This is a genomic window from Romboutsia sp. 1001713B170207_170306_H8 (assembly GCF_015550495.1).
GTDB lineage: Bacteria > Bacillota > Clostridia > Peptostreptococcales > Peptostreptococcaceae > Romboutsia_E.
In genome coordinates this window covers 384,032-441,702 of sequence record NZ_JADNAX010000002.1, presented here as the reverse complement: position 1 = coordinate 441,702, position 57,671 = coordinate 384,032, and the positions used below count along the sequence as shown (strand labels likewise).

General features: G+C 28.3%; 60 protein-coding genes, 1 pseudogene, 1 riboswitch and 1 other annotated feature (1 of these 63 cut by a window edge). Of the genes and pseudogenes, 50 read left to right on the top strand and 11 right to left on the bottom strand.

Going from position 1 to position 57,671, the window contains the following annotated elements; genetic code table 11:
- Both feoB and I2A66_RS06690 read right to left on the bottom strand, forming a co-directional pair.
- Positions 1-318: the 5' portion of a ferrous iron transport protein B gene (feoB, locus tag I2A66_RS06695; protein ID WP_195251286.1), read on the bottom strand. The gene continues 1,650 nt to the left of window position 1, outside the view; the window shows 318 of its 1,968 coding nt (coding positions 1-318); the start codon lies at positions 316-318; its stop codon lies off the left edge, out of view.
- A 21-nt stretch (positions 319-339) separates the two neighbouring features.
- Positions 340-558: a FeoA family protein gene (locus tag I2A66_RS06690; protein WP_122638946.1), complete on the bottom strand. Its 219-nt coding sequence runs from the start codon at positions 556-558 to the stop codon at positions 340-342.
- A 197-nt stretch (positions 559-755) separates the two neighbouring features.
- Here I2A66_RS06690 and I2A66_RS06685 point away from each other — a divergent pair, with 197 nt between their 5' ends.
- The 17 genes from I2A66_RS06685 to I2A66_RS06605 all read left to right on the top strand — a co-directional run bounded on the left by I2A66_RS06685 (position 756) and on the right by I2A66_RS06605 (position 18,677).
- Positions 756-1,283 (top strand): Gx transporter family protein, encoded by a 528-nt coding sequence (locus tag I2A66_RS06685; protein ID WP_122638947.1) that lies wholly within the window; start codon positions 756-758, stop codon positions 1,281-1,283.
- A gap of 44 nt (positions 1,284-1,327) precedes the next feature.
- Positions 1,328-1,489, top strand: coding sequence for an aspartyl-phosphate phosphatase Spo0E family protein (locus I2A66_RS06680; protein ID WP_122638948.1), 162 nt, complete (start codon positions 1,328-1,330; stop codon positions 1,487-1,489).
- Between the two features lie 132 nt (positions 1,490-1,621).
- Positions 1,622-2,473 (top strand): mechanosensitive ion channel family protein, encoded by an 852-nt coding sequence (locus I2A66_RS06675; RefSeq protein WP_122638949.1) that lies wholly within the window; start codon positions 1,622-1,624, stop codon positions 2,471-2,473.
- A 15-nt stretch (positions 2,474-2,488) separates the two neighbouring features.
- A complete protein-coding gene (locus I2A66_RS06670; protein ID WP_195251319.1) occupies positions 2,489-3,160 on the top strand; it encodes an MgtC/SapB family protein in 672 nt (223 codons plus the stop codon).
- 20 nt (positions 3,161-3,180) lie between these two features.
- The gene (gene pepF / locus I2A66_RS06665; RefSeq protein ID WP_195251285.1) at positions 3,181-4,965 is read left to right on the top strand and encodes an oligoendopeptidase F; all 1,785 of its coding nucleotides are present in this window, start codon (positions 3,181-3,183) and stop codon (positions 4,963-4,965) included.
- Between the two features lie 87 nt (positions 4,966-5,052).
- Complete coding sequence (locus tag I2A66_RS06660) at positions 5,053-5,589, top strand: chromate transporter (protein WP_122638952.1); 537 nt, start codon at positions 5,053-5,055, stop codon at positions 5,587-5,589.
- The gene (locus tag I2A66_RS06655; protein ID WP_207734738.1) at positions 5,589-6,155 is read left to right on the top strand and encodes a chromate transporter; all 567 of its coding nucleotides are present in this window, start codon (positions 5,589-5,591) and stop codon (positions 6,153-6,155) included. Before I2A66_RS06660 ends, I2A66_RS06655 begins: the two co-directional genes overlap by 1 nt.
- A 141-nt stretch (positions 6,156-6,296) precedes the next feature.
- Positions 6,297-7,133, top strand: coding sequence for a phosphate ABC transporter substrate-binding protein (locus I2A66_RS06650; RefSeq protein ID WP_122638953.1), 837 nt, complete (start codon positions 6,297-6,299; stop codon positions 7,131-7,133).
- Between the two features lie 230 nt (positions 7,134-7,363).
- Positions 7,364-8,281, top strand: a complete 918-nt coding sequence (gene pstC, locus I2A66_RS06645) for a phosphate ABC transporter permease subunit PstC (protein ID WP_122638954.1) — start codon at positions 7,364-7,366, stop codon at positions 8,279-8,281.
- 1 nt (position 8,282) lies between these two features.
- Positions 8,283-9,107 (top strand): phosphate ABC transporter permease PstA, encoded by an 825-nt coding sequence (pstA, locus tag I2A66_RS06640; RefSeq protein WP_195251284.1) that lies wholly within the window; start codon positions 8,283-8,285, stop codon positions 9,105-9,107.
- Positions 9,108-9,149: 42 nt separating this feature from the next.
- A complete protein-coding gene (gene pstB, locus I2A66_RS06635; RefSeq protein WP_122638956.1) occupies positions 9,150-9,914 on the top strand; it encodes a phosphate ABC transporter ATP-binding protein PstB in 765 nt (254 codons plus the stop codon).
- A 29-nt stretch (positions 9,915-9,943) separates the two neighbouring features.
- Positions 9,944-10,597, top strand: a complete 654-nt coding sequence (gene phoU / locus I2A66_RS06630; protein ID WP_122638957.1) for a phosphate signaling complex protein PhoU — start codon at positions 9,944-9,946, stop codon at positions 10,595-10,597.
- A 243-nt stretch (positions 10,598-10,840) separates the two neighbouring features.
- Positions 10,841-12,244 carry an NADP-specific glutamate dehydrogenase gene (gene gdhA, locus I2A66_RS06625; protein ID WP_164488978.1) on the top strand — a complete coding sequence of 468 codons (1,404 nt, stop codon included), beginning with the start codon at positions 10,841-10,843 and terminating at the stop codon, positions 12,242-12,244.
- A 202-nt stretch (positions 12,245-12,446) separates the two neighbouring features.
- Positions 12,447-13,313 carry an FUSC family protein gene (locus I2A66_RS06620; protein ID WP_122638958.1) on the top strand — a complete coding sequence of 289 codons (867 nt, stop codon included), beginning with the start codon at positions 12,447-12,449 and terminating at the stop codon, positions 13,311-13,313.
- Between the two features lie 67 nt (positions 13,314-13,380).
- On the top strand, positions 13,381-14,766 hold the full coding sequence (locus I2A66_RS06615; RefSeq protein WP_195251282.1) for a [Fe-Fe] hydrogenase large subunit C-terminal domain-containing protein: 1,386 nt from the start codon (positions 13,381-13,383) through the stop codon (positions 14,764-14,766).
- 37 nt (positions 14,767-14,803) lie between these two features.
- Entirely contained in the window at positions 14,804-15,613 is an 810-nt protein-coding gene (locus I2A66_RS06610; protein ID WP_122638960.1) for a polysaccharide deacetylase family protein, read from the top strand.
- A 74-nt stretch (positions 15,614-15,687) separates the two neighbouring features.
- Positions 15,688-15,948: a binding site (T-box leader), on the top strand.
- Positions 15,949-16,013: 65 nt separating this feature from the next.
- Positions 16,014-18,677, top strand: coding sequence for a valine--tRNA ligase (locus I2A66_RS06605; RefSeq protein WP_122638961.1), 2,664 nt, complete (start codon positions 16,014-16,016; stop codon positions 18,675-18,677).
- A gap of 154 nt (positions 18,678-18,831) precedes the next feature.
- Here I2A66_RS06605 and I2A66_RS06600 read toward each other — a convergent pair whose 3' ends face one another.
- Positions 18,832-18,996 carry a hypothetical protein gene (locus I2A66_RS06600; protein ID WP_164488979.1) on the bottom strand — a complete coding sequence of 55 codons (165 nt, stop codon included), beginning with the start codon at positions 18,994-18,996 and terminating at the stop codon, positions 18,832-18,834.
- A gap of 219 nt (positions 18,997-19,215) precedes the next feature.
- On the opposite strand from I2A66_RS06600, the gene I2A66_RS06595 reads away from it, so the two are divergent.
- The 12 genes from I2A66_RS06595 (at position 19,216) to I2A66_RS06540 (ending at position 31,037) form a co-directional block, all read left to right on the top strand.
- A complete protein-coding gene (locus I2A66_RS06595) occupies positions 19,216-19,896 on the top strand; it encodes a manganese catalase family protein (RefSeq protein ID WP_195251280.1) in 681 nt (226 codons plus the stop codon).
- Positions 19,897-20,144: 248 nt separating this feature from the next.
- A complete protein-coding gene (locus I2A66_RS06590) occupies positions 20,145-21,425 on the top strand; it encodes a hypothetical protein (protein ID WP_195251278.1) in 1,281 nt (426 codons plus the stop codon).
- 167 nt (positions 21,426-21,592) lie between these two features.
- Complete coding sequence (locus I2A66_RS06585) at positions 21,593-22,906, top strand: bifunctional folylpolyglutamate synthase/dihydrofolate synthase (RefSeq protein ID WP_122638964.1); 1,314 nt, start codon at positions 21,593-21,595, stop codon at positions 22,904-22,906.
- A 186-nt stretch (positions 22,907-23,092) separates the two neighbouring features.
- Positions 23,093-23,809, top strand: a complete 717-nt coding sequence (locus I2A66_RS06580; RefSeq protein ID WP_122638965.1) for a rhodanese-like domain-containing protein — start codon at positions 23,093-23,095, stop codon at positions 23,807-23,809.
- A gap of 98 nt (positions 23,810-23,907) precedes the next feature.
- Positions 23,908-24,609: a TVP38/TMEM64 family protein gene (locus I2A66_RS06575; RefSeq protein WP_122638966.1), complete on the top strand. Its 702-nt coding sequence runs from the start codon at positions 23,908-23,910 to the stop codon at positions 24,607-24,609.
- A gap of 78 nt (positions 24,610-24,687) precedes the next feature.
- Positions 24,688-25,824 carry a (Fe-S)-binding protein gene (locus I2A66_RS06570; RefSeq protein WP_122638967.1) on the top strand — a complete coding sequence of 379 codons (1,137 nt, stop codon included), beginning with the start codon at positions 24,688-24,690 and terminating at the stop codon, positions 25,822-25,824.
- On the top strand, positions 25,802-26,506 hold the full coding sequence (locus tag I2A66_RS06565) for a TVP38/TMEM64 family protein (RefSeq protein ID WP_122638968.1): 705 nt from the start codon (positions 25,802-25,804) through the stop codon (positions 26,504-26,506). Before I2A66_RS06570 ends, I2A66_RS06565 begins: the two co-directional genes overlap by 23 nt.
- A gap of 15 nt (positions 26,507-26,521) precedes the next feature.
- Positions 26,522-27,106, top strand: coding sequence for a CDP-alcohol phosphatidyltransferase family protein (locus tag I2A66_RS06560; protein ID WP_122638969.1), 585 nt, complete (start codon positions 26,522-26,524; stop codon positions 27,104-27,106).
- A gap of 10 nt (positions 27,107-27,116) precedes the next feature.
- Positions 27,117-28,334, top strand: a complete 1,218-nt coding sequence (locus tag I2A66_RS06555; RefSeq protein ID WP_147516639.1) for an ABC transporter substrate-binding protein — start codon at positions 27,117-27,119, stop codon at positions 28,332-28,334.
- The gene (locus I2A66_RS06550) at positions 28,327-29,187 is read left to right on the top strand and encodes an ABC transporter permease (protein WP_147516638.1); all 861 of its coding nucleotides are present in this window, start codon (positions 28,327-28,329) and stop codon (positions 29,185-29,187) included. Before I2A66_RS06555 ends, I2A66_RS06550 begins: the two co-directional genes overlap by 8 nt.
- An 8-nt stretch (positions 29,188-29,195) precedes the next feature.
- Entirely contained in the window at positions 29,196-29,996 is an 801-nt protein-coding gene (locus I2A66_RS06545; protein WP_164488980.1) for an ABC transporter permease, read from the top strand.
- 21 nt (positions 29,997-30,017) lie between these two features.
- Entirely contained in the window at positions 30,018-31,037 is a 1,020-nt protein-coding gene (locus I2A66_RS06540) for an ABC transporter ATP-binding protein (protein WP_122638973.1), read from the top strand.
- 103 nt (positions 31,038-31,140) lie between these two features.
- On the opposite strand, the gene I2A66_RS06535 is transcribed toward I2A66_RS06540, so the two are convergent.
- The gene (locus I2A66_RS06535) at positions 31,141-31,389 is read right to left on the bottom strand and encodes a TIGR03905 family TSCPD domain-containing protein (RefSeq protein WP_122638974.1); all 249 of its coding nucleotides are present in this window, start codon (positions 31,387-31,389) and stop codon (positions 31,141-31,143) included.
- A gap of 134 nt (positions 31,390-31,523) precedes the next feature.
- Between I2A66_RS06535 and I2A66_RS06530 the strand changes: the two genes are divergently transcribed.
- Positions 31,524-32,390: a YncE family protein gene (locus I2A66_RS06530; RefSeq protein ID WP_122638975.1), complete on the top strand. Its 867-nt coding sequence runs from the start codon at positions 31,524-31,526 to the stop codon at positions 32,388-32,390.
- Positions 32,391-32,392: 2 nt separating this feature from the next.
- On the opposite strand, the gene I2A66_RS06525 is transcribed toward I2A66_RS06530, so the two are convergent.
- The 3 genes from I2A66_RS06525 to I2A66_RS06515 all read right to left on the bottom strand — a co-directional run bounded on the left by I2A66_RS06525 (position 32,393) and on the right by I2A66_RS06515 (position 33,598).
- The gene (locus I2A66_RS06525; RefSeq protein WP_122638976.1) at positions 32,393-32,929 is read right to left on the bottom strand and encodes a DUF4364 family protein; all 537 of its coding nucleotides are present in this window, start codon (positions 32,927-32,929) and stop codon (positions 32,393-32,395) included.
- Positions 32,930-33,094: 165 nt separating this feature from the next.
- A complete protein-coding gene (locus I2A66_RS06520) occupies positions 33,095-33,301 on the bottom strand; it encodes an alpha/beta-type small acid-soluble spore protein (RefSeq protein ID WP_122638977.1) in 207 nt (68 codons plus the stop codon).
- A gap of 123 nt (positions 33,302-33,424) precedes the next feature.
- Entirely contained in the window at positions 33,425-33,598 is a 174-nt protein-coding gene (locus I2A66_RS06515; protein ID WP_164488981.1) for a hypothetical protein, read from the bottom strand.
- A gap of 137 nt (positions 33,599-33,735) precedes the next feature.
- On the opposite strand from I2A66_RS06515, the gene I2A66_RS06510 reads away from it, so the two are divergent.
- From I2A66_RS06510 to I2A66_RS06475, 8 genes are all read left to right on the top strand, one after another.
- The gene (locus I2A66_RS06510) at positions 33,736-34,503 is read left to right on the top strand and encodes a polysaccharide deacetylase family protein (protein ID WP_122638978.1); all 768 of its coding nucleotides are present in this window, start codon (positions 33,736-33,738) and stop codon (positions 34,501-34,503) included.
- An 88-nt stretch (positions 34,504-34,591) separates the two neighbouring features.
- Entirely contained in the window at positions 34,592-35,230 is a 639-nt protein-coding gene (locus I2A66_RS06505; protein WP_122638979.1) for a single-stranded DNA-binding protein, read from the top strand.
- Positions 35,231-35,320: 90 nt separating this feature from the next.
- The gene (locus I2A66_RS06500) at positions 35,321-35,890 is read left to right on the top strand and encodes a class I SAM-dependent methyltransferase (RefSeq protein ID WP_122638980.1); all 570 of its coding nucleotides are present in this window, start codon (positions 35,321-35,323) and stop codon (positions 35,888-35,890) included.
- A 214-nt stretch (positions 35,891-36,104) separates the two neighbouring features.
- Positions 36,105-37,886, top strand: coding sequence for a sigma-54 interaction domain-containing protein (locus tag I2A66_RS06495; RefSeq protein ID WP_122638981.1), 1,782 nt, complete (start codon positions 36,105-36,107; stop codon positions 37,884-37,886).
- Between the two features lie 204 nt (positions 37,887-38,090).
- On the top strand, positions 38,091-39,407 hold the full coding sequence (locus I2A66_RS06490) for an L-cysteine desulfidase family protein (RefSeq protein WP_122638982.1): 1,317 nt from the start codon (positions 38,091-38,093) through the stop codon (positions 39,405-39,407).
- Between the two features lie 69 nt (positions 39,408-39,476).
- Entirely contained in the window at positions 39,477-40,016 is a 540-nt protein-coding gene (gene hpt, locus I2A66_RS06485) for a hypoxanthine phosphoribosyltransferase (RefSeq protein ID WP_122638983.1), read from the top strand.
- An 87-nt stretch (positions 40,017-40,103) separates the two neighbouring features.
- Complete coding sequence (locus I2A66_RS06480; protein WP_122638984.1) at positions 40,104-40,508, top strand: VOC family protein; 405 nt, start codon at positions 40,104-40,106, stop codon at positions 40,506-40,508.
- Between the two features lie 131 nt (positions 40,509-40,639).
- Complete coding sequence (locus I2A66_RS06475; RefSeq protein ID WP_122638985.1) at positions 40,640-41,242, top strand: DUF4397 domain-containing protein; 603 nt, start codon at positions 40,640-40,642, stop codon at positions 41,240-41,242.
- Between the two features lie 79 nt (positions 41,243-41,321).
- On the opposite strand, the gene dapD is transcribed toward I2A66_RS06475, so the two are convergent.
- Genes dapD through I2A66_RS06455 form a run of 4 tightly spaced genes read right to left on the bottom strand, consistent with a single transcriptional unit; the run spans position 41,322 to position 44,750 of the window.
- Positions 41,322-42,038, bottom strand: a complete 717-nt coding sequence (dapD, locus tag I2A66_RS06470) for a 2,3,4,5-tetrahydropyridine-2,6-dicarboxylate N-acetyltransferase (RefSeq protein ID WP_147516635.1) — start codon at positions 42,036-42,038, stop codon at positions 41,322-41,324.
- A 30-nt stretch (positions 42,039-42,068) separates the two neighbouring features.
- The gene (dapB, locus tag I2A66_RS06465; protein ID WP_195251276.1) at positions 42,069-42,812 is read right to left on the bottom strand and encodes a 4-hydroxy-tetrahydrodipicolinate reductase; all 744 of its coding nucleotides are present in this window, start codon (positions 42,810-42,812) and stop codon (positions 42,069-42,071) included.
- The gene (gene dapA / locus I2A66_RS06460; protein ID WP_195251274.1) at positions 42,806-43,702 is read right to left on the bottom strand and encodes a 4-hydroxy-tetrahydrodipicolinate synthase; all 897 of its coding nucleotides are present in this window, start codon (positions 43,700-43,702) and stop codon (positions 42,806-42,808) included. The genes dapB and dapA overlap by 7 nt, the downstream gene beginning before the upstream one ends.
- A gap of 49 nt (positions 43,703-43,751) precedes the next feature.
- Positions 43,752-44,750 (bottom strand): aspartate-semialdehyde dehydrogenase, encoded by a 999-nt coding sequence (locus tag I2A66_RS06455; protein ID WP_195251272.1) that lies wholly within the window; start codon positions 44,748-44,750, stop codon positions 43,752-43,754.
- 105 nt (positions 44,751-44,855) lie between these two features.
- Positions 44,856-45,024: riboswitch (Lysine riboswitch) on the bottom strand.
- A 213-nt stretch (positions 45,025-45,237) separates the two neighbouring features.
- Between I2A66_RS06455 and I2A66_RS06450 the strand changes: the two genes are divergently transcribed.
- From I2A66_RS06450 to eno, 12 genes and pseudogenes are all read left to right on the top strand, one after another.
- On the top strand, positions 45,238-46,431 hold the full coding sequence (locus I2A66_RS06450; protein ID WP_147516632.1) for an L-serine ammonia-lyase: 1,194 nt from the start codon (positions 45,238-45,240) through the stop codon (positions 46,429-46,431).
- Positions 46,432-46,474: 43 nt separating this feature from the next.
- The gene (locus I2A66_RS06445; protein WP_195251269.1) at positions 46,475-47,593 is read left to right on the top strand and encodes a M20 metallopeptidase family protein; all 1,119 of its coding nucleotides are present in this window, start codon (positions 46,475-46,477) and stop codon (positions 47,591-47,593) included.
- A 71-nt stretch (positions 47,594-47,664) separates the two neighbouring features.
- On the top strand, positions 47,665-47,937 hold the full coding sequence (locus I2A66_RS06440) for a small, acid-soluble spore protein, alpha/beta type (RefSeq protein ID WP_122638992.1): 273 nt from the start codon (positions 47,665-47,667) through the stop codon (positions 47,935-47,937).
- The gene (locus tag I2A66_RS06435; RefSeq protein ID WP_122638993.1) at positions 47,924-48,673 is read left to right on the top strand and encodes a class I SAM-dependent DNA methyltransferase; all 750 of its coding nucleotides are present in this window, start codon (positions 47,924-47,926) and stop codon (positions 48,671-48,673) included. The genes I2A66_RS06440 and I2A66_RS06435 overlap by 14 nt, the downstream gene beginning before the upstream one ends.
- A gap of 25 nt (positions 48,674-48,698) precedes the next feature.
- Positions 48,699-49,574, top strand: a complete 876-nt coding sequence (hslO, locus tag I2A66_RS06430) for an Hsp33 family molecular chaperone HslO (protein WP_195251267.1) — start codon at positions 48,699-48,701, stop codon at positions 49,572-49,574.
- A gap of 122 nt (positions 49,575-49,696) precedes the next feature.
- Positions 49,697-51,046, top strand: coding sequence for an RNA polymerase factor sigma-54 (gene rpoN / locus I2A66_RS06425; RefSeq protein ID WP_122638995.1), 1,350 nt, complete (start codon positions 49,697-49,699; stop codon positions 51,044-51,046).
- 137 nt (positions 51,047-51,183) lie between these two features.
- Positions 51,184-52,206, top strand: a complete 1,023-nt coding sequence (locus I2A66_RS06420; protein WP_122638996.1) for a sugar-binding transcriptional regulator — start codon at positions 51,184-51,186, stop codon at positions 52,204-52,206.
- A 63-nt stretch (positions 52,207-52,269) separates the two neighbouring features.
- Entirely contained in the window at positions 52,270-53,277 is a 1,008-nt protein-coding gene (gene gap / locus I2A66_RS06415) for a type I glyceraldehyde-3-phosphate dehydrogenase (RefSeq protein ID WP_195251265.1), read from the top strand.
- A 142-nt stretch (positions 53,278-53,419) separates the two neighbouring features.
- On the top strand, positions 53,420-54,619 hold the full coding sequence (locus tag I2A66_RS06410) for a phosphoglycerate kinase (RefSeq protein ID WP_147516627.1): 1,200 nt from the start codon (positions 53,420-53,422) through the stop codon (positions 54,617-54,619).
- A gap of 170 nt (positions 54,620-54,789) precedes the next feature.
- Positions 54,790-55,533: a triose-phosphate isomerase gene (gene tpiA, locus I2A66_RS06405; protein ID WP_122638999.1), complete on the top strand. Its 744-nt coding sequence runs from the start codon at positions 54,790-54,792 to the stop codon at positions 55,531-55,533.
- 14 nt (positions 55,534-55,547) lie between these two features.
- Positions 55,548-57,077: a 2,3-bisphosphoglycerate-independent phosphoglycerate mutase gene (gene gpmI, locus I2A66_RS06400; protein WP_195251263.1), complete on the top strand. Its 1,530-nt coding sequence runs from the start codon at positions 55,548-55,550 to the stop codon at positions 57,075-57,077.
- A gap of 201 nt (positions 57,078-57,278) precedes the next feature.
- Positions 57,279-57,671: pseudogene (gene eno, locus I2A66_RS06395) on the top strand (phosphopyruvate hydratase); the annotation flags it as partial.

Sequence of the window (57,671 nt, the reverse complement as noted above, 5' to 3'; positions counted from 1 at the left end):
TATGGGTTTATTAAATTCCATAAGTTGAGTAGTTAAGTACAGATTTCTAGTTAAGTTAGATGCATCAACAACATTAACGATAACATCAACATTATCATTTTCTAGAAATGATTTAGCTACTTTTTCCTCATTTGAGAAGGTATCCATTGCATATATACCAGGTAGGTCTACTATTTTTATATCATCACATAAAAAACCTTCTTTTTTCTCGATTGTAACCCCAGGCCAGTTTCCAACATACTGATTAGATCCTGTAAGAGCATTAAATATTGTTGTCTTACCAACATTAGGATTACCAAGTAATGCCACATTAATCATACGTAATCACCTCTTTTGATATTATTTTAAAGATATACTTTGGGCATCATATTTTCTAAGTGCAAAATTAACTCCTCTAAATTTTATTACAATAGGGTCTCCAAATGGAGCGATTTTTGTTACTTCTATTTCTGTATTATCTATACAACCTAAAGCAAGTAGTCTTTTGACTAACTTGTCGTTTCCATCTATATTGCTGATTATACCTTTTTGACCAACTTTTAAATCGCAAACAGTCATTATTTATACCTCCTAATGAAATTCATTATCATAAAAATTGTATCAATATAAATAGGAGAAGTCAAGTAATAGGGGTTATTACTATATTTAAGCAATTTTATATAAATAAAAAATTTTTACTTATATAAAGAGTTTTTTAGTTATATATGAACTATAATTAATATGTAAGTATAATATGATATTTGGGGATGAAATGTATGAAAGTAAAGAAGATGACATTTTTAAGTCTAATGATAGGATATAGTTTAATCTTATATATAATAGAGATATATATTCCAAATCCGCTAATAGCTTTATTTCCAGGGGCTAAATTAGGATTAACAAATATTATAACTCTTATTTCTTTAATAATATTAGGTGTAAAGGATACTTTAATAATTATAACAATAAGGGTTATACTATCATCTATTTTTTCGGGGCCATTATCTTATTTATTATTTAGTATAGGAGGGGCGTATTTAAGTTTAATATCTATGTATATGCTTTTAAAAATAGGGGGTTTTTCATTGATAGGCATAAGTATGATTGGAGCAATTGGACATAATATAGGTCAACTTATAGTAGCAAGTGTAATTGTAAAAAATATTTTTATGATAGGATATCTTCCGTTCATGCTTATAACATCGTTAGTTACAGGTTGTTTTGTAGGTATTGTAGCTAAATGTTGTTTACCTAAGATTGGCAATATATGTAAAAATTCATTGACAAAGAATATCAATATTTGATAAAATTGTTATAAGAATACAAATTTATAATAGTGGTGATTATTATGGCGAATAGCGAATTGGAAACACTAAAAACTGAAATAGAAGAATTGAGACAAGAAATAAATACTTATATACAGTATCCTGAAATATTTAAAGATGAATTAGTTGAATCAAGTAAAAAAATAGATTCTTTAATAAATAAGTATATATTTTTAAGTAAATAGCCCCACGAAAGTGGGTTTTTTTATATCTAAAATTAGTAATCTTAATATCATTATGTGAAGTATAATAAAATGTAAATGGCGAATATTAAATAATTAAGATGGAAAATTATTTAATATAAAGGATGATTTAGTATGATTATAGGGAAAATTATAAATTCAGTTATAATAGTTTTAATTTCATACATATTGATTAAGCTTATACAATATCTTTTGCATAGATTATTTGAATTTACAAATTTTGATGTTAGGTATGAGAATACTCTTTCTAGTGTTTTATCTTCTATAACATATTATATCGTATTTGTTATATGTGTAATTTTGGTATTAAGAGAATTTGGGATAGTTGATGCAACAAAATTTGGATCATTAGTTACTGGAGCAAGTATAGTAGGATTAATAGCAGGATTTGCATCTCAAAGTATACTAAAGGATATATTTAATGGTTTTTTTATTTTATTTGAAAAACAATTACAAGTTGGTGATTTTGTTATTATAAATGAAGAATTTAGAGGAACGGTAGAAGAGATAGGAATCAGGAGTACTAGTTTGAGAGATTGGGACCTTAGAAGGATAACCTTACCAAATGGAAGTATAAATAGTATAAAAAATTATAGTAAAGATAAAATGAGAGTAGTGGTTCATGTAAAGGTATCTTATGAAGAAGACCCTAATAAAGTAATTAGTTCACTGCAAGAAGTTTGTGAGATAATGAATAATCAATATAGTGATTATTTATATAAAGATATAAATTCAAATAAAAATAAGGGATTTTGTGTATATGGAGTAACAGATATAGATAAAAGTTCTATTGGAGCTCAATATACAATCACGGGAATGGTAAAGTCGTATAGGTATTTTTCTGCGCTTAAAGAATCAAAATTACAAATTTTAATAGTTTTTAACAAAAATAATATTAAGATAGCTTATCCTAGACATATAAATATTATAAGTCATGAAAATAAAGATATGAATTCTTTAGATTAAATGAGTCTATAAAAGATTGGGGGGATTTTTATAGACACAAAACAAATTATAATAAAATTATTATTAGCGTTATTTATGGGAGGGCTCACAGGATTAGAAAGAGAAAAATCTCATCAATTTGCAGGTTTTAGGACTCATATATTAGTTTCAGTAGGATCGTGTATAACATCAATAACTGCCTTAATGTTATTTCAAGAATATTATATTTATGCAAACATGGATCCAGGTAGGTTACCTGCTCAAGTATTATCGGGGATAGGTTTTTTAGGTGCAGGAGCAATTTTAAAAACATCTAATGGAATAAAGGGACTAACTACAGCTGCGGGAATATGGGCAACTGCATGTATAGGAATAACGATAGGATATGGTCAATATATACTAGGGATATTAGCATGGCTTTTTGTTATGATAACTTTATACATCTTAAAAAGGATAGATAGAGTTATTTTTAAAAAGAAAGAAGCTATATTAAGTATAACTGTAAATAATATAAATATAGTATCTATAACATATGATATATTGATTAAATCTCAAATTACTGTAAAAAATATGGATATAGATACAGGAGGAAATAGTATTTGGAGAATAAATTTTTATATAGTATATGATAGAAGAATAATTATGAGTGAATTAAAAAATGAATTAAATAAAATTGAAAATGTATTATTTATAGATTTTATATATTAAATTATAAAGGAGAGAATCATATGAACAAAGATAGAAATTTAATTGAAGAAGAATATAAATGGAATATAGAGGAAATGTATCCGAATGAAGAGGATATAGATTTAGATATAAAGAAGGTAGAAGATTTAATTAATAAAGTTAAATTATATAAAGGAAAGCTAGGAGATAGTAAAGATAATTTATGTGAAGCTCTTATACTATCAATAGATGCTTCTAGAATTGTTTCGAACTTATATGTATACACACATATGAAGTTACATGAAGATACTAGAATTAATGAAAATCAAGCTATAGCAACTAAGATAGAAATGATTTCAACAGAACTATCAATGTCAACTTCATATATGATCCCAGAAATAATATCAATTGATGATAATAAACTAAAAGAATTTTTACAATCAGAAGAACTTAGATTTTATAAAAAATATATAGATGATATTATAAGACAAAAACCACATACATTAAGTGAAAAAGAAGAGGAAATATTAGCAGCAGTATCAGATATATCAGGTGTAGCGGAAAATGTATATGACATGCTTTCATTTGCTGATTTAGAATTTCCTGAAATAGATGGAGAAGATGGTAATAAAATAAAGTTAACTAATTCTAATTTTTCAGTACTATTAAAAAGTAAAAATAGAAAAATTAGAAAAGATGCTTTTGAAGCAGTCTATTCTACATATGAAAAATATAAGAATACATTTGCATCAACTCTTTATGGAGGAATAAAATCTGAAATATTTTATGCTAAGATGAGAAAATATAACTCAGCATTAGAAGGCTCATTATTTAATGATGATGTAAACGTAGATGTATATAATAATCTTATACTAGCTATGGATGAAAACTTAGATTCACTTAATAAATATATAGAGCTAAAGAAAAAATTCTTAAAGCTAGATGAAATACATATGTATGATCTATATGTACCATTAACTGAAAACTTTGATATGAATATACCTTATGAAAAAGCTCAAGATATAATACTTAAAGCATTAAAGCCTTTGGGGGAAGATTATTTAAGTATTATAAGAAGAGCATTTTCAGAGCGTTGGATAGATGTTTATGAGAATGAAGGCAAACAAGGTGGAGCTTACTCTTGGGGAAGTTATGATTCTCATCCTTATATTCTTATGAATTATCATGATGATTTAAATTCCTTATTCACACTAATACATGAATTAGGTCACTCAGTGCACAGTTATTATTCTAGAAGTACACAAGAATATTTATATTCAGATTATAAAATATTTGTAGCAGAAGTAGCATCAACTTTAAATGAATTGCTACTGATAAATTACTTACTAGAAAACTCAAGCTCTAAAGAAGAAACTATATATTTATTAAATTACTATCTAGAGCAGTTTAGAACTACTGTATACAGACAAACTATGTTTGCTGAGTTCGAAAAAATAACTCATGAAAAGGTTGAAAGAAAAGAGCCTTTAACAGCTAAAGAATTTACAGATATATATTATGGGCTGAATGAAAAGTACTATGGGAAATCTTGTAATGTAGATAAGCAAATTGGCTTAGAGTGGGCTAGAATACCTCATTTCTATTCAAACTTCTATGTTTATAAATATGCTACTGGATTTTCTGCAGCAAGTGCATTAAGCCAACAAATATTAAATGAAGGAAAAGATGCAGTTAAAAGATATATAGAGTTTTTAAAAAGTGGTGGTTCAGACTATCCACTTAATCAGTTAAGAGCTGCAGGTGTAGATATGGAGAAAAAAGAATCTGTAGATAAAGCATTAAGTGTATTTAGTAATTTAGTAGATAAATTAGAAAAAGAATTATAAAAACAAAGGGCAATTAAATTATAATTTATAATTTGATTAGCCCATTTTATATTTTTAACCGAGAGATAATAGGGAGGAATACATATTATGAGTGAATTGATTGACTTATTTAAAACCTTTTTTAGGATTGGAGGACTAACATTTGGTGGTGGATATGCAATGCTTCCTATGTTAGAAAAAGAAGTTGTAGAAAGTAGAAAGTGGGCTACTAGTGAAGAATTATTAGATTACTATGCAGTAGGCCAGACAACTCCAGGAATAATAGCTGTAAATACAGCAACGTTTGTTGGATATAAGGTAAAGGGGATTTTAGGAGCGCTTTTTGCAACAATGGGAGTTGTATTTCCATCTTTAGTAATAATAATGATAATAGCAACTTGTTTAAAAAACTTCTCACAATTCGAGATTGTTCAAAATGCATTCTCGGGAATCAGGGTTGTGGTAGCTGTTCTTATATTAAATGCTATTATAAAGTTATGGAAGAATTCTATAGTTGATAAAATTGGTGTTGTTGTATTTGCACTAACATTTATATTGGGGGCAATATTAAAGGTTTCATCTATATATATAGTTATTGCAGCCGCAATAGTTGGATTTATAATTACATATGGGAGAAAGAAATAATGATTACTTATATACAATTATTTTATGAATTTTTTAAAACTGGTTTATTTGCTATAGGAGGAGGGCTAGCAACATTACCTTTTTTATATGATATAGCTAGAAATTATACTTGGTTTGATGAGTCTACTTTAGCGGATATGGTTGCAGTATCTCAATCAACTCCAGGTCCAATAGGTATAAATATGGCTACATTTGCAGGTTTTCAAGCAAGCGGAGTAATTGGATCTTTAGTAGCGACTACAGCATTAGTGATGCCAGCATTTATAATTATTATAATAGTTGCACATTTTTTAAGTAAATTTAGAGAAAGTAAACAGGTTGAAGCTGTATTTTGTGGATTAAGACCTGCTGTAACAGGTCTTATAGCTGTAGCATGGTTTCAAGTTGTAAATATATCAATATTGACATGGAGTAGATTTGTAGATTCAAAAAATATAATAAACTTATTCGATTATAAATCTTTAATTTTATTTATAATAATATTTTTTATTACTAGAAAATCTAAAAAACACCCTGCTTTATTTCTATTAATTGGAGCTATTGCAGGAATTGTATTGAAGTTATAGTGTTTACATACTCTTAACATTATTTACTTTCATTTAACTGATTTATAATATTTAGTTAACAAAAAATATGTATTATTTAGTTGTAAAGAAAAGTAAACAAATAAGTTAAACTAAATTTGAAAATATATCGGGGGTAATGAAATGTTCAAAAAAAGAGTATTAGCATTATTATCAAGTACAATATTAGTTGCAGGATTAGCTGTAGGATGTGGAGCTGGCTCTGGATCAGATGCAGGAAGTTCATCAAGCTCTAAGGTAACAGTATCAGGCTCAACTTCAGTAGGATCTCCAATGGAAAAATTAGCAGAAGCATTTGAAGAAAAAAATGAAGGAATAAAAGTTGAAGTTCAACAATTAGGTTCTTCAGCAGGTATAAAAAATGCTATAGAAGGAGTATCTGAAATAGGAATGTCATCTAGAGATTTAAAAGATGAAGAAAAGAGTTCTGGATTAAAAGAAACAATAATAGCAACAGATGGTATAGCTGTCATAACTAACTCAGCAAATAATGTAACTGATTTAACTTTAGATCAAGTTAGAGATATATACACAGGAAAAATAACTAACTGGAAAGATGTTGGAGGAAATGATGCTCCAATAGTAGTTGTATCAAGAGAAGATGGATCAGGAACTAGAGATGGATTCCAAGAAAAAGTAGGATTTGAGTCTGAAGAACTAGTATCAGATGCAACTATAAGTGACGGTTCAGGTAATATAAAGTCAACTGTAGAAGGAAATGAAAATGCAATAGGATACATATCTTTTGGATATGTTGATGAAAAAGTAAATTCAGTTAAAATAGATGGTGTAGAAATAAATCATGAAACCGTTGCAAATAATGAATATGTAATAGCAAGACCATTTATACTAGTAAACAAAGATGGAATATCTGATAATGCACAATCTTTAATAGACTTCATATTAAGTGATGAGGGTCAAAGTATATTAGAAGAAAAAGGATTCATAAGAGTAAACTAGTATAGATTTCCACTAAATAAAAAACAGCTATTTTAAGAGTTTTTCTTAAAATAGCTGTTTTTTATAATGTAAAAAAAACGTTAAGAGTATGTAATATTTTTACCTTTACTTAACTTGGATATAATTTAGATTTAACTTTTCTATTATATTATCTAATTAAAGAAAGCGAATACAAATTAAACATAAAAAGCTTATTTTAAATAGAATAGTAAAAATAGGAGGGAATTTTAATGTCAATTGAATCTCAATCTGTAGAGATAAGTGAGAAGTATAAATGTAAAAATAATAAAGGTAAATATATAGCAGAGAATGTAGCTAAAAATATATTTTTTATTAGTGCATTAGTTGCAGTAGTAAGTTTACTTCTTATAATAGGATTTGTATTTTATAAAGGATTAACGCCATTCATAGCAAAGGGATACTCATTTACTAAATTTATAACAGGAGTTGACTGGTTACCTTCGTCTGATAAATTTGGTATTTTACCAATGATAGTGGCTTCATTATTAGCAACAGGTGGGTCTTTAATAATAGGTGTTCCAGTAGGTATATTAACAGCTGTATTTATTGCAGAAATAGCACCTAAAAAAGTTGCTAAACTAATGTCACCTGCAGTAGAACTATTAGCGGGTATACCATCAGTTTTATACGGTATATTTGGACTATCATTTATAGTACCTGGTATACAAAAAGCCTTTAATTTACCAAAAGGTCAAAGTCTATTAGCAGTAATAATAGTTTTATCTATAATGATGTTACCTACAATAATATCAGTATCTGAAACCGCAATAAGAGCAGTACCAAAAGCTTATAAAGAAGGTTCTTTAGCCCTAGGTGCTTCGAAAATAGAAACTATATTCAAAGTGATTTTACCAGCAGCTAAATCAGGAATATTAGCAGCTGTAGTACTAGGTATAGGTAGAGCATTAGGAGAAACAATGGCTGTAATATTAGTTGCAGGTAACTCTCCAGTGATGCCAGGATCTTTGATGGAAAGCGTAAGACCACTTACAACAAATATAGCTCTTGAAATGGGATATGCATTTGGAACTCATCAAGAAATGCTATTTGCTACAGGAGTAGTATTATTCTCATTTATATTAATTTTAAATCTAGTTTTAAATAAATTATCTAAGGGGGTAGATTAAGGTGAGGAAATTAAAAGATAATATATTAAAGTTTTTAATCTATCTATCAGCAGTATTTACAGTAGGAACATTAGCTATAATAGTAGGATATATATTTACTAAAGGTATAGGAAAACTTAACTTACAATTTTTAATAAGTGATTACTCATCGTCTGGAGATGGTGGAATACTTCCTATGATAATAACAACAATTTATATGGTTGTACTTTCTATAGTTATAGCAACACCGATTGGTATATTATCAGCTATTTATATGCAAGAATATGCTAAGCAAGGTAAATTAGTAAAAGCAATAAGATTTGCAACAGAGAGCTTAGCAGGAATACCATCTATAATATATGGTCTATTTGGAGGGATTTTCTTTGTAACTGTTTTAAAATTAAGTTTTTCAATTTTATCAGGAGCGTTAACAGTTGCAATAATAATATTACCTTTAATAATAAGGACTACAGAAGAAGCTTTAAAAACTGTACCTAAAGCTTATAGAGAAGCTTCTTTAGCTCTTGGATCAACAAAATTCCAAACTTTATATAAGGTAGTTCTTCCAAGTGCAGTACCAGGGATACTTTCGGGAATAATATTATCTGTAGGTCGTGTTATAGGTGAATCAGCAGCGATATTTTTAACTGCAGGTACTGTTGCTCAAATGCCAACCGGAATATTTAGCAGTGCAAGAACATTGACTGTTCATGCATATCTTTTAACTAAAGAAACTGGAGATATTGAAACGGCTGCAGCGCTAGGTATAGTATTAATAGTCATAGTATTAACTTTAAATACTATAGCTAAAATAATAGCAAATAAATTAAATAAAGCAAATTACTAAAGTTTATATAAATATAGAAAATATATCTGAGAGGTAAGGATTATGAGTATGATAAATAAAACAAAACTAAATGTAAATAACTTAGATTTATTTTATGGAAACAATCAAGCTTTAAAAAAAATAAATATGAATATAAAGTCAAATAAAGTAACTGCATTAATAGGTCCTTCTGGATGTGGTAAATCTACATTCCTAAGAACACTAAATAGAATGAATGACTTAATAGATAATGTAACAATAAAAGGAAAAATAGAAGTTGATGGTGAAGATATATATAAATCTGACGATGTAATAAAATTAAGAACAAAAGTAGGTATGGTATTTCAAAAACCAAATCCGTTCCCAATGAGTATATATGATAATGTAGCTTACGGTCCAAGAATACATGGTATAAAAGATAAAAAAGAATTAGATAAAATCGTAGAGGAAAGTTTAAAAGGTGCAGCAATTTGGGATGAGGTTAAAGATAGACTTAAGTCTTCTGCTCTTGGTTTATCAGGTGGTCAACAACAACGTATATGTATAGCTAGAGCAATTGCTATGAAGCCAGAAGTAATACTTATGGATGAACCAACATCAGCTCTAGACCCAATATCAACTTTAAAAGTTGAGGAACTTATAGAAACACTTAAGAAACATTACACTATTATAATAGTTACTCATAATATGCAACAAGCAGCACGTATCTCTGATGAGACAGGATTTTTCTTAAATGGGGAATTGGTAGAATTTAACGAAACTAAAACTATATTTACTAATCCTTTTGATAAGCGTACAGAAGATTATATTACAGGTAGATTTGGTTAGAATTTATATAATATAAAAGGAGTAAAATCATGATGGTTACAAGGTTAGAATTTAACATAAATACTTTAAGAGAATATGCAATCAGGATGGTTGAAAAGTGTGAAGATGCAGTTTCTTTATCAATAAATAGCCTAGTAAATAAGGATTTAGATAGTGCAAGAAAAGTTATTAAGTTAGATGAAGATATAGATACGTTAAGAGAATATATAAGGGATAGAAGTATAGAATTAATTGTACTAAAGCAACCAATGGCAAAAGATTTAAGGTTTATATATGCTTTAAGTAATATAGCTATAGAATTAGAAAGAATAGGTGATTATGCTGAAAATATAGCTGAAGAGGCACTAGCTATAGAAAATGAAGATCATATTATGAAATTAAATCGAATAGAAGAAATGGGAAGTGTATGTTTAAGTATGCTTAGTGATATAAAAAAATCATTATCTGACTGTGACGAAAAGTTAGCATATGATATAGCATCTAGAGATGATAAAATTGATGAAATATATAAAATTTCTAAGCCAGATATTATAAGTATAATGAGCGAAAAAGCTAAAAATGTAGAACAAGGAACAAGAATTTTATTTGTAGCTAGATATCTTGAAAGAATAGGGGACCATATAACTAATATATGTGAAAAAATTATATACGTAGCTAATGGTAAAATGATAGAGATTGATTAAAAATAATTTGCATAATATAAGTAGATAAACACTACAATATTGTGCAAATTATTTTTATATAATGAAAGTTATTTTCATATAATAAAATTAAGTAGTTTTATATTTTAGATAAATATATAATAGTATATTACTGAAAATTCAGAAATTTTTAAAGAATTATAGTTGTACTATTGGAAAAATTTTGTTTAAAGTATAAAATTATATAAGAGAGATTTAACAATTCAATTAATTAGGGGGATTAAAATGAGTTCGAAAGTTATTGAATCAGTAAGTGGATTACTTGAGGAGACTGTAGTTGAGATTAAAGCAACTCAATATGTAAAAAATGTTATAAATCAAGTTAAAGAAAGAAATAAGGGGGACGAAGAATTTCATCAAGCTGTTGAAGAGGTTATAAAATCTTTAGAGCCTGTATTAGTTAAACATCCAGAATATATGGAGGAAAGTATCTTAGAAAGAATTGTAGAGCCAGAAAGACAAATTATTTTCAGAGTTCCTTGGATTGATGATAGAGGTCAAGTTCAAGTTAATAGAGGTTTTAGAGTACAATTTAATAGCTCAATAGGACCTTATAAAGGTGGATTAAGATTTCACCCTTCGGTAAATGGAAGTATAATAAAATTTTTAGGATTTGAGCAGATATTTAAAAATTCATTAACTGGATTACCTATAGGGGGAGGAAAAGGAGGAGCAGATTTCGACCCTAAAGGAAAATCAGATAGAGAGATAATGAGATTCTGTCAAAGTTTTATGACAGAGTTATATAGACATATAGGTCCAGATGTAGATGTTCCAGCTGGAGATATAGGAGTTGGAGGAAGAGAAATAGGATACTTATTTGGACAATATAAAAGGATAAGAAATGCTAATGAGCCTGGAGTCCTAACTGGAAAAGGATTAAATTATGGTGGATCATTAGTAAGAACTGAAGCAACAGGGTATGGTCTTATATACTTTGTAGATGAAATGTTAAAGGCTCATGGAGAAAGTATTCAAGGGAAAAAGATTGTTATATCAGGAGCGGGAAATGTTGCTATATATGCGGCACAAAAGATACAACAATTAGGGGCAACTGTAATTGCAATGTGTGATTCTAATGGATACATAGTTGATGAAAATGGGATTGATATAGACTTAATTAAACAAATCAAAGAAGTTGAAAGAAAGAGAATTAAAGAATATGCAGAAAGAAAACATAATGCTCATTATTTTGAAGGACAAAAAGGCATTTGGTCAGTAAAGTGTGATATAGCTTTACCTTGTGCAACTCAAAATGATATAACTATAGAGGAAGCTAAAGTATTAGTTAATAATGGAGTAAAAGCAATTGGAGAAGGTGCAAACATGCCTTGTACAAATGAAGCTTTAAATTATTTACTAAAAAATAATATTTTAGTAGCTCCAGCAAAGGCTGCAAATGCAGGAGGAGTTGCAACATCAGCTTTAGAAATGGCGCAAAATAGTATGAGGCTTTCATGGTCATTTGAAGAAGTAGATAACAAATTAAAAGAAATAATGATAAACATATTTAATTCATCTAAAGAAGCTGCTAAAGAATATGGTAAAGATGGCAACTATGTTGTAGGAGCTAATATAGCTGGATTTATTAAAGTAGCAGATGCTATGATGAGTCAAGGGATAATATAATAAATTTTATCGGAAATTAATATATGATGTATTTAATGATTACATATTTTATTTTTAAAATTATAATTATTAAATACATCTTTTTTTATAAAAATATCTAGAATTAATAGGGAATATTGTATACAGTCTACCAATATATTTTTTTTTAGATTATACTATATAAGTAAATATATCGGTATAATCACATCGGGAGGTTTAACAGTTGAAAATTAAGCTAGGTATGAGGACAATTAAGACTGGTATAGCGGTTATGCTTTGTTGCATATTTGGGCAGTTTGTTATACAAAAAATGTTTTTTGCAGTTGCAGCGTGTGCATTATCAGTCCAAGATACAGTACGTGGATCATTAAAAGAGGGGCTAGGCAGAGTAAGAGGGACAATGCTTGGAGGATTGATTGGATACTTAATGGCTATTATTAAACCTGAAGATCCAATTTTATGTGGAATAGGTGTAATGGCAGTTATATATGGATGTACTATATTAAATACAGGTGGGGGAATCGTATCAGTAGTAACTTTTTCAGCAATATACTTAGGAAATATAAGTGCTGAACCAGGGTATTATGCAATTCATAGAGTTATAGATACATCAATGGGTGTAATCTTTGGAGTACTTGTAAATTACATGTTTGCTAGACCAGATTACCTAAAAAATACAGTAAGCGAATTTATAAATATGGAAATATTATCTAAAGAATTTATAAAATTAAGAATTATAAATAATGAACACTTTGATATAAGCAAATATAGAGAATCATTTAATAAATTAGAATGTGTGTACTCTAAATTTCTAGATGAGTTAGATTTTAGTAAAAATAATGTAAATACAGATGAACTAGAAGAAGCAATTGGTATATGCGAACAAATATATTTTCATATGAAATCTATAGAATTATTAGAAGAAAAGCTTTATCTAAGTAAAAAAAACTATAAAATATTAAAGAAGTTTTATAAAGGAGAGGAGTTTAACTGGGATATAGATGATCATAAATCTCCTGTATTTAACTTTCATTTAGAAAAAATAATAGAAAAGATAGATAAATTAAGTTATATAAATGATTTCAAATAACAATTCATTAATAAAATATAGCTCCTCTACAAATATTAGATATATAAGCCTATTTGGGAGGTGCTATATGAAACCTATCTATATAGAAAATCAAATTTTAAGTAATTATAAATCAAAAATTTTTCAAGAATTAATAAGAATTATATGGTATGAAAATCTAAATGATATAAATGAGATTCCTCAAAAAGTGCTAAAAGATTTGCGAAATGATATAAATAAGGAAATAGATGAAGGAACAGTTATCAACTTAATAAGAATAATAATGGGTCTTGATCCTATTGATAGAATCGATGATGTAAATTTAAAAGGTTTAATTAATGAAGCTACTAATCTAAAACAAATTCAAATGCCTGTAATTTCTATAATAGATGATGCTTGCAAGTATTGTGAAAGTAGTAAAGGTGAATGTTTAACTAAGAGTAAGCATATACATTGTAATAAGGAAAGTACATGTAGTTCATGTGGACAATGTATGTATAAATGTAAGCTAGGTGCTATATCGGATAAAATTGAGTTTATACCGATGATAAATATGCTTAAGAGTAAAGAGTATCCAGTATATGCAGCAGTAGCGCCAGCTTTTATTGGACAATTTGGAGAAAATGTAACTGCTGGAATTTTAAGAAGTGCCCTTAAAAGTATAGGATTTGAAGATATGATAGAAGTTGCGTTTGCAGCTGATATACTTACAGCTAAAGAAGCATATAGCTTTTATGAAAATATGAATAATAATAATAAGGAATTTTTTATAACAAGTTGCTGTTGTCCTGTATGGGTTAACTTAGTAAAAAATAAATTTCCTATAGTGGCTGATAAAATATCTACATCTGTATCGCCAATGATTGCTTGTGGAAGAATAATTAAAATTTTGAATCCTAGTGCAAAAGTAGTTTTTATTGGACCATGTATAGCTAAAAAGGAAGAAGCTAAGGAAGATGCTTTAAATGATGCAATAGATTTTGTACTTACTTTTGAGGAGATAGAGCAAATTTTTAAAGCTTTAAATGTAAACTTATTAGATATTGAAGAAGATGCTAGAGAAGAATCTTCTTACTGTGGACGAATATATGCAAAATCAGGGGGTGTTAGCAAATCTATAGAAGCTACATTAAAAGAAATTGACTCAAGTATTAAGTTTAAACCTATAGCATTTCAAGGTGCTAAAGAATGTATTGAAGGTTTAAACAAAGTTATAAATAAAGAACTAGATGTTAATTTTATAGAAGGAATGGGATGTATCGGGGGTTGCATAGGAGGACCTAAGAAACTTTTATCAGTAGATAAGGGTAGTGCAAATGTGGACAAATATTCAAATGAAGCGGATATGAAAACGCCACTTGATAATTTAAATGTAGCTCAATTTTTAATACAAATAGGTATTTTAAAAGTAGAGAATTTAAATGTTAAAGATCATGAAAAAATTCAAAAAATTTTTGAGAGAAGTACTAAATGATAATTTAACTTAATCTTTATTTAAAGGGGATTAGAATATGGGGGATAATAGAAAAGTATTAAAAATATTAATGGGGGTATTTGTAAGTGCAATTTTGATAAGTATAGGTATTTCTTTTAAATATAGCTATAATATTAAAGATAAATATAGCAATATTGATGATAGCTTAAATTCAAATAAAAGTGTAACTGAAATCATAGATAATAGTGCAAATGAAATAAGTAAAGGTCCTGGAGCAACACAAGATAAAATAGCATATATAACAATAGATGATGGGCCATCAAAGTATACTAGTCAGATATTAGATATATTAGATGAAAATAATGTAAAAGGTACATTTTTTATGTTAAATGATAATATGAAAAAATATGAGGATGAAATAAAAAGAATGGTAGATGAAGGACATGGAGTAGGATTTCATGGTGTTAGTCATGATGTAGAAGAATTATATAAAACTGCAACATCTTCTTTAGAAGAGTTTGAAACTTGTAATAAAACACTTTATGATATTACAGGAGAAACATCAAAATTAATAAGACTTCCATATGGAAGTAAACCATATACACCAGAAGTAAATTACAATAATCTAATTGATAATGGATATTTAGTTTGGGATTGGACTCTTGATACATTAGATTGGAAATCAAGTAAAGATCAAATTGTAAGTAATATATTGTATTATGGAAGAGAAAGAGAAGAAATAGTAGTTTTAATGCATGAAAAAGAAGAAAGTGTAAAAGCATTAAGTGATACGATTAAGATTTTAAAAGAGAGGGGGTATACTTTACTTCCTATAACTGAAAATATAGAGCCTAAAAACTTTTGGGTAGGGAATACTAATAGCTAAAATTACTTATATTATTATAAGTAATTGACAATAATAATGATAATTAGATATAATTAATAAATAAAATAATATAAAAAAATACAGTGAAGAAGAGGAGTATGTAAATACTGCTAATAGAGAAGAAAACTCATAGGCTGGAAGGTTTTCTAAGTATAGGTTTACAGAAGGTAGCTTCGGAGTTTCTAGGTTGAATTAATAGTAGACTTAGACGGTGAAAATCGTTAAAATTTATTGAGAGCTAAGAGGAAAATTTTTTGTATTTGAATGATGCAACGATACAATTTTGAATTTAAATCTTAGAATTAAGGTGGTAACGCGAGCTTTTCGTCCTTATTATAAGGACTAAAAGCTCTTTTTTATTATACAAATTAGAATAATTAATAAGCAGGAGGAAATATCAATGGAAAATACTAATTTATCAAAAACGTATAATCCTAAAGACTTTGAATCAAGATTATATTCAGAGTGGGTAGAAAAAGGATACTTTAAATCTAGCCCAAATCCAAATAAAAAGCCATTTACAATAATGCTTCCACCGCCTAACATAACTGGGCAATTACATATGGGACATGCACTTGACCATACATTACAAGATATACTTATAAGATGGAAGCGTATGGACGGATACGAAGCTTTATGGCAACCAGGAACTGACCATGCTTCTATAGCAACAGAAGTTAAAGTTGTTGAAAGAATAAGAGAACAAGAAGGAAAATCTAAGTACGAATTAGGAAGAGAAGAATTCTTAAAGAGAGCTATGGATTGGAGAAATGAATTTGGTAGAAAAATAGTAGACCAAATGAAACAATTAGGAGATTCTTGTGACTGGGACAGAGAAAGATTTACAATGGATGAAGGATGTAATGAAGCTGTTACTGAGTTCTTTGTGAAACTTTATGAAAAAGGTCAAATATATAGAGGAAACAGAATAATAAACTGGTGTCCAGATTGTAAAACTACTTTATCTGATGCTGAAGTTGAACATGAAGAGCATGAAGGTAAATTCTATCACATAAAATACCCAATAGCAGGTAGTGATGAATTTTTAGAAATAGCTACAACTAGACCAGAAACATTATTAGGAGATACAGGTATAGCTGTAAATCCAGAAGATGAAAGATATACTCATTTAGTAGGAAAGCATGCAATACTTCCATTAGTAGGAAGAGAGCTTATAATAGTTGCTGATGATTATGTTGATGCAGAGTTCGGTACAGGTGCTGTTAAAATGACTCCAGCTCATGACCCTAATGACTATGAGGTAGGAAAAAGACATAATTTAGAGCAAATAAATGTAATGAACGAAGATGGAACAATGAATAGTTTAGCTGGTAAGTACGAAGGTATGGACAGATATGAGTGTAGAAAACAACTTATAGCTGATTTAGACGAAGCTGGATACTTAATAGCTATAAAAGATCATAACCATAATGTAGGTTCTTGCTATAGATGTCATACAGTAATAGAACCAAGACTATCAGATCAATGGTTTGTTAAAATGGACGAGCTTGCAAAACCTGCAATAGAGATACTTAAAAAGCAAGAATTAAAATTTGTTCCAGATAAGTTTGATAAAACTTACTTACAATGGTTAGAAAATATAAGAGACTGGTGTATATCAAGACAGTTATGGTGGGGTCATCAAATACCAGCTTATTACTGCCAAGATTGTGGTGAAGTAATAGTTGCTAAATCTAAGCCACAAGCATGTAAGTGTGGATGCACTAACTTAAAGCAAGATGAAGATGTACTTGATACTTGGTTCTCTTCAGCATTATGGCCATTCTCAACATTAGGTTGGCCAAATAATACAGAAGAATTAAACTACTACTACCCAACTAGTGTATTAGTTACTGGATACGATATAATATTCTTCTGGGTAGTAAGAATGGCATTTGCAGGAATGTTCTGTATGAATGAAAAGCCATTTGAGCATGTATTAATACATGGACTTGTAAGAGACTCTCAAGGTAGAAAAATGAGTAAATCTTTAGGTAATGGTATAGATCCATTAGAAGTAATCGACCAATATGGTGCTGATGCGTTAAGATTCATGTTAGCAACAGGAAATTCCCCAGGAAATGATATGAGATTCTACATGGAAAGAGTAGAAGCTGCAAGAAACTTTGCTAATAAGTTATGGAATGCGTCAAGATTCGTATTCATGAATATAGATACAGAAATAATGGAAGGTGTAAATAGAGAGTCTGTTGAAGCTAATTTAACTTTAGCTGATAAGTGGATAATCTCAAGAGCAAACAATGTTGTTAAAGAAGTTACTGACAATATGGATAAGTTTGACCTTGGTATAGCAGCTCAAAAGATATATGACTTCGCATGGTCAGAATACTGTGACTGGTATATAGAAATAGTTAAACCAAGATTATACAGTGAAGATAAAGAAGCTAAACAAGCTGCTTTATATACATTAACTTATGTATTAGAAAAAATATTAAAATTATTACACCCATATATGCCATTTATAACAGAAGAAATATATACTCATTTACCAACAGTAGAAGGAAGTATAGTTATATCTTCATTCCCTCACTACACTGAAGCTGATAATATGGCTAAAGAAGAGGAAATGATGAGCTTAACAATGGATGGAATAAGAAATATAAGAAATGTAAGAGCTGAAATGAATGTTCCACCATCAAAGAAAGCTAAGGTAATAATAGTTCCAACTGAAGAAAAGAAAGAAGCGATGGTTGCAGGTTGTGATTACTTTGTAACATTAGCATCTGCATCTGAAGTTGAAATAGTGGCTAATGAAGATAATATACCAGAAGATGCTGTAAGTGTTGTTATAGATGGAGTTAAAATATTTATACCTCTTGATGAATTAGTTGACTTTGCAAAAGAAATAGAAAGATTAAGCAAAGAAAAAGCTAAATTAGAAAGTGAAATAAAGAGAGTTAACGGAAAACTTTCTAATGAGGGATTTGTTGCAAAAGCTCCAGAGGCATTAATAAATGCTGAAAAAGCTAAAAAAGAAAAATTCGAAGAAATGATGAAGTCTGTAGTAGAAAGACTTGAAAATTTAGAATTAAAAATGAAATAGATAACTTAAATCAATGATAATTTAGTTGACTTAAAGATGAAAATAGTTAGTACAAGCAGATTAAGAGAATTTGCAATGTACTAACTATTTTTTATTATATTAGATATAAAGTTATAGTCAATTTATTTTGAGGATTTAGTATATAAGAAATATATTATTCTATAATATTGTCAGAGTCTTCGAATTCATTTTTTACGTAGTTATTTAGAATTGTTAGTATTAAATTATCTGTTGTGGTACGATTTTCTGTAGCTAAAATATCTAATTGAACTTTTAAGTCTGTCGGTAAATTGTTACTTAAAATATTTTCGTTATTCATTAAACATCACCTCTTAAAATTTATTATCTCCAATATGTGTATAAATAAGCCATATAAATATTTATGATAAAATTTAACTATAGATGACTTTGAGAAAATAGTAACGTACATTTTTTATTTTATAAAATTATGTTTTATTTTTATTATGATATAAATCATTAATATATTTTATTTTTATGTTAATAATATTTTTATACAACATAAAGGAGGTATATTGATTTGTTTAAACATGATAAAGCTTTATTACGTGAAGTAAAAGTAGAAAAACCTAATCCTCAATATGCTGTTCTTATGCAAGAACAATTAGGAGGAGCAAATGGTGAGTTAAAGGCTGCAATGCAATATTTATCTCAAAGTTTTAGGGTAAAAGATCCACAACTAAAAGATTTATTTTTAGATATAGCAGCAGAAGAACTTAGCCATATGGAAATGGTGGCTCAAACTATTAATTTATTAAATGGACATGAAGTTGACTATAATAAAGTTGGACAAGGTGAAATAGAGACACATGTATTACCTGGATTAGCTCCATTTTTAATAAACTCATCAGGTGAGCCTTGGACAGCAAATTATGTAAGTGTGACAGGCGACTTAGTGGCAGATTTATTATCTAATATAGCATCTGAGCAAAGAGCTAAAGTTGTATATGAATATTTATATAGACAAATAGAAGATAAATATGTAAGAGAAACAATAGACTTTTTACTTAATAGAGAGGAAGCACATAATGCTTTATTTAGAGATGCTTTAAATAAAGTACAAAATACTGGTTCAAATAGAGATTTTGGAGTTACTAAAGATTCTAAATTATACTTTGATTTATCAACTCCTGGACCAAATCATGACACTGTATTAAATAATGTTAATCCACCTTCTTTTGAACAACCATTAAAGAAATAGTAATACATATAAAGTGTTAATATTACTGAGATTAACTTAATATTATAAAAAAATTATTTATAAAATAAAAAATATTATATATAAACCATAAAGTGACCTTTGAGTAGGTCATTTTTACTATGTTATAAATTTATGTACTAATATGTATTAATATAAAATTATAGGTGTTTAATAAAATAGAATAATATGGAAATAGGGTTTTATATGATATATAATAATGAAAAGTATATTATTTTTAGGGGGAAAAGGTGGACTATATATTAGACATAGCAACGACTATATTTGAATATTCAAGCTGGGTAATTATATTAGATGTAATATTTATATTAATAAAATTTTATAAAGAGAGAGAAGAGAATGAAGATTACTTAGTTTTAAAATTAATAGGATTTTATCTTCTAGGATGTTTTACCTTTAATATAGATATTTATATCAAATTCATAATTCCAGTAGGATATGGAATCTATGCTTTATGGATGAAAGATAAAGATAGAAAAAATAAAGTAATTAAACACAAATCAGCCAATCTAGGAATAATAGTATTAGGAATTGGAATTGTATGTGGCTTTATTTATAATGGACTAGAATACCGAGATAGATTTGTAAGAATAGAAAATAATAGTGTTAAAGGTATAGAAGATGATTATAAGTTAATAGAAGAAAATCTGAAATTAAATGATTACATTATACCTAAAGACTTTAGATTAAGCTATTATGATGATAATATAGAGAATATAAGTTATTCATTTATAAGTGATGATAAATATTATAATATATCTAAAAACAAAGAGGATGAAGGCTATAATATAATGATAAATAAGTATAGTGATAAAGTAGACTCATACTGGAATGCATTTTATAATTATAATGAAATAGGAACAAATACAATTGAAATAAAAGAGCTTTTAAAAGCTATATCTAATATTAAATTTGATACAAGTAAAACTGATAAAGAAATAGTATCTTACTATTTAACTTATGATGAAAATAACTATTCAACAGGAAGTGAACAAGTAGATAATGGTGATACTATATACTATATAGAAGACTATGAGAAATATACATATAAAAAGGCTCAAAGAAGAGAATTACCAATGAGTGGTGGAATTATTTGGTTTAGCCTTATGAAGGAAATGTCAAATAATACAGAAGATACATATGGTACAGAAAGTGTATATACTGATGCCTATGTGTTATATCCAAGGAAAAATCAAGAACTTATAGATGATAATATATCATATTTAAAAGTTAAAGACTTAAGAGATAATAAAGAAGAAATTTTAAGTATTGAAGATGATTATGAAAAGATATGTAGCTTATTAGATTCTTTTGAATTTATAAGTTGGGAAGAGCAAAATGATGATTTTAATCTTCAAGGTGATATTATATTAACTATAAATGATGATACAGATATTAGTTTAGAATTTTACAATAATCAAGAGTATGTAAGATATACAAGTAGTGATGAAAATGTAATTTATAAAATAAATAAAGACATCTATAATGAAGTAATTAAAAATATCCATTAGAGTACTCTAATGGATATTTTTAATTTATATATACAATAAATTCTTTGTTATAGATATATAAATATACTATAATTAACTTATAAAATATAGAAATTTTATAAGTTAAGTCAAAATGAATCATAGATATTATATAGATAATTTATAAAAAATGACAAGGGGGAAGAAGGATGAATTACCAAGAATCATTAAAATATATAGCAGATACTCATAAGTTTGGTATAAGATTAGGATTAGATTGTACTGGAAAATTATTGGAGCTTTTAGGTAATCCTCAAGAAAATTTAAAAGTGGTTCATGTAGCAGGTACAAATGGAAAAGGATCAGTTTGCTCTTTTGTAGCAAATATTTTAAAAGAAGAAGGATATAAAGTAGGACTTTATACATCTCCGTACTTAGAAACTTTTACAGAAAGAATAAGAGTAAATGGAGAAAATATACCAGAGGATGATGTTGCAAGAATAATAACTTTAATAAAAGATAAAATAGATATAATGGTTAGCGAAGGTTATTCTGCACCTACAGAATTTGAAATAGTAACTGCTATGGCATTTTATTATTATAATGAACAAGAAATAGATTATGTGGTTCTAGAAGTTGGACTAGGTGGACGATATGATTCTACTAATGTAATTAAGAATCCATTAGTAAGTGTATTAGTATCTATAAGTTTAGATCATATTGGTGTTCTTGGGGATACTATAGGAAAAATAGCTTATGAAAAAGCTGGAATAATAAAGGAAAATGGAACCGCTATAGTATATAAGCAAGTTAAGGAAGCAGAAGACGTTATAAAAGAAGTTTGTAAAGATAAAAATGCAAACTATATAGAAGTAAACTTTGATAATATATATATTAAAAAATCAGATATATACTCTCAAGTATATGATTGTGATATTATGTTAGAAAAATTTGATGACATAGAAATAAAATTAATAGGAGATCATCAAATAAATAATTCAATAGTTGCATTAAATGTAATTAAGTATTTAAGAGATAATAAAGATGTTAAAGTAAGTAATGAATCTATAAGAAAAGGTCTTTTAACTACTAAGTGGCCTGGAAGAATAGAAAAGATAAAAGAAAATCCTATGTTTATAATAGATGGAGCTCATAATGAAGATGGAGCAAAGTCATTATCAAAGGCTTTAGATAAAAACTTCCCAAATAAGAAATTAACAATGCTAATAGGGATGTTGGCAGATAAAGATATAGATAGTGTATTAAAAATACTGATGCCTAAGTTTGATAAAGTGGTAACTACAACTCCAGATAATGATAGAGCTATAAATAGTGAAGAATTAAAAAATAAAATATCTAAGTATGTAGATAATGTAATTTCAATAGAGAATATAGATGATGCAGTTAATTATACTTTAAATAATTCTAAAGAAGATGATGTAATAATAAGTGCTGGATCATTATATATGATAGGAGCAGTTAGAACTTTAGTAAAAGAAAAAGAGCTTTTAATTCAAAAATAATACTAAACAAAGTTACCCTTGGATTTATTCAAGGGTAATTTTTATATAGAAAACTTCTATACAAAAATATTATAGTATAGAAGTTTTCTATATAAGTTTACTTAAAAATATCATTTGGTATAATTGAACATGGTCAAAAGCTTGTAATTATAATATAAAATTATATATTTAGAGGGAGATTAAAAAATGAATGTAAAGAAAATAGTAAAATCACTATCAGTTGGAATGCTATTAGTATTAGCAATAGGTGGCTTAGTGGGGTGCTCTTCAAATAAAGGGGAAGTAGGCTATAACAAAATAGATTCTACTAAGACTGAAAAGTTAGCTGATGAAAATGAAAATGTACTAGTAATAGATGTTAGAGATGAAGAAAATTATATAAAAGGTCATTTAGCAAATGCTATAAATATACCATTTGATGAGTTTGAAGGAAAAATATCTGAGTTAGAAATATATAAAGATCAAAAAATACTATTAATATGTCATACAGGTAATAAAAGTGGTAAGGCAGCTAAGATGTTAATAGATAATGGGTTTACTAAAGTATATAATGCAGAAGATGGTATGGATGAATTTGATTATAAAACAGTTGATTATACTAATGTAACTGGAAATGAATTTGAGAAGTTAGTTGAAGAAAATAAAGATGCTTTTATATTAGATGTTAGAGATGCAAAAGATTATGATAAAGGTAGTATAAAAAATGCAGTTAATATACCTATTGATGAAGTTGAATCAAGATTAAATGAAATTGATGATCATAAAGATGAAGATATATTAATATATTGCTCTATAGGTAGAAGAAGTGCTCAAGTAGCTGAATTATTAAAAGATAAAGGTTTTAAAAACGTAGTCAACTCAGTTGATGGTGTTAAAGAATACGATTTTAATTTAGTTAAATAATATATTAAAGTAAAATGGGGGTATAAAATACTTATTTTTATATTCCCTAATTTAATTTAAAAGCTAATTAAGTAGAAAGGATATATAAGTTTATCAATATGAAAGAAAATAGAAAAAAGAGTTTAAATAAAACATTTTGGATTACATTAGGAATAATTTTAGTATCATTATTAATTTACATATTTAATCCATCAGTAAATAAAGTTATTAATAAAATGACATCATATTTAATATCTCTTGATATGGATGGTTTAAAGGAATATATATTATCCTTTGGAATGTGGGCTCCGGTAATATCATTTTTATTAATGATACTTCAGTCAGTTGCAGCTCCTCTTCCAGCATTCGTAATAACTTTTGCTAATGCTGCGCTATTTGGATGGGTGTATGGAGCTATACTTTCTTGGTCTAGTGCTATGGCTGGAGCAACATTATGTTTTTATATAGCAAAGTTTCTTGGTAGAGGTGTGGTAGAAAGCTTAACTAGTAAGTTTGCACTTGAAAGCATAGATAAGTTTTTTGATAAATATGGAAAGCACACTATATTAATATCAAGATTACTTCCGTTTATGTCTTTTGACTTAGTAAGCTATGCAGCAGGTTTAACATCAATGAGCTTTATATCATTTTTTGTAGCCACTGGAATAGGTCAGCTTCCAGCAACTATAGTTTACTCATATGTAGGAGGAATGCTTACAGGTGGTGCTAAGTTAATGATGACTGGGCTTCTTACTTTATTTGCATTAAGTATACTAATATATGTAGCTAAAAAGGTATGGAGTGAAAAGCATAATAATTAATTTCTTATGGATGGAGTATTAAAGCATAAATCTATGTTTTATACTGTCATCCTATTTTATATATAAGAGGTGTTTATAATGAAAAAAATAAACCTAAATAAAAAAACTTTAGAATTAGTAAAAGGTAAATATGATGATTGTATTAATTGTAAACTATGTTACAATAATTGTCCTATGATGAAGGAATATGGATCATCTCCCAAAAACATAATGAAAGATATATTAAATGAAGAATCAGTAAATAAGGATATACCTTACTCTTGTATGTTCTGTAATCTTTGTAAAGAGAAATGTCCAAAGGATATAGATTTGAAAGAAATGTACTTAGGAATTAGAAAAGATATAACTAGTAACAATAATAAGGAACTAAAATCTTTAGGGTATAATACAGTAAAATTTCATCAGATAAATAGCTTTTCACCATTGTTTTCAAGAAATTTTGTAACTAAAGATACTAAAAAAATATTTTTACCAGGATGCAGTTTATCTAGCTATAGTCCAGAAATAGTTATTAAGACTTTTGAGTATCTAAAAGATAGAATAGATAATATATCTTTAGCAGTAGAATGTTGTGGTAAACCAACACTAGCAATGGGGGATACTGATAAGTTTAAAAAATATTACTCTAAATTAGACAAGTTGTTTGAAAGTAATGATATAGATGAAGTTATAGTTGCATGTCCCAATTGTTTTGATACAATAAGAAACAGTAGTAAGAATATAAAAGTAACTACTTTATGGAGTGTGATTAAAGAATATAAAGTACCAAAAGAACTTAAATATTATTATAAAGACATAGATCTTGAATTCTCCCTTCACGATCCTTGTCCAATAAGAAAAGAACCTAAAATACATGAAGCAGTAAGAGAGATATTAAATGATTTAGGTGTGAAGATAATTGAATTTGATAAAAATAGAGAAAATAGTGAATGTTGTGGATCAGGAGCTATGGTTAGAGTAACTAACCCAGATATATCAATAAAACAAACTAAAAGAAGAGCTAATCAAGCAAAAACTGATACAGTAATTTCATATTGTGAATCCTGTTGTGAATCTATGATGTCTGTTGGAAAGAATTCACTTCACTTATTAGATTTTATTTTTAATAAAGATGTAATAAATAAAAGGTCATTTACTCAAGATAAAACATCAGTAATTCATAAATGGAAGATGAGATATAAAACTATACAAAATGGAAAAAGTAAAAAATTATAAGTATGGAGAAATTAAAGTGAAATATGATAAAAGGATATTAAAGATAACATTAGGAGTATTATTTTTAACTATAATAGGGATAGTTATTTATAAGATATGTAGTTTAAATTTAGGTGTAGAAGATATAAAAAACTACGTACAAAGTTTTGGTAAAATTGGACCAATTGTGTATATTATAATGTTTGCATTAGTACCACTTACATTCTTTCCAGATTCTGTACTAGCAATAGCTGGAGGGTTAATTTTTGGATTATTTAAAGGATATATATATACGGCTATAGGAGCATTAATTGGAGGAACTATATCTTTTTATATATCTAGATATTGGGGTAGAGAAATAATTAAAAAACTTACCAAAGAAAAATTAGATAATATAGAAGTTATGATAAATAATAAAGGATTTACAATTATATTTTTATTAAGATTAATACCACTATTTCCATTTGATGTTATAAGTTATGGAGCAGGTCTTACTTCTGTTAAGTATAAAGATTTTATATTAGCTACGTTCGTTGGAACGATTCCAGGGATATTAGTATTTACAAACCTAGGATCAGAAGCTGTGAATATGGGTAGTACAAGCTTTTATATATCAATAGCTTTATTAATACTTTTATTTGTGGTTTCTATATTCTTAAAAAATAAATTTATATCAAAAGAGTTAAAGAATAATACAAAGTAAAGCTAGGAGGAATAAATGTTAGATACACATGCTAGAAAATATGTTAATCCATTTATTGAAATGGGTGCAAAATTATTTTTGAATTTAAAAATGAGACCAAATCAAATTACAATGTTAGCTCTTTTATTAGGTATATCAACATCTATATTTATATATTTTGATAGGCCCTTATTAGGATTAGTAATACTTTGGATATCGGGGTATTTAGATGCAGTAGATGGTGCAATGGCTAGAAAAAGTAACTCTAGTTCATCATTTGGAACAGTGCTTGATATAGTATCTGATAGAATTGTTGAAGTAAGTATGATAATTGTATTTGGCATTAAGTTTATAGACGTAAGATTTAACTTACTTATATTAACAGCATCAATATTAATGTCAATGACTATATTCTTAACTGTTGGAGCTTGCTCAGAGAAGAAAGGAATGAAGTCATTTTATTACCAAGCTGGGGTAGCAGAAAGAACTGAAGGATTTATATTATTTTCACTTATGATATTACTACCACAGTACTTGGGGATAATTACTAATATATTTTCTGTATTAGTATTATTTACAGCTGGGCAAAGATTTTTCGAAGCCAAAAAAATATTAGATTAGGAGAATTAATATGAAAAGGAAATTATTAAGTTTATTATGTGTAGTGCTAGCAATAGCTGTTAGTTTAGTAGGATGTACAAGTAAAACATCTACAGACAAGAATATAAGTATTTTAGATAGTAATTATGATGAGATTTTAGAAAAAGCTAAGGGTACTACTGTTACTTTCTATGGATATGGTGGAAATGAAGTAATGAATAAATGGTTTGATAGTTATGTAGTAGACCAAATGAAGGAACAATACGATATAACAGTAAAAAGAGTAGGTATGAATATAGATGAAATACTAAATCAATTACTATCAGATAAACAAGCTAATAATAATGATGGTTCAATAGATGTAGTTTGGATAAATGGAGAAAACTTTAAGACAGCTAAGGAAAGTAATTTATTATTAGGTTCATTTGTAGGAAAGCTTCCAAACTTTAATGACTATGTAGATACTGCATCAGAAGATGTTACTACAGATTTTGGTACAGAAGTAGGTGGAATGGAAGCACCATGGGGGAAATCTCAATTTGCAATAGCTGTTAATTCTGATAAAATAACTCAAACTATAACAGATACACAATCTTTAAAAGAAGCTATAACAGCTAACCCAGGTAAATTTACATATCCAGCATTACCTGATTTTACAGCGAGTGCTTTTGTTAGAAATGTAATATACGACATAGTAGGTTATGAAAATGTTGCAAACTTACCAGAAGATAAAGAAAAAGTAAAAGAAGCTATACAACCTGCTATAGATTATTTAAATGAGATAAAGCCTTATTTATGGAATGAAGGAAAAACATATCCATCAACTACATCTCAATTAGATAATATGTATTCAGATAATGAAGTCTACTTTACTATGACATATTCTCCAAATTCATTAAAGGGAAGAATGGAAACAGGTGAACTTAGCAGTACTACAGAAATAATAGAGTTTAAAAATGGAAATTTAAGTAATACCCACTTTTTAAGTATACCATTTAATTCTCCTAATCAAGCTGGAGCGATGGTATTAATAAACTTTTTAATGAGTGTAGATGCTCAAGCTTCAAAGACTTTCACTGAAAACTGGGGAGATACAACCGTTTTAGACATGAATAAAGTTTCAGATAGTGAAAAGTCAGAGTTTAGTGAAGATAGTATAACAATAAGTAATTCAGTCCCAGAACTAAGTGCAGGTATGGTACCTATAATAGAAGAAATATGGACTGAAGAGGTGTTAGAAAGTGAATAAAAATCTAAAGCCATATTTACTCATAGCACCTTCTGGAATCATATTAGCGTCTATTATGATTGTTGGAATATATAATTGTATAGTACAGAGCTTAGGATATTTTCCACAGATAGGTATGAATAGTATAACTTTAGATTATTATAAAGAGATTTTAGGAGAGGCAACTTTCTTAAAATCTCTTCTCTTTAGTATGAAAACTTCATTAATTTCAGCTTTATTATCAGTTTTAATAGGAGTTATACTAGCGTATTTATTATGCCAAGATAAATATTCAAATTTCAGAACATATATATTAAATATACCAGTTATAGTACCTCATATAATCGTAGTTATATTGATAATATTCATATTCTCTAAGACTGGTATAATATCTAGAATACTTTTTAACTTAGGAATAATAAATGATTCATCTCAGTTTTTGAATTTAATATCAGATAAAAATGGAATAGGAGTAATATTGGTTTACTTATGGAAGGGAACGCCTTATGTTATTCTTACAACTTATAATATACTAAAAAATATAAGTGGAAAATTAGAATTAGTAGCATTAAATCTAGGTGCAAGTAAGTTTCAAAGTTTTATATATATAATTTTGCCTCTATCAATGCCAACTATAGTTTCATCATTTATAATATTATTTGCATTTTCTTTTGGATCATATGAAGTTCCATTCTTAATAGGACCAAGTACACCTAAAGCTCTATCAGTATATTCATATGTTAATTATATAAGCTCAGATTTAAGAAAAAGATCTTTAGCTATGGCTATAAATACGATTTTATCCTTAATAAGTTTTGTTTTGTTAATAATATATAATAAAATATTTTATAAAATATATAGATACAAATTATAGGTGAAATGATGAAAAGAAATATAAGAAAATTAATTATAGATATTCTCTTAATATCAATTATAACTCCAATATTTATATTAGGAGTATGGTGCTTTACAAATAGTTGGACTTATCCAGATTTGCTACCAAAAACTTATTCAATTAGGGGATTTGAATATATACTAAATAAATCAAATTTAAAGATTCTAGTTAATAGCATATTAATATCACTAGTTATTGTATTTATTACAATTATAATAAGTATACCATCTGCAAAGGCAATAGCTATATATAATTTTAAAGGAAAAAGATTATTCGAGCTATTAATATTATCACCTATTATAATACCAATGGTATCTGTGGCAATGGGAATACATATTACATTTATAAGAATGAAAATAGCAAATACATTAGTTGGTGTAATAATAATAAATATAATTCCTTGTATACCATATGCTGTGAGAATTATAGGTGATGTTTATAAATTAGTAGGTAATAAACTTGAAATTCAAGGACAATTACTAGGAGCAAATAAGTTCAATGTATTTAGATATATTACATTACCATTAATAATGCCTGGAATAATAGGCGCAAGTAGTATGTGCTTTATAATATCATTTAGTCAATATTTTTTAACTATGCTTATAGGTGGAGGTAATATAATAACTTATCCAATGATAATGTTTCCGTATATACAAAGTGGAGATAGGAATATATCAGCCTTATACAGTATAGTGTTTTTAATTGTAAGTATAATGCTACTTATATTAATAGAAAAGCGAATAAAGAAGTATTACATGAATAATGAAGAAACTACATATTTAATATAGATAAAACCTAAGGAGAAAGATATGTCACATGTTAATCTAATAAATTTGAATAAAAGTTTTGATAAAGTGAATGTACTTAAAAATATAAACTTAGAAATAAATGAAGGAGAAATAATATCTTTATTAGGTCCATCAGGATGTGGAAAGAGTACAACACTAAAAATAATAGCTGGAATCTTAGAACTAGATGAAGGCGATATTTTATTTGATGGGGCTAGTGTAAAAAATATACCGACTGGCAAAAGAGATGCAGCAATAGTATTCCAAGATTACTTATTATTTCCTCATATGAATGTTTTTGAAAACATAGAGTTTGGATTAAAAATGAAAAAAGTAAAAAAGGAAGCAAGAGTTAAGAAAGTACAAGAATTAGTAGAATTAGTAAAGCTAAACGATTATAAAAGTAAATACCCATCAGAGTTATCTGGAGGACAACAGCAAAGAGTAGCTATAGCTAGAACGCTTGCTATAAGTCCTAAGGTATTGTTATTAGATGAACCATTTTCTAATTTAGATATAAGTTTAAGAAATGAAATGAGGGATTTTGTATTAAACTTACAAAAAAAATTAGAAATAACGACAATCTTAGTAACTCATGACAAAGAAGAAGCTTTAATGATGAGTGATAAAGTAGCAGTAATGTTAGATGGAGAAATAAAGCAGTATGATACACCAAGTAATCTTTATGAAAATCCAAATAGTAAAGAAGTTGCAAATATATTTGGAGATAGAAATTACTTACAAGGAAAAATAAAAAATAATAAATTTATAAGTAATTCAGTAGAATTAAACTTAAAAGATGTAAAAGATATAAATAATGTAGAATTAATGATACCTCAAGAAAGTATAAAATTGTTAAACAGAGATTCAAAAGAAGGAATAGAAGGGAAGATAATAAAACGAAAGTATGCAGGAGAAAAAACATATTATGATGTAAAAGTAAATGAAACAATTTTAAAATCATCAAGTGATAATAACTTCTATAAAGAAGGTGATATTATAAAGGTAGAAATTAAAACCCAAAATATAGTTTTATTCTAATCAACAAAAAGTTTGTTATCATTTAAGAATAGTTTAAGTGATAACAAACTTTTTCGATATTATATACATATACGTGTAAATATTTAAATTATTATCTATCTACTTACTTAAGTGCCTCTTTTAAAGCTTTAGATAGCTGATCTGGACAAGAAGTTGATTTACCACCACAAGTTATGTTCTCTAATCTTTTAGCAACATCACTAGCATCTTGATTCATTACTAATTGCTTTATTCCGATTAGGTTTCCTGGACAGCCACCTATAAAATCAACATCAACTATTTTATTATTATCATCTAACTCAAATATCATTTCTTTGCAGCATACACCACTTGGATTAAAAGAAAATCTCATAACACTATCTCCTTAATAAATATAATTATTATAAAAATAATAATACCAATATAAGTTAAATAAAGCAATGAATAATCCTAACAAATGAATAATATATTATTATATAATACGTAGGTTATGGAAGGGGGGATTTTTTGAAGATATATATATCTAATTATCTATCTAAGAGTATAAGTATAATAGATTATTACACCCTTGAAGTAGAGAAGGTAATAAATTTAGAAGAGAGTATTTATCCACATCATTTTTGTATAGATAAAGAAAAAAATTTAATTTATATACCTAGTTCAAGTAATGGAATAATTTATATTTATGACTTAAATAATGATAATATTTTAGATACAGTTTCTGTCGGCGGAAATTTAAGTCAAGTAATACTATGTAATAAAGAAGTATTTATATCTAATGAAGATTCAGATAGTATATACTTTTTAGATCGAGAGACATTGACTCCTGTTGGGGTTATAAATTTAGAACACACACCTCATGGATTAGATTTTGATGAAGTTTCAAAAAAAATATATGTATCCTGTATAAATTCAATTGTATGTATAGATGTAGATAGAAAGCAAATAGATAAGCAAATGAATATAAGTTCTAAAGCATGGCATCTTAAAATTAATAAAGAAAGCAATCATATATATATATCTACTTTAGATGGAAAGGTTATGATAATAGATTTAAAAAGCATGGAAATAAGAAAAGTACTAAATGATTTTTTATTGCCTCTTGAAATTAGATTTAATTATAAAAATAAAAGAGTATATATAGCAGATTTAGCATATAAAAATATAAAAATATTAGATTTTTATACAGGTAAATATATTGCTAATATAAGTGTAGATGGAACACCACAAGGATTAGAAATTTCAAATGATGGTAATTTTTTATTTGTATCAGATAGTCAAAATAACATGATTAAGGTTTATAATTGTATTACGAATCAGTTAATAAAAGAAATTAAAGTTGGAAAAGAGCCTACAAGCATAGTGTGTATGTAGGCTTAATGATTGTTTCGTATTAGTAAGTCTATAACTTCTGCATACATATCTGATGCATTATTCTTCCAATTATTACAAATAAGCTGAGCTTGTTTTTCAGAAGAAACATTTAAATTTAAATCTATTAAATTACATTGATTTTCAATTACTCTTAAATTAACTATAAATTCATTATCGCTTTGTTTAACAAAACTAGACTTAACTTGAGTATCAGCTAGCAAACTTTCTTTGTTAGATAATAAGTATTCATCAACTTTTCTAGTAGAATTCTCAGGTATCCTAGATAAAAAATATTCCAATGTTTCAATCCCTTTTTGTGTGAGAGAGTAATATTCTCTATCAGAGTCTTTATATGTAATTAAAAACTTAGATTCCATAAGTTGAGATAGAAGTTGTTGTAATGAAAAATAATTCATCATTTCAGTTTCTAAAACAACTTGGGTTATTTGAGAATTAGTTAAATCCATATTAATCCTATCTAAAATATATAAAATTAATAGCTTATGATAAGCTAACTCTTCAGATGAGTTTTCAAACATAATATCATCCTCCGTAAAACTATTTCTATATATTATATTAAACCAAAATATATAAAATTAAAAGTACAATTTACTTAATATTTAATTTCGTATAAAACAAACAAAAAGGCTACCGAAAAATTTGGTAGCCTTACTTTTAACTAACTATAAAAATTTACTATAGGCTTATTTGCCTGCCATTTGTTGCTCAGCCATTTCAACTAATTTCTTAGTCATATATCCACCTACGTAACCATTTTGTCTAGCAGTTAAGTTACCTTTATCTATGTTTTCGTAGTTAGATAAACCTATTTCGTTAGCTATTTCTAATTTCATTTGATTTAAAGCAGCTTTCGCTTCAGGTACGACTGTTTTGTTATTAGTATTTGACATAGTAAATTTCCTCCTTAGTTGTCATTTACAACACATTTAATTGTGTTGTTACTAGTATTTTGACCAGATTGAAATTTTATATACTGTAAAAATAAGTTAATTTATATATTAATGTATTTAGGCTTATTCATATATTTTATGGTTCATTTTTATTTTTTTATCTTTTCTAATACCTTCATAAAGTCCATGAGGTTCCCTAGTATAACTATTATTAATATTACTAGTGACAGTGTTAACAGTTGCTTTTAGGCTTTCTTTTGCTTGAATGTTTTTTAAAGAATTTTTTATGTCTGCCATAATTACACCACCTTAATTATTTATTTTATTTCTTAATTCTAAATTGCCCAAATAATAAATTTATCTTTGTAGTAATTTTTTGAAATAAAAGAAAATAAGTTTTAAATATAGGATTATATATATAAAGGAGGTGTGATATGGGTTTAAGATGGAAAAGAACTAAGGCCTTCTTTTTAAGTATAACTTTTTTTTTATTAGCATTATTATCAGTATTTGCCTTAGTTTTTGGAATTAAGTACATATGTAATATAAGTGATGATGCAAATATGCCTATATATAGTGTTGACACAGATGAAAAAAAAATAGCTATAACTTTTGATGTTGCATGGGGAAGTGAAAATATAGATGAAATATTAGAGGTATTAGATAAGCACAATATAAAGGCGACATTCTTTTTAGTTGGAAGCTGGATAGATGATAATAAGAATACAGTTAAGCTAATAAGTGAAAAGGGTCATGAAATAGGAAATCATTCAAATACTCATCCTAATATGAAAGAAACACCTGATGAAGATATTATGAATGAGATAGAAATCACATCAGAAAAAATATCTAATATAACAGGACAAAGAGTAACATTATTTAGACCACCATTTGGAGAGGTTACTGATGAAGTGATGGAAGTTTGTAAATCTTTAGATTATACAGTTATAAAATGGGATGTAGATTCACTAGATTGGAAGGGAATAAGCGCAGATCAGATAACAGAGAGAGTATACAAAAGTGTTCAACCTGGATCAATAGTTTTATTTCATGCGAGTTCTAGTAACGTAAAGGAATATCTAGATACTGCTATTACTCAACTTGAAAAAAACGGATACGGTATTTGTAAAGTATCAGATTTAATTTATAAAGATAACTATACTATAAACTCTTCGGGAGTCCAAAAGTCAAAAGAGAATTAATGTAATAAATTTAAGTAGTTATAAATATATTTATTATATAAGATTGAGATAAAATAATAGAATTAACAATTGTGGGAGGATAAATAATATGATAGATATAAAGGATGACACTAATGTAGTATACCTAAGAGGAGAAATGGACGATAATTTAGACTTTAGTCATGAAATCTTTGGGGAAAAGTTTTATAATACAAAAATAAAAATAAATAGATTAAGCGAATCTTATGACATACTACCATTAACTATATCAGAAAGATTATTACAAGATGTTGATATAAAAAATAATAATTTAGTAAATGTTATAGGTCAACTTAGATCTTATAATAAAAATATTGATAATAAAAACAGATTGGTTTTGACTGTGTTTGTTAGAGAATTAAAGCAATCTGAAGAAGAAAATAAGGATCCAAATAGTATATTCTTAGATGGGTATATATGCAAAGAACCTATATATAGAAAAACACCTTTAGGAAGAGAAATTACAGATCTGTTAGTTGCAATAAATAGACCATATAATAAATCTGATTATATTCCATCTATTGTATGGGGTAGAAATGCGAAATTTGCCAAGACCCTAAAAGTTGGTGATAGGGTACAGATGTGGGGACGAGTTCAAAGTAGAGAATATGAGAAAAAGGTTGAAAATGGAGATCCTATCAAAAAAGTAGCTTATGAAGTATCTATATCTAAAATTAAAAAATTATCTGAAAATAATGCTCAAGAATAAATACTTCTATTTATGTATTGAATAGTTGCTCATGATTTATTATAATCTATTTTATGATAAATTTTGAGAAAAGATAAGAGGGGGAGCACTGTGAAGAGCGCATTATATCATGACTATGAGCCAAACTCAGACCGAATTGAAGAATCAGACGACATAACATGTTTTTTGGATACGATTAAATATGATATAGGAGACAAGATACTGCTTGTTGGAGATGTAGGCAACTTAGGCAAAAAACTTAGGATGCTGGGTGTTAACGTAACGATATTAGAACATAGTAACTATCAAGATGTATGTCCATCTTTAGTGAATAATGAGAACTGTACTGTTGTAAGAGGTGCACTAGAATATATGCCTTTTAATGATAGTTTCTTTGATAAAGTTATAGTGTTAGATCACTTTAACCATACCAGCAACTGTAAAAAGGCATCACATGAGATACGTAGAGTTTTAAAGAAGAAGGGCGAGCTTATTCTAGAAGACCACAACTTAAAAAACTTGAAAGTAAAGTTAAAATATTTTAAGCATAGGCTTCTAGGAGAAAATGTACACTATAATTATCCACAAGAAATACTTAATTTATTTTCAAAATTAAATTTTGAAGGTGCTCTCAAGGAAATAAAGGATGAAAGATACATTTATATAGGAAAAATGAAATAAATGAATTAAAATATAATTGTGAATAAAAATACTAAAGACTAGGTTATCCTGGTCTTTTATTATAGGAGAGAATAATAGGTATGAATATAAATTTTACACTAATAGTAGTAGTCATGTTGTTTGTAATACTTATGTCAATTCAATTTACGCTAAATAAGATATATGTGACATTAAAGGAAATAAAGGAATTGATACGTCTAAAGAAAAATAAGGAATGATAAAAATGAATAGCTTAGAGTATATAAAGGATGAAATTCAAAACATAGCAGAAGCTATACTTTCAGTTCTGAATATAGAGGTGACTATAGTAGATGAAAGTTTAATTAGGATAGCTGGAACAGGAAGATACTTAAACAAGATAGGAGAACGAATTGATGGATACTCTGCATTTAAAAAATCTTTACAAGAACAAGTATCAATTGTTATAGATGATCCTCATATTAGTAAGGTATGCATAGTATGTGATAATAATCAATTTTGTAAGGAGTATGCAGAGGTTTGTTGTCCTATCACATTAGATGGGCATTCATATGGAGTTATTGGTCTTATAGCATTTAATGAAGAGCAAAAAGAAAGAATAATGCATAATATCGAAGGTCTTTTAAATTTTCTAGGAAAGATGGCAGATTTAATTTCTAACAAATTAAAAGCTCAAATTAAAACTGAAGAGCTAGAATTAGAAAAGAAAAAACTTGAAATATTAATTGATAGTATGGACAAGGCTATCGTTTCTATAGATGTAAATGGTAAAATAGATAAGTATAATTCTAAATTCAAGGAATTTTTTGAACTTGATAGTTATGATATAGAAAATAAAAATATTGATGAAATATTAAATTTTGTAAATAACTCTCTTAATAAAGATTTTAGGGCATATAAGTCAGGCATGTTTTTTTACCATAAAAATAGACGTAATTTAAAGGGGATATATAACATAAATAAGATTATAGTAAAAGAAAATTTAAAAGGTTATGTAATTGATTTTATAGACAAAAGAGAAGCTATAAAAAACTATAATAAGATAAACAATGACTATAAGATAATGTTAGATAATATTATTGGAGATAGCGATATAATAAGTAATATTAAAAAAGAAGCTTTAGTAGCATCTAAATCTAATTCTACAGTTTTAATAACTGGAGAAAGTGGTACAGGAAAAGAGTTATTTGCTAGAGCTATACATAATCATAGTTATAGATGTGAAAATCCTTTTATAGCAGTTAATTGCGCAGCTATACCAGATAACCTTTTAGAGAGTGAGCTATTTGGATATGAAGAAGGTGCATTTACAGGAGCTAAAAAAGGTGGAAAATTAGGTAAGTTTGAATTGGCTCATAATGGAACAATTTTTTTAGATGAAATAGGAGATATGAGCTTACATCTTCAAGCAAAATTACTGAGAGTGTTACAAGAAAAAGAGCTTGATAAGATAGGTGGAAAATCAAATGTATCTATAGATGTAAGAATTATAGCTGCAACTAATAAAGACTTAGAAAAAATGGTATCTAAGGGAAGCTTCAGAGAAGACTTATACTATAGATTAAATGTTATACCAATACATTTACCAAGTCTTAGAGAACGAAAGGAAGATATTCCTTTACTTATAAATTATACAATTAAAGAATATGCAAAAAAGCTAGGTAAGGATGTAGAGTCAATTGACAATAATGCATTACAAGTAATGATTGATTACAAGTGGCCTGGAAATATAAGAGAGCTACAAAATATAATAGAATACAGTATTAATATGTCGACATCTTCCATTATAACTTTAGATGTGATTCCTCAGAAAATAAAAGCAAGACGTATAGATAAATTTATAAAAGAGAATACTACAATAAATACATTAGAAATGCTAGAAAAAAATGAAATTATTAAAGCTTTAAATAAATATAAAGATTATAAAAAAGATAAAGAATTAGTCGCTAAATCTTTGGGTATATCTAGAGCCACTTTATATAGAAAGTTAGAAAAATATAATATAGTCTCAAAATGATACAAATTCTCATTTTGAGACTATATTTTTTTATTTTGAGACTATATTTGTTGAAAAATATTATATATATAAAAACTAATAAAATTTCTAAGTACAAAATCAAGTATATACCTTAATTATAAAAAATTAATAAAATTTTAAAAGTTGGCATGAAAAATGCTGTATATAAATGTATAATAAAATTTATTAGGAGGTTATATTATTATGAGAGATATAAGAAATAATTTAATAAATATATTAATGGAAGAAGTTAAGCCGGCGCTAGGATGTACTGAACCAGTAGCAGTAGCTTTAGCTTGTGCAAAAGCAAAAGAATTACTAGGAGAAGAAATTGTTAGCAATAAAATATTATTAAGTCCAAATGTTTATAAAAATGGTATGTGTGTTGGAATACCAGGTACAGATAGATTAGGATTAAAGATATCAGCAGCTATGGGGTTATTAGGTGGACATTCAGAAAATGGTCTTCAAGTTCTAGAAACTTTAGATAGCACTCAAGTAAAGGCTGCAGAAGATTATATGGATAATAATCCAATAGATATATCACCATTAGATACAGATGAGAAAGTTTATATAGAGGTTATTTTAAAAGGAAAAAATCATAGTGTAAAAGTTGTAATAAGAAATAAACATGATAATTTTATATATTTAGAAAAAGACGGGCAAATTATATTAAATAAAGAAGAACTAACAGAAGAAGTAAAAGAAGAATCGATAACAATCGATAAACAAGAAAACATAATGGATAGTATAACTATAAAAGAATTGGTTGAAAATATTGAAAAGCTTAATTTTGAAGATATAAAGTTTTTATTAGATGGTATATCTATGAATGAGGAGATAGCGAAAGTTGGATTAGAGGGAAAAGTTGGAATTGGTGTAGGTTATGGTATGAAAAAATCCATGGAGGAAGGTATTCTAGGTGATGATTTAATGAACCAAGCTATGATGATAACGGCAGCTGCATCAGATGCAAGAATGGCTGGTGTAAAAATGCCAGTTATGAGTTCTAATGGAAGTGGAAATCATGGATTAACAGCAATACTTCCAATCGTAGCGTATAATAGAAAGTTTCCAAAGTCTGAAGAAGAGTTAGCTAAGGCTTTAGCAATATCTCATTTAGTAACAGCATATGTTAAAAACTTTACAGGTAGATTATCTGCAGTTTGTGGTTGTGGAGTAGCTGCATCAACAGGAGCAACAGCAGCAATATCATGGTTAATGAGTAAAGATATAAGTCAAATTGAAGGTGCTATAGAAAATATGGTGGCAAATTTAAGTGGAATGATTTGTGATGGAGCAAAAGCTGGTTGTGCATTAAAACTAGCATCAGCAGCATCTGCAGCTGTTCAAAGTGCAATAATAGCGAAACAAGGGTGTTATGTACCACCTATGAATGGAATTGTAGGTTCTAGAGTTGAACAAAGTATAAAGAACTTAGGTAAAGTAAGTGATAAGGGTATGTCAACTACTGATAAAGTTATAATAAAGGTAATGGATGAGATGAATAAGTTAAATTAAATCCTCCTTGCAAAAGAAGCTAATCTCCTATAAAATGGATTTATCATTATTACAAGTGGAGGTTACATTATGGATATAGCAACTAAGAAATGGGAAGTTTTATGTTCTGAAGAACAAATAAACGAAAGATTAAAAGAGCTTGGAGCTCAAATATCAGAAGATTATAAGGATAAAAACTTATTAGTAGTATCACTATTAAAGGGAAGTTTTATATTCTGTGCGGATCTAGTTAGACAAATAAGTGTTCCAGTTAGAATAGAGTTTATGACAACAGCAAGTTATGGACATGGTGAAGAGAGTTCAGGAACTGTAAATGTAGTATCAGATGTAAAGGCAGATTTATCTGGATACGATGTTTTAGTTGTAGATGATATAACAGATAGTGCTCTTACTATGGACTTTGTTATAAAGCATTTAAGTGGAAAAAATCCTGCTAGTATAAAATCTTGTGTATTATTAGATAAGCCAAGTAGAAGAAAAGTAGAATTAGTACCTGATTATTGTGGATTTGAAATAGAAGATAAGTTTGTTGTTGGTTATGGACTAAACTATGGTGATTACTATAGAAATGTACCATATGTATTTAACGTAACAAACGAAGATAGATAGGTATGTCTGGAGGTTTTGTGTTCGCTGGGATTAACGAACACAAAACCTCTTTTTGGTTGAAATGTTTAAAATAAAGGAGATATTATGATGAGCAAAAGAGTTATGCATCATGTTTGTATTCAGACTGAGGATTATGAGAAATCTTTGGCGTTTTATAGAGATGTTATGGAGTTTGAAGTTGTTCAGGTTAGTGAAGGTTTTCATGGTAGAGATTTTAATACTTGGCTTAAATTTGGAGAATTCATGATAGAACTTCAAACTGCTAAGAATGGTGAGTCTCTTAATAAGTGGAGTTCTAAAAATGAGGGAATCGTTCATATGTGTTTTTTAGTGGATAATATTGATGAAGAATATAATAGAATTATAGATATGGGTTATGATAATTTTAAGGTTAAAAATGGAGAGATTATTTATAATGTAGAAGGTTGTAAATTGTTCAAAATTAAAGCACCAGAAGGTACAGAAATAGAAATTAGAGATACAAATATATAATAAAAATAAAAACGCCTCTTATATAAATTAAGAAGTATACCTTAGTTATATGTGGAGGCTTTAATTGTATCAAAAACATTATAAACTAAATATGATAATAGTAGTACTATATTTAATAGGGGGTTGATATTGTGAGAGATTGGAATTTAAAGTATTCATTGATTAGAATGCTTCATGCTGTGCCAGAAGGGGATAGAGTAGATATATATATAAATAATATGCCTTTTTATAAAAACTTAGCTTTTACTGAATTTAGTCCGTATGTATATGTACCGGAAGGCAATTATACTGTAACTGTGTATCCTATTGATACTCAAGAGAACCCTATAATAAATGAAAAAATAGATGTAAAAGTAGGGGAATTAGCAACAATTGCTATTAGTGGTAGTGAAAATGATGTAATATTAATTCCTGTGGTAGAAGAGGCTGAGGTTGTAGAGGGGAATAATGCTAAAATTAGAGTTGTACACTTAGTTCCAAATGGACCATCAGTTAATATTGAAGTAAATGGACAAAATTTATATAGTAATGTGGAATTTAGAGAAGTAACTCCTTATGTAACTGTTTTGGCAGGTGAATATGTAGTTAATATAGAAGAATCTGAAGAGGGAAAAATAATATTAAAAAATAAGGTAATATTAAATGCTGGAAGGATATATACGTTCTATGCTGTAGGAAATTTACCAAATGCGGAAGTAATCCAATCTTTAGATGGAGCTACATTTATGAATTAAAACAATATAAAAAGCTATAAACAATAGATATGAGTCTAATTGTTTATAGCTTTTATCATTTAGGCTGGTAAATGATATATTAATCTAATTTCCTTAAATCACTTAATATTTGTGTTTTAGATGAAGTTTTTTCATCCTTAAATTTTAATAATTTAGCAGGTGAACCAGCAACTACTGTATTAGGTTCGACATCTTTTGTAACAACAGAACCCGCAGCTACAACAGCACCTTTACCTACTCTTACACCCTCTAAAATAACACAGTTAGCACCAATAACAACATCATCCTCTATTACTACTGGAGTAGCAGAAGGTGGTTCTAAAACACCTGCTACAACAGAACAAGCTCCTAGATGAACATTTTTACCTATTATGCCTCTTGCTCCGATTACTGCATTCATATCTACCATAGAACCTTCACCTATAACAGCTCCTATATTAACAACAGCTCCCATCATAATAACTGCATTTTTACCGATAGTAACCATATCCCTTATAAGTGCACCTGGTTCAATTCTTGCTTCTTCATGTAAATAGTTATACATAGGGATAGCAGAGTTTCTTCTATCATATTCTATATGAATATCGTCAATATGGTTTTTTACACTTTCAAGCTCATTCATTATAACATTATAATCTCCGATTAAAGTATAAGAACCATTACCTCCAAAAACTTTAAATTTATCGTTTCTTTTTAAACGTAAAAGCTTACCAGTAATATATATTTTTACAGGTGTTTGCTTTTCTGAGTCCTTTATAAATCTTGCAATTTCATAAGCATCATTTAAATTTATCATAAGTTGAATTCCCCCTTGATTATGTCTTAATTAAAATATATTATCCATGTTATAGTATCCAGGATCTTGATTAGCTAAAAATTTAGCAGCAGTAATAGATCCTTTTGCAAATATGTCCTTAGATTGGGCCGTATGCTTTATTTCAAGAACTTCATCATGACCAGCAAATATTACGTCATGTTCACCAACAATAGTTCCACCTCTAATAGCGTGTATACCTATTTCATTTTCTTTTCTTTTAGCTTCACGCCCATATCGCCCATATTTATTTTCTGACATTGGTAAAACCTCTTTAATAGAGTTAGCTATCATTACAGCGGTACCGCTTGGAGCATCTACCTTTTTATTATGGTGTTTTTCGATTACTTCTATATCAAAATCACTTAGTGCTTTAGCAGCCTGTTTTACTAATCTTAGTAATACATTAACTCCTAAAGACATGTTATAAGAGTGAAATATAGGTATAGCTTTAGATGCATTATAAATCTTATCCAACTCTTCATCATTATAACCTGTAGTAGCTATAACTAGTGGAGTTTTAGTTTTTAATGCATAACTTAAAACTTCATCTAAAGCTAAGTGATGTGAGAAATCTATTATAACATCAGCATTTTCACTAACATAGTCAAAAGAAGAGTATGCTTTAAATCCTAAATCATTGTTATTTTGAGGAGAAACCCCACAAACTAATTCTAAATTAGAGTCCTCATTAACACAGTTAGCCAAAACTCTTCCCATTTTTCCACTACATCCATTTATTATTACTTTTAGCATGTTCCCTCCTGTAATTTTAGTCCACAATTGACTAATTGTTGCTTTAGAACTTCTACATTTTTAGGATCCATTTCAGCAAGAGGCAGTCTTAAACCACCAACCTCGAATCCAAGTAAATTAGCAGCTGTTTTTACTGGAACAGGATTTACCTCTATAAATAAAGCATCTATAAGAGGTTTCATTCCAAGTTGAAGTTCTCTAGAACCATTTATATCTCCTTCAAAGAATTTATAAACTAAATCATGAGTTTCTTGAGGACAAATATTAGCCAGTACTGATATTACACCATGGCCTCCAAGAGATAATAATGGTAATATAGTATCATCATTACCAGAGTAAACAGCGAAATCTTTTGGAACTAATCTACAAACTTCAGCAACTTGAGCTAAGTTTCCGCTAGCTTCCTTTATACCAACTATGTTTTTAACCTGAGCAAGTTCAGAAACCATACTAGGAGCAAGATTGACACCAGTTCTGCTAGGAACGTTATACATTATTATAGGTATATTAACGCTAGAGGCTATAGTTTCAAAGTGTTTTTTTATTCCAGATTTATTTCCTTTATTATAATAAGGTGTTATAACTAAAAGAGCATCTGCTCCAAATTTCTCAGCTTGTTGACACATATAAATAGAGTGAATAGTATCATTTCCACCAGTGCCAGCTATGATAGGTATTCTTTTATTAGCCTTATCTATAACATATTTTATAACAGCAAGATGCTCTTCATCATCAAGAGTACTAGCTTCACCTGTAGTACCACAAGCAACTATAGCATCTGTATTATTTTCTATATGAAATTCAACTAATTCATCAAGTTTTTCATAGTTAACTCTACCATTCTCATCAAATGGAGTAATTAAAGCAACTGCAGATCCTTTAAATATCATAACGATATCCCCCTTAAAATATAAAAATTAAAAATAATTTTTAATAAATTTAAACTAAATTATATTTTAATAGCAACTCAGCTATTTGAACTGCATTAGTAGCAGCACCTTTTCTGATGTTATCAGCTACACACCAGAAGTTTAATCCGTTATCGATACTAAAGTCTCTTCTTATTCTTCCAACAAAAACTTCATCATTACCGTTTGCATCAATTGTTGTAGGATATTCTAATTTTTCTGGATTATCTATTACAACAACACCATCTGCATTTTTTAAATCATTTATTACATCATTAAGTTCAAATGGATTTTCAAGCTCAATATTTATAGATTCACTATGACAGTTTTTAACAGGAACTCTAACTGTAGTAGCAGTGACTTTTAAGTTATAGTTATTAAATATTTTCATAGTTTCGTTTACCATTTTCATCTCTTCTTTTGTATAGCCATTTTCAGTAAATACATCTATATGAGGAAGACAGTTAAAGGCTATTTGATGAGGATAAAAGCTATTAGCTTCTCCGTTTACACCATTTTCTAAATCTTTAACTCCTCTCACACCAGAACCAGATACAGCTTGGTATGTAGAGTAAATAACTCTTTTTATTTTATATTTTTCTTGAAGTGGTTTTAATGGAACTACAGCTTGTATAGTAGAGCAATTTGGATTAGCTATAATCCCTTTATGATCTTTAACTGCATCAGGATTAACTTCAGGAACCACTAATGGAACATTAGGGTCCATTCTCCACTGACTGGAATTATCTACTACAATAGCTCCTTTAGATGCTGCAATAGGTGCAAATTTTTCACTTATAGATCCACCTGCAGAGAATAATGCTATTTGTATATCTCTATCAAAAGAGTTTTTAGTTAATTCTTCAACTATATACTCTTTTCCTGCAAATTTAACTACAGAACCTGCTGATTTAGCAGATGAAAATAAATAAAGATTTTTTATTGGAAAATGCCTTTCTTCTAACACTTTTAAAAATGTTCTACCAACCATACCAGTAGCACCAACTATTGCCACATTTATCTTTTTCATTTTAATCACCCCAATTTAATATATATTTACCAAAGTTATATAAAATACATACAATTAAAAAAACGTACAAAGGTATACTTTGTACGTTTTAAAATACATAAAAGTAAACCTTGTAGCTCAACACTTAAGATAAGTGACAGTATTGTATATATTCTATACAATCCCAGAAAATACCTTTGCCAAGATATATCTTCGGCTATAATTCCTTTCTCTAATTATTAACGCTTGCCAGCTACAATTAGTTACTAATAATTACAGCGCCTCTACGATAGGTTAAGAGACTATAAATAATTTAGTATAATTTTAATGTATAAATCTCTAAAAATCAATTTAAATTTTAGAAAATTCTAAATTTTAATGCAAATAATGAAATTAGGTTGAAAAAATTCTAAATTTTAATGAATAATTTGTATCTAATAATATGACAAAAAGATATAATTAAAATTGAAGGAATATACTAATTATCACAATATAAGGGGGAAATTTAGTGGATACTTTAAAAGAATTATTTAAAATTGGTTGTGGTCCGTCAAGCTCTCATACAATGGGTCCGCAAAGAGCAGCTAAAAAGTTTAGAGATAAGAATCATAATGCAGATAGTTTTAGAGTAAATTTATATGGTAGTTTAGCGGCAACAGGGGAAGGTCACTTGACAGATTATATTATAAAAAAAACATTAGAACCTAAAAGTGTTGAAATAATATGGGAACCAGATGAAATAAGAGATTTCCATCCAAATGGAATGACATTTAGGGCTCTAGATAAAGATAATAATGTGATAGATGAGTATACAGTGTTTTCAATAGGCGGAGGAAGTTTAAAAGAAGAAAATGAAAATACATCAAATATTAGTAAACAATACCCTTTGACTACAATGACAGATATTATGAATTGGTGTAATGAAAATAATAAAACCTTATTGGATTATGTTTTAGAAAATGAAGATGACGATGCTTTTGAATATATAGATAATATAAGAATAGCGATGAGACGATCTATAAAAGAAGGATTAGAATCAACCGAATTTATACCTGGCAAGTTACAATTAAAAAGGCGTGCTAAAGACTTTTATAATAAATATTTAGAAAGTAATAAATTTACAACTATGTTATTTTCTTATGCATTAGCTGCTTCAGAGCAAAATGCTTCTGGAAATATGATAGTTACAGCTCCAACATGTGGTTCAGCAGGAGTTATACCAGGGGTACTTTTAAGTTTACAAGACCATGGTGAATATACTGATAATCAAATAAATGAGGCATTATTAGTAGGAGGATTGATTGGAAATATTATAAAATACAATGCATCAATTTCAGGTGCTGAAGTAGGATGTCAAGGTGAAATCGGTGCTGCATGTTCTATGGCTGCTGCAGCTATTGCATATCTTAAAGGTGGAACTACTGAGCAAATAGAGTATGCAGCTGAAATAGCATTAGAGCATCACTTAGGAATGACATGTGACCCGGTATATGGGTATGTTCAGATTCCATGTATAGAAAGAAATGCTATCGGAGCAGAAAGAGCTTTAGACTCAGCTAACTATGCTTTATTGACAGATGGAACACATTTTATAACATTAGATCAAGTAATTCAAACTATGAAGGAAACAGGTATAGATATGATGGATAAATATAAAGAAACTGCTAAAGGTGGTTTAGCTAAGCACTTTTTCTCATGTTAACAAAAACATAGTTTAAATAATTCACTCAAGGGGGAAGAAAAATATGAATGACATAGAGGCATTGTTTGAAAAACTGAAAAATCATAGAAATAAATTACATAATATTGGTGAAATAGGTAGAAAAGAATATAATACATCAAAATATATAAGAAGTTATTTAGATAAATTAGGAATAGAATATAGTGTTTATATAGAAACTGGTACGGTAGGTATTATAAAAGGAAAAAATCCTATAAAAACTATAGCATTTAGATCAGATATTGACGCATTAAGTACTGAAAATGGAGTTAAGCATTTATGTGGACATGATGGGCATATGAGTATTTTACTTGGATTAATAGAATATCTAAATAATAATAGGCATAATTTAAATGATAATATTGTATTTATATTTCAACCAGCAGAAGAAGCGCCTGGTGGAGCTGAAGAAATGATAAAACAAGGTGTTCTCAAATATTATAATGTAGATGAAATATATGGATTACACATATATCCTGAAATACCAGAAGGATATATTGGTTTAAGAGATGGTTATTTCTTAGCACAAGGAGCAGAAATAGATATAAATATAACTGCTAAAAGTGCCCATGGAGCTATGCCTCAAAATGGAATAGATGCTACTGTAGTTGCTTCTAGCTTAATAAGCAATTTACAAAGTATAGTTTCTAGAAACTTAAGTCCTATAGATAATGGAGTAATTACAATAGGAAAACTAAATGCAGGATCTGTAAGAAATATAGTTGCTGAAAATGCATATTTAGAAGGAACTATGAGAACATTTAGTCCAGAAACTTACGCACATATGAAAAAGAGAATTAAGGAAGTTGTATCTGGGTGTGAAGTTATGTATAATTGTAAAATTGATGCAGAGATAAGAGATTTTTATCCTGCTGTAAATAATGATAAAAAGTTGTATGATGAATTTATAAATATAATAGGTGAAGATAAAATAATAAAGTTAGACCCTTTAATGATATCGGAGGACTTTTCATACTATCAAAAAGAAGTTCCAGGATTATTTTTTATGTTAGGTTCTAGAAATGAAGAAAAAGGATATATAAATGGACTTCATAATATTAATTTCAATTTTGATGAAAAAATTTTCTTAAATGCCTTAGAAATATATATTAAATTATTAAAAGCTAAAAAATCACTAAATTAAAAATTAACCCCTTTGTTTTTTGTATAAATTTTGTCTAGATGATAAAAATACAGAAAAGAAGGGGTGTTTTTATGGAAAAAAATGAATTAAATAAAGAACTTATAGAAAAATGTGAAAGAACTAAAAAAGGAGCTAATAAAAAGAAGCTAAAGCCATTGACAGATAATGATATAATGAAATATGAGATAGCATCAGAACTAGGCTTATTAGATAAGGTTAGTGAACGTGGATGGGCAGGTCTTACTGCAAAAGAAGCAGGCAGAATTGGTGGAATACTTACATCACGAAAAAAACAAAAGAAAAAGATGATGGAGGACAAAAATAAAGAGGATGAATCAGTATAAAGATTTTGCATTCGTATACGATGAACTTATGAATGAAGTTGATTATGACGGATGGGTTGACTATATAGAGAATATAATAAAGAATGAAGATGCACAGGTTAAAAATATATTAGAATTAGCATGTGGAACAGGTAACTTAACAATACCTTTAACTAAGAAGAATTATGATATTGCGGGTATAGATATATCAGAAGAAATGCTTAGTGTAGCTAGAGAAAAAGGTGAAGATGAAGGCGTTGAATTAGTACTACTTCAACAAGATATTGCTGAATTAGATTTTGATATACCAAACCTTGACTGTATTCTATGTGCTTGTGATGGATTTAATTATATAACTTATGATGAAGACTTAGAAAATGTATTTTCTAAGTCATATGAACTATTAAAAGAAAATGGATTATTTATATTTGATATAAGTTCATTTTATAAACTATCAACTGTATTAGGAAATAATATGTACGGTGAAAATAGAGAAGATATAGCCTATATGTGGCAAAATTATTTTGATGAAGAAGAGAACTTAGTTGAAATGGAGTTAGCATTCTTTATAAGAGATGAAGAAGATGAGAGATTTGATAGATTTGAAGAAACTCATTTACAAAGAGCATACAAGGAAGAAGAAATAATAAGCCTACTAAAAAAAGTAGGATTTAATAAAATAAAAACATATGGAGACTTTACTTTTGAAAGTCCTAAAGATGACAGTGAAAGAATATTCTTTGTATGTAAGAAATAATTAGGATTTATCGGAGGAATACGAAATGAAAGATTATGTAATAAGAGCAACTGCAGGAAACGGACAAATTAGAGCCTTCGTAGCAACTACTAGAGACTTAGTTGAAGAAGCAAGAAGTTTACATGATACAACTAAGGTTGCAACTGCAGCATTAGGAAGAACGCTAACAGCAACATCAATGATGGGCTTAATGATGAAAAATGAAAGAGATAAAGTAACAGTTATAATAAAAGGTGGAGGTCCAATAGGAACAATACTTGTTACATCTGATTCAAAAGGGAATGTAAAAGGATACGTTTCAAATCCTTATGTAGAATTTGAAAATTATCCTAATGGGAAATTAAATGTAGCAGGAGCAGTAGGAACTAATGGACATGTTAAGGTAATAAAAGATATAGGCCTTAGAGAACCTTATAATGGTTCTTATCCGCTAGTAAGTGGAGAAATAGCTGATGACTTTACTCATTACTTTGCATTATCTGAGCAAACTCCATCAGTAGTTTCTTTAGGTGTTCTTACAAGAAGTGATGAAGTTGAATATGCAGGTGGATTTATAGTTCAATTAATGCCTGATGCGGAGGAAGAAAATATATCTATATTAGAGAAAAATATATCAAATTTACCATCTATAACAAATATGCTTAAAGAAGGTAAAACTCCAGAAGATATATTAAATATAGTATTAAATGGATTAGATCCAAAAATATTAGATAAATGTGAAGTTAAATTTGAATGTGAGTGTTCAAAAGAAAAAGTTAAAGATGCACTAGTTGCTATAGGTAAAACTGCTTTAACTGAGATAATAGAAGAAGACAAAAAAGCAGAAGTTGGATGTCAATTCTGTAATAGAAAATACAATTACACAGAAGAAGAACTTATAGAAGTTTTACACAATATGTAATTAAATAACTTATTTTAAACCCTTGTGCTATGGTATACTAAACTTGTTGGTAGACCTTAGTATAAGGGTTTATTTTTATACAAAAAAATAAGAGTTAATAAAAGTTGATAGGGGGTTAAAATATGTACATTAAAAACAACTTAGAAATAACTCAATCTCAAAATCTAGTAATAAACTCTCAATTAATTCAATCTCTAAATATATTGCATATGAATAATATAGATTTAGATAAAGAAATAGAAAGAGAGCTTGAAGATAACCCTTTATTAGAAGCTGAAAAAAATAATGATATAAATTGGGAAGAATATATTAAGAGTAATGAAAGAAATAATATAATTAATCATAAAGAAAGGGAATTTAATGATAATGAGCTAAATTTAGAAAATGTTATTAAAAGTCCCAATAATATTTATGATGATCTACATCTTCAGCTTAATTTACATAAAGTAAGTCATTTAGAAAAAAAAATTTGTGAATATATAATTGATAGTTTAGATAAAGATGGATATTTAAATATTAGTGATGAAGAAATAATAAGTGAATTTAATATAAACAATGAAGTATATAATAAATGTTTAGAAATAATACAAGGATTTGATCCAAGTGGAGTAGGAGCAAGATCTGTGAAAGAGTGTCTAATAATTCAATTAAAAAATATGGGAATACTTAATTCACTATTAAAAAATATCATACTAAATGATTTAGAACTGATTGCTTCTAGTAAGTACAAAGAATTATGTAAAAAATATGATATATCGAAAGGAGAATTTAAAGAAATATTTAATATAATAAAAGGTTTGAGTGTAAAGCCATATGATAATTACTCTAATAAAGGTGATGAAATATTATATATAAAGCCTGATGTTGTAGTAGAAAAAATAGAAAATGAGTTTTTAGTCTATTTAAATCAAAGTAGTTCATATCAATTGAATATAAATAACTTTTATAAAGATATACTTAAAAATTCTAACTCTGATAAGGAAACCCAAAAATATATTAAAGAAAAATTAAATTCAGCTTTAAGTCTAATTAATAATATTGAGAATAGAAAAAATACTATACTTAAAATTGCAGAATGTATAGTAAACAATCAAAAAGACTTTTTAAATAAAGGTATTGAATTTATAAAACCTATGACTATGAAATTTATAGCAAACGAATTAGATATTAATGAGTCTACAATAAGTAGGGGTGTAAATGGAAAATATATATTAACTCCATATGGAACTTTTGAATTAAGATACTTTTTTAGCAGTTCTATAAATATAGATGGAAGTGAGTCTATGTCTAGTATAAGCATAAAAAAGATAATAAGGGATAAAATAAGCGAAGAAAATAAGGACAAGCCTTTAAGTGATGATAAATTGGCAAAAATATTAAATGAAGAAGGTATAAATATAGCTCGAAGAACTGTAGCCAAATATAGAGAAGAGCTAGGTATATTATCCTCAAGTAAACGAAAAAGGTTATAATTAGAAAAAATAAAAAAAATTATACTAAAACTATTGAAATAAATTGGGATATGATTTAAAATTAAATTATCTTGTGGGACTAAAATTGAATGTAGGGACAATTAATGTCCCGTTAAATTACACCAAGGAGTCATAAAATGAAAGACTTAATTAAACTTCAAAAAAAAATAATTCCCCAAGTAGTGGAGCTTATGGAAAGAAGATACTCTATTCTTAGACAGATTTCCTTAAGTCAACCAGTAGGAAGAAGAACCTTATCGAATATATTAGATATAAGTGAAAGAATTATAAGATCTGAAACAGAGTCATTAAAGGAACAAGGACTTATAAGTGTTGCAGGTTCAGGCATGAATATTACTTTAGAAGGTGAAGAACTTCTAGAAGATCTAAAAGATGCTATGAATGATATAATGGGACTTTCAAGATTACAAGATAAGGTAAAAGAAAAGCTAGGTATAAAAAAGGTTTTATTAGTACCAGGTAGCTTTGATAACAACGAAAGTATTTTACATGACATAGTAAAATGTGGAGCTGAGTATTTTCTTCAAGTATTAAAACCAGAAGATGTAGTTTCTATAACTGGTGGAAGTACAATGTTAGAGTTTTCTAAAGCTTTAAAAACAGAAAAGAAATATACTGATGTTACGGTAGTACCAGCTAGAGGTAGTATGGGAAAAATCGTAGAAACTCAAACAAGTAATATAGTTTCAAACATAAGTAAGAAGTTAGATTCACATTATAAATTATTAAATATACCAGATGAATTAAGTGAAGAAGCGAAGAAAAGCTTAACACAAGAGCCAGAAATAAAAACAACATTAGATTATATAGAAAAAACTAATATATTAGTTTTTGGTATTGGTAGAGCTGATGAGATGGCAAGAAGAAGAAAAATACCAGATGAACAAGTTGAAGAAATTATATCAAAAGGAGCTGTATGTGAAGCCTTTGGTTATTACTTCAATAAAGATGGTGATATAGTATATAAGTTGAATACTGTGGGTATAGACTTAAATACTGTAAATAATGTAAGAGAAACAATTGCCATATTTGGAGGTTCAAGAAAAGTAGAAGCTTGTATAGCAATATCAAAGGTAGATAAAAATATCGTCCTTGTAACAGATGAAGACAGTGCATATAAGATTCTAGATACAAATTAGTTAACCACTAGCTAAGCTAGTAAAAATATATTATAAATATACATACACTTAGGAGGTAGCACGATGGTTAAAGTAGCTATAAATGGATTTGGGAGAATAGGAAGACTTGCATTAAGAAAATTAATGGAACAAACTGATAAGTTTGATGTTGTTGCAATAAACGACTTAACAGATGCTAAAACTTTAGCACACTTATTCAAGTATGATACTGCTCAAGGTAGATTCAATGGTGAAATAGAAGTTAAAGACGGAGCTTTCGTTGTTAACGGAAAAGAAATAAAAGTAACTGCTGAAAGAAATCCTGCAGACTTACCATGGAAAGAATTAAATGTTGATATAGTATTAGAGTGTACTGGATTCTTCACTTCTCAAGAGAAGGCTGGTCTTCACTTAGAAGCTGGAGCTAAGAAAGTTGTTGTTTCTGCACCAGCAACAGGGGATATAAAAACTGTAGTTTACAATGTAAACCACGATATATTAGATGGAAGCGAAACTGTTATATCAGGAGCTTCTTGTACAACTAACTGTTTAGCACCAATGGCTAAAACTTTAAATGATGCTTTTGGATTACAAAAAGGTTTCATGACAACTATACATGCTTACACTAATGACCAAAATACTTTAGATGGTCCTCACGCTAAAGGTGATTTAAGAAGAGCTAGAGCTGCTGCTGCTAACATAGTTCCTAACACTACAGGAGCTGCAAAAGCTATAGGTTTAGTTATACCAGAATTAAAAGGTAAATTAGACGGAGCTGCTCAAAGAGTTCCAGTTGTAACTGGATCAATAACAGAGTTAATATGTACATTAGATAAAAATGTAACTGTAGAAGAAATAAATGCTGCTATGAAAGCTGCTTCAAATGAATCTTTCGGATACACTGAAGAGCCATTAGTATCTTCTGATATAGTTGGAATAAGCTACGGATCATTATTCGATGCTACTCAAACAAAAGTTATGGAAGTAAACGGAGAACAATTAGTTAAAGTTGTTTCTTGGTATGACAATGAAATGTCTTATACTTCTCAATTAATAAGAACATTAGGATACTTTGCTAACTTAGCTAAGTAATTTTAAACAAGGTCCGGGTTTGTAGTTTTATACTACGGGCTCTGGACTTTTTTTCTAAAAAATTGTACCTAAGAGTATGAATTTATTGTATACGATATAAAGGGAATATATATATAATTCGGTGTTAGAAGGAGAATACATAATGTCAATGCTTAATAAAAAAAGTATAGAAGATATAAACGTGAACGGAAAAAGAGTATTAGTAAGATGTGACTTCAACGTACCTTTAAAGGATGGAGTTATAACTGATGAAAATAGATTAAACGGAGCATTACCAACTATAAAGTATTTAATAGAAAATGGAGCTAAAGTAATACTTTGCTCTCACTTAGGAAAACCAAAAGGTGAAGCTAAGCCAGAATTATCTTTAGCACCAGTTGCAAAAAGATTATCTGAAATGTTAGGTAAAGAAGTAGTATTTGCTGCTGATGCTAATGTTGTAGGAGAAAATGCTAAAGCTGATGTAGAAAAAATGCAAAATGGTGATGTAGTATTACTTGAAAACACTAGATACAGAAAAGAAGAAACTAAAAATGAAGAAAATTACTCTAAAGAATTAGCTTCTTTAGCTGAAATATTTGTAAATGATGCATTTGGTACTGCTCATAGAGCTCACTGCTCAACAGTAGGTGCTGGAGAATTCTTAGAAGAAAGAGTTTGTGGATATTTAATCCAAAAAGAATTAAAATTCTTAGGTGAAGCTGTTGCAAACCCTGTTAGACCTTTCACTGCAATATTAGGTGGAGCTAAAGTTTCTGATAAGATAGCTGTTATAGAACAATTATTAGAAAAAGTTGATAACATAATAATAGGTGGAGGAATGTCTTATACATTCTTAAAAGCTTTAGGATATGAAATAGGAACTTCTTTAGTCGAAGAAGATAGAGTTGAATATGCTAAAGAAATGATGGCTAAGGCTGAAGCTAAAGGTGTTAAATTCTTACTACCAATAGATAATGCAGTAGCTGATAAGTTTGCTGATGTTGAGCCAGTTATAACTGAAGGAGCTGACATACCAGAAGGATTCATGGGACTTGATATAGGACCAAAAACAATAGAATTATATGTAAATACTGTAAATGAATCTAAGACAATAGTATGGAATGGACCAATGGGAGTATTTGAGTTTGAAAACTTCAACAAAGGTACATTAGCAGTAGCTAAAGCTATGGCAGCCTTAACTGATGCTACTACAGTAATCGGTGGTGGAGATTCTGCTGCAGCTGTTAACCAATTAGGATTCGGAGATAAAATGACTCACGTTTCTACTGGTGGAGGAGCATCATTAGAGTTCTTAGAAGGTAAAGAATTACCAGGGATAGTAGCTTTAGATAACAAATAATATAGAAATTAACAATAGAGTATAGTACTCAATTTTAAAATATAAATAAGTTACCACAGCAGTTTTATGAAAATAAAACTACCTTAAATATTATCAAGATTAAACTTAAGGAAAATCCAATTAGGGAATGGATTTTCCTTAAAGTTTAGTCAAATGTGGAGGAATTGAAAATGAGAAAGCCTATAATAGCAGGAAACTGGAAGATGAATAAAACAATAGCAGAAGCTGTTGCTTTTGTTAATGATGTTAAAGATAGAGTAAACAATGGAAATGTAGAAGCAGTAATATGTGCACCTTTCTTAGCTTTAAAAGATTTAAAAGAAGTTACTAAAGGAACTAATATAAAAGTTGGAGCTCAAAATATGCACTTTGAAGAAAGTGGAGCTTTTACAGGTGAAGTTGCACCATCAATGCTAAAAGAGATAGGTGTAGACTATGTAGTTATAGGGCACTCAGAAAGAAGAGAATACTTCAATGAAACTGATGAAACTGTAAATAAAAAAGTTTTAAAAGCTTTAGAGCATGGTATACTTCCAATACTTTGTTGTGGAGAAACTCTAGAACAAAGAGAAGCTGGTGAAACTAAAGCAGTTTGTAAAGTTCAAGTTGAAAAAGCTTTAGAAAATGTAGCTAAAGAAGACTTATCTAAAGTTGTTATAGCGTATGAACCAATATGGGCAATAGGAACTGGTAAAACAGCTACTGCTGAAGATGCTAACGATGTTATATCTTATATAAGAGAAGTAGTAAAAGGTTTATATGGTGATTTAGCTAATGAAGTTAGAATACAATATGGTGGAAGTGTTAAACCTGCAAACGTTGCAGAAATAATGGCACAAAGTGATATAGATGGAGCTTTAGTTGGTGGTGCTAGCTTAGCTGCTGACGATTATGTAAAGCTTGTAAATTTCTAAGGAGTGAAATAATTATGAAAAAACCAGTTGCTTTAATCATAATGGATGGTTACGGATATACTAGTGAAACTAAAGGGAACGCTGTAGCTGCTGCTAAGACTCCTAACTTAGATAGAATATCTAATGAATATTCAAGCACAACAATAAATGCTAGTGGACTAGATGTTGGTTTACCTAATGGACAAATGGGTAATTCAGAAGTTGGACACACAAACATAGGTGCAGGAAGAATAGTATACCAAGACTTAACTAGAATAACGAAAGCAATAGAAGATGGCGAATTCTTTGAAAATGAAGTATTATGCCAAGCTATGGAAAATGCTAAAGATAAAGCACTTCACTTAATGGGATTATTATCTGATGGTGGAGTACATTCACATATAGATCATCTAAAAGCTTTAATAAAAATGGCTAAGAAAAATGGTGTAGAAAAAGTATATGTTCATGCATTTACAGATGGTAGAGACACAGATCCTCAAAGTGCAATAACATATGTAAAAGAAATACAAGATGTTATGGATGAAGTAGGTGTAGGTGAATTTGCTTCTGTAAGTGGTAGATACTATGCAATGGATAGAGATAAAAGATGGGAAAGAGTTGAGCTTGCATATAATGCAATGGTAGAAGGTAAAGGTGAAACTGCAAATTCTGCTACTGAAGCTATACAAAATTCTTATGATGATGGTAAAAATGATGAATTCGTCTTACCAACAGTTATAGTTAAGGATAATACTCCTGTTGGAACTATAAAAGAAGGAGATTCTATAGTATTCTTCAACTTTAGACCAGATAGAGCTAGACAAATAACAAGAAGTTTAGTTTGTGATGAATTTGTAGGTTTTGAAAGACCTTGTATGAAGACTTTCTTTGTATGCTTAACTGAATATGATATAACTATTAAAAATGTTCATATAGCATTTGGACCTCAATCATTAAGCAATACTTTAGGAGAATTTTTAGCTAAAAATAACAAAACTCAATTAAGAGCTGCTGAAACAGAGAAGTATGCTCACGTTACATTCTTCTTTAATGGTGGGGTTGAAGAACCAAACCAAGGTGAAGAAAGATTATTAATACCATCTCCAAAAGTTGCAACTTATGACTTACAACCAGAAATGTCTGCTAATGAGTTATTAGAAAAAGTTGAAGCTAGAATAGATGAAGATAAATTTGATTTTATAGTTGTTAACTTTGCAAATCCTGATATGGTTGGTCATACAGGAAATATTGAAGCTGCAATAAAAGCAGTTGAAACAGTTGATAGCTGTGTAGGAAAACTAATTGATAAAATAATTGAAAAAGGTGGTAGTGCAATAATAACTGCTGACCACGGAAATGCAGAATTAATGGAAGATATAGAAACTGGAAAAACAATAACAGCTCACTCTACTAATCCAGTACCATTTATAGTTGCAGGTGAAGAATTTAAAAATTCCACATTACTAGATGATGGTAGATTATCTGATATAGCACCAACAGTATTAGATATGATGCATTTAGAACAACCAGAAGAGATGACTGGTCATTCATTAATAAAAAAATGATTATAAAAATGATTATTTGAGATAAATTTATTATATTTGAAAATTATAAAATACACGATATATTATTTTATTACCAAATTTAAAAATTTAAATAAAATTTGCCCATCAACAAATTTATATTTTTATATAAAGAAGGAATTAAATTAATATATTGTGTAGATATTAATTATTATATTATGAAAATTGAAGGGAGATAGAAATATGTCAGTTATAGAAGCTGTATACGCTAGAGAAGTATTAGATTCAAGAGGGAATCCAACTGTTGAGGTTGAAGTAACATTACAAAGCGGAACTATGGGGAGAGCAATAGTACCATCAGGAGCATCTACAGGAGCTTTCGAAGCGGTAGAATTAAGAGATGGAGATAAAGGAAGATACATCGGTAAAGGTGTAGAAAAAGCTGTTAACAATGTAAATGAAATAATAGCACCAGAATTAGAAGGAATGGACTGCTTTGACCAACCAGGAATAGATGCAGTTATGATAGAATTAGACGGAACTCACAACAAGGGTAAATTAGGAGCTAATGCTATACTTGGAGTTTCTATGGCTGTAGCAAGAGCTGCTGCTGAAGAATTAGGATTACCATTATTC

Excerpts from the sequence above, each read along its gene's own strand:
- I2A66_RS06535 (WP_122638974.1), bottom strand. The coding sequence starts at position 31,389 with ATGAGATTTTCTTTTAATCCAAGTGGTGTATGCTGCAAAGAAATGATA.
- I2A66_RS06495 (WP_122638981.1), top strand. The coding sequence starts at position 36,105 with ATGATAAAAATGAATAGCTTAGAGTATATAAAGGATGAAATTCAAAAC.
- I2A66_RS06525 (WP_122638976.1), bottom strand. The coding sequence starts at position 32,929 with ATGTTTGAAAACTCATCTGAAGAGTTAGCTTATCATAAGCTATTAATT.
- I2A66_RS06560 (WP_122638969.1), top strand. The coding sequence starts at position 26,522 with ATGTTAGATACACATGCTAGAAAATATGTTAATCCATTTATTGAAATG.
- I2A66_RS06655 (WP_207734738.1), top strand. The coding sequence starts at position 5,589 with ATGATTACTTATATACAATTATTTTATGAATTTTTTAAAACTGGTTTA.
- I2A66_RS06650 (WP_122638953.1), top strand. The coding sequence starts at position 6,297 with ATGTTCAAAAAAAGAGTATTAGCATTATTATCAAGTACAATATTAGTT.
- I2A66_RS06690 (WP_122638946.1), bottom strand. The coding sequence starts at position 558 with ATGACTGTTTGCGATTTAAAAGTTGGTCAAAAAGGTATAATCAGCAAT.
- I2A66_RS06515 (WP_164488981.1), bottom strand. The coding sequence starts at position 33,598 with ATGGCAGACATAAAAAATTCTTTAAAAAACATTCAAGCAAAAGAAAGC.
- I2A66_RS06505 (WP_122638979.1), top strand. The coding sequence starts at position 34,592 with ATGATAGATATAAAGGATGACACTAATGTAGTATACCTAAGAGGAGAA.
- I2A66_RS06680 (WP_122638948.1), top strand. The coding sequence starts at position 1,328 with ATGGCGAATAGCGAATTGGAAACACTAAAAACTGAAATAGAAGAATTG.
- tpiA (WP_122638999.1), top strand. The coding sequence starts at position 54,790 with ATGAGAAAGCCTATAATAGCAGGAAACTGGAAGATGAATAAAACAATA.
- I2A66_RS06675 (WP_122638949.1), top strand. The coding sequence starts at position 1,622 with ATGATTATAGGGAAAATTATAAATTCAGTTATAATAGTTTTAATTTCA.
- hpt (WP_122638983.1), top strand. The coding sequence starts at position 39,477 with ATGGATATAGCAACTAAGAAATGGGAAGTTTTATGTTCTGAAGAACAA.
- dapB (WP_195251276.1), bottom strand. The coding sequence starts at position 42,812 with ATGCTAAAAGTAATAATAAATGGATGTAGTGGAAAAATGGGAAGAGTT.
- I2A66_RS06615 (WP_195251282.1), top strand. The coding sequence starts at position 13,381 with ATGAAACCTATCTATATAGAAAATCAAATTTTAAGTAATTATAAATCA.
- I2A66_RS06610 (WP_122638960.1), top strand. The coding sequence starts at position 14,804 with ATGGGGGATAATAGAAAAGTATTAAAAATATTAATGGGGGTATTTGTA.
- gpmI (WP_195251263.1), top strand. The coding sequence starts at position 55,548 with ATGAAAAAACCAGTTGCTTTAATCATAATGGATGGTTACGGATATACT.
- I2A66_RS06490 (WP_122638982.1), top strand. The coding sequence starts at position 38,091 with ATGAGAGATATAAGAAATAATTTAATAAATATATTAATGGAAGAAGTT.
- I2A66_RS06605 (WP_122638961.1), top strand. The coding sequence starts at position 16,014 with ATGGAAAATACTAATTTATCAAAAACGTATAATCCTAAAGACTTTGAA.
- rpoN (WP_122638995.1), top strand. The coding sequence starts at position 49,697 with ATGTACATTAAAAACAACTTAGAAATAACTCAATCTCAAAATCTAGTA.
- pstB (WP_122638956.1), top strand. The coding sequence starts at position 9,150 with ATGAGTATGATAAATAAAACAAAACTAAATGTAAATAACTTAGATTTA.
- I2A66_RS06435 (WP_122638993.1), top strand. The coding sequence starts at position 47,924 with ATGAATCAGTATAAAGATTTTGCATTCGTATACGATGAACTTATGAAT.
- I2A66_RS06410 (WP_147516627.1), top strand. The coding sequence starts at position 53,420 with ATGTCAATGCTTAATAAAAAAAGTATAGAAGATATAAACGTGAACGGA.
- I2A66_RS06480 (WP_122638984.1), top strand. The coding sequence starts at position 40,104 with ATGAGCAAAAGAGTTATGCATCATGTTTGTATTCAGACTGAGGATTAT.
- pstC (WP_122638954.1), top strand. The coding sequence starts at position 7,364 with ATGTCAATTGAATCTCAATCTGTAGAGATAAGTGAGAAGTATAAATGT.
- I2A66_RS06585 (WP_122638964.1), top strand. The coding sequence starts at position 21,593 with ATGAATTACCAAGAATCATTAAAATATATAGCAGATACTCATAAGTTT.
- I2A66_RS06545 (WP_164488980.1), top strand. The coding sequence starts at position 29,196 with ATGAAAAGAAATATAAGAAAATTAATTATAGATATTCTCTTAATATCA.
- I2A66_RS06580 (WP_122638965.1), top strand. The coding sequence starts at position 23,093 with ATGAATGTAAAGAAAATAGTAAAATCACTATCAGTTGGAATGCTATTA.
- I2A66_RS06455 (WP_195251272.1), bottom strand. The coding sequence starts at position 44,750 with ATGAAAAAGATAAATGTGGCAATAGTTGGTGCTACTGGTATGGTTGGT.
- I2A66_RS06440 (WP_122638992.1), top strand. The coding sequence starts at position 47,665 with ATGGAAAAAAATGAATTAAATAAAGAACTTATAGAAAAATGTGAAAGA.
- dapA (WP_195251274.1), bottom strand. The coding sequence starts at position 43,702 with ATGATATTTAAAGGATCTGCAGTTGCTTTAATTACTCCATTTGATGAG.
- I2A66_RS06685 (WP_122638947.1), top strand. The coding sequence starts at position 756 with ATGAAAGTAAAGAAGATGACATTTTTAAGTCTAATGATAGGATATAGT.
- I2A66_RS06420 (WP_122638996.1), top strand. The coding sequence starts at position 51,184 with ATGAAAGACTTAATTAAACTTCAAAAAAAAATAATTCCCCAAGTAGTG.
- I2A66_RS06565 (WP_122638968.1), top strand. The coding sequence starts at position 25,802 with ATGGAAAAAGTAAAAAATTATAAGTATGGAGAAATTAAAGTGAAATAT.
- I2A66_RS06520 (WP_122638977.1), bottom strand. The coding sequence starts at position 33,301 with ATGTCAAATACTAATAACAAAACAGTCGTACCTGAAGCGAAAGCTGCT.
- gdhA (WP_164488978.1), top strand. The coding sequence starts at position 10,841 with ATGAGTTCGAAAGTTATTGAATCAGTAAGTGGATTACTTGAGGAGACT.
- I2A66_RS06600 (WP_164488979.1), bottom strand. The coding sequence starts at position 18,996 with ATGAATAACGAAAATATTTTAAGTAACAATTTACCGACAGACTTAAAA.
- I2A66_RS06540 (WP_122638973.1), top strand. The coding sequence starts at position 30,018 with ATGTCACATGTTAATCTAATAAATTTGAATAAAAGTTTTGATAAAGTG.
- I2A66_RS06575 (WP_122638966.1), top strand. The coding sequence starts at position 23,908 with ATGAAAGAAAATAGAAAAAAGAGTTTAAATAAAACATTTTGGATTACA.
- dapD (WP_147516635.1), bottom strand. The coding sequence starts at position 42,038 with ATGATAAATTTAAATGATGCTTATGAAATTGCAAGATTTATAAAGGAC.
- gap (WP_195251265.1), top strand. The coding sequence starts at position 52,270 with ATGGTTAAAGTAGCTATAAATGGATTTGGGAGAATAGGAAGACTTGCA.
- pepF (WP_195251285.1), top strand. The coding sequence starts at position 3,181 with ATGAACAAAGATAGAAATTTAATTGAAGAAGAATATAAATGGAATATA.
- I2A66_RS06445 (WP_195251269.1), top strand. The coding sequence starts at position 46,475 with ATGAATGACATAGAGGCATTGTTTGAAAAACTGAAAAATCATAGAAAT.
- I2A66_RS06510 (WP_122638978.1), top strand. The coding sequence starts at position 33,736 with ATGGGTTTAAGATGGAAAAGAACTAAGGCCTTCTTTTTAAGTATAACT.
- I2A66_RS06570 (WP_122638967.1), top strand. The coding sequence starts at position 24,688 with ATGAAAAAAATAAACCTAAATAAAAAAACTTTAGAATTAGTAAAAGGT.
- I2A66_RS06555 (WP_147516639.1), top strand. The coding sequence starts at position 27,117 with ATGAAAAGGAAATTATTAAGTTTATTATGTGTAGTGCTAGCAATAGCT.
- I2A66_RS06660 (WP_122638952.1), top strand. The coding sequence starts at position 5,053 with ATGAGTGAATTGATTGACTTATTTAAAACCTTTTTTAGGATTGGAGGA.
- phoU (WP_122638957.1), top strand. The coding sequence starts at position 9,944 with ATGATGGTTACAAGGTTAGAATTTAACATAAATACTTTAAGAGAATAT.
- hslO (WP_195251267.1), top strand. The coding sequence starts at position 48,699 with ATGAAAGATTATGTAATAAGAGCAACTGCAGGAAACGGACAAATTAGA.